At 52.2% G+C, this 56543-nt stretch carries 62 protein-coding genes, 1 tRNA gene and 1 pseudogene (1 of these 64 running past the window's edge); 23 read left to right on the forward strand and 41 right to left on the reverse strand.

All coding sequences use genetic code 11. The annotated features are described in order from the left end of the window. Positions 1 to 118 (forward strand): ATP-binding protein (locus EVJ26_RS11575; RefSeq protein WP_236635569.1); only part of this gene is annotated, 118 nt, incomplete at its 5' end. Positions 119 to 125: 7 nt separating this feature from the next. Here the strand turns inward: EVJ26_RS11575 and EVJ26_RS11580 are convergent. From EVJ26_RS11580 to EVJ26_RS11630, 10 genes and pseudogenes are all read right to left on the reverse strand, one after another. Then, positions 126 to 611: a hypothetical protein gene (locus tag EVJ26_RS11580; RefSeq protein WP_131470518.1), complete on the reverse strand. Its 486-nt coding sequence runs from the start codon at positions 609 to 611 to the stop codon at positions 126 to 128. A 380-nt stretch (positions 612 to 991) separates the two neighbouring features. After that, positions 992 to 2324: pseudogene (locus EVJ26_RS11585) on the reverse strand (family 1 glycosylhydrolase). Positions 2325 to 2336: 12 nt separating this feature from the next. Continuing rightward, entirely contained in the window at positions 2337 to 2750 is a 414-nt protein-coding gene (locus EVJ26_RS11590) for a PTS sugar transporter subunit IIA (protein ID WP_236635563.1), read from the reverse strand. Further along, positions 2747 to 3121: a DUF3916 domain-containing protein gene (locus EVJ26_RS11595; RefSeq protein WP_131470520.1), complete on the reverse strand. Its 375-nt coding sequence runs from the start codon at positions 3119 to 3121 to the stop codon at positions 2747 to 2749. The genes EVJ26_RS11590 and EVJ26_RS11595 overlap by 4 nt, the downstream gene beginning before the upstream one ends. 188 nt (positions 3122 to 3309) lie before the next feature. Further along, complete coding sequence (locus tag EVJ26_RS11605) at positions 3310 to 3582, reverse strand: hypothetical protein (protein ID WP_131457684.1); 273 nt, start codon at positions 3580 to 3582, stop codon at positions 3310 to 3312. A gap of 65 nt (positions 3583 to 3647) precedes the next feature. Beyond that, on the reverse strand, positions 3648 to 4910 hold the full coding sequence (locus EVJ26_RS11610; protein ID WP_131457683.1) for an NCS2 family permease: 1263 nt from the start codon (positions 4908 to 4910) through the stop codon (positions 3648 to 3650). A gap of 610 nt (positions 4911 to 5520) precedes the next feature. Then, positions 5521 to 7023, reverse strand: coding sequence for a PH domain-containing protein (locus EVJ26_RS11615; RefSeq protein WP_131470522.1), 1503 nt, complete (start codon positions 7021 to 7023; stop codon positions 5521 to 5523). Further along, positions 7020 to 7529 carry a PH domain-containing protein gene (locus EVJ26_RS11620; RefSeq protein WP_070327268.1) on the reverse strand — a complete coding sequence of 170 codons (510 nt, stop codon included), beginning with the start codon at positions 7527 to 7529 and terminating at the stop codon, positions 7020 to 7022. The genes EVJ26_RS11615 and EVJ26_RS11620 overlap by 4 nt, the downstream gene beginning before the upstream one ends. A 721-nt stretch (positions 7530 to 8250) precedes the next feature. Further along, entirely contained in the window at positions 8251 to 8676 is a 426-nt protein-coding gene (locus EVJ26_RS11625) for a hypothetical protein (RefSeq protein WP_070327269.1), read from the reverse strand. Positions 8677 to 8793: 117 nt separating this feature from the next. Continuing rightward, a complete protein-coding gene (locus tag EVJ26_RS11630) occupies positions 8794 to 9837 on the reverse strand; it encodes an FUSC family protein (RefSeq protein WP_236635564.1) in 1044 nt (347 codons plus the stop codon). Positions 9838 to 10072: 235 nt separating this feature from the next. Here EVJ26_RS11630 and EVJ26_RS11635 point away from each other — a divergent pair, with 235 nt between their 5' ends. Beyond that, on the forward strand, positions 10073 to 10693 hold the full coding sequence (locus EVJ26_RS11635) for an NAD(P)-dependent oxidoreductase (protein WP_131470525.1): 621 nt from the start codon (positions 10073 to 10075) through the stop codon (positions 10691 to 10693). A gap of 16 nt (positions 10694 to 10709) precedes the next feature. After that, entirely contained in the window at positions 10710 to 14087 is a 3378-nt protein-coding gene (locus EVJ26_RS11640; protein WP_236635565.1) for a dynamin family protein, read from the forward strand. Between the two features lie 136 nt (positions 14088 to 14223). Here EVJ26_RS11640 and EVJ26_RS11645 read toward each other — a convergent pair whose 3' ends face one another. The 4 genes from EVJ26_RS11645 to EVJ26_RS11660 are packed head-to-tail and all read right to left on the reverse strand — an operon-like array spanning position 14224 to position 16578. Further along, complete coding sequence (locus EVJ26_RS11645) at positions 14224 to 15204, reverse strand: Gfo/Idh/MocA family protein (RefSeq protein ID WP_131470529.1); 981 nt, start codon at positions 15202 to 15204, stop codon at positions 14224 to 14226. Between the two features lie 19 nt (positions 15205 to 15223). Continuing rightward, positions 15224 to 15700 carry a GNAT family N-acetyltransferase gene (locus tag EVJ26_RS11650; protein ID WP_131470531.1) on the reverse strand — a complete coding sequence of 159 codons (477 nt, stop codon included), beginning with the start codon at positions 15698 to 15700 and terminating at the stop codon, positions 15224 to 15226. Between the two features lie 2 nt (positions 15701 to 15702). Next, positions 15703 to 16188, reverse strand: a complete 486-nt coding sequence (locus EVJ26_RS11655) for an SRPBCC family protein (RefSeq protein ID WP_131470533.1) — start codon at positions 16186 to 16188, stop codon at positions 15703 to 15705. A 21-nt stretch (positions 16189 to 16209) separates the two neighbouring features. Further along, on the reverse strand, positions 16210 to 16578 hold the full coding sequence (locus EVJ26_RS11660) for a hypothetical protein (protein WP_131457676.1): 369 nt from the start codon (positions 16576 to 16578) through the stop codon (positions 16210 to 16212). 334 nt (positions 16579 to 16912) lie between these two features. On the opposite strand from EVJ26_RS11660, the gene EVJ26_RS11665 reads away from it, so the two are divergent. After that, complete coding sequence (locus EVJ26_RS11665) at positions 16913 to 17629, forward strand: DUF5694 domain-containing protein (RefSeq protein WP_131457675.1); 717 nt, start codon at positions 16913 to 16915, stop codon at positions 17627 to 17629. A gap of 5 nt (positions 17630 to 17634) precedes the next feature. Here EVJ26_RS11665 and EVJ26_RS11670 read toward each other — a convergent pair whose 3' ends face one another. From EVJ26_RS11670 to EVJ26_RS11685, 4 genes are all read right to left on the reverse strand, one after another. Continuing rightward, positions 17635 to 18171 carry a DUF2199 domain-containing protein gene (locus tag EVJ26_RS11670; RefSeq protein WP_131470535.1) on the reverse strand — a complete coding sequence of 179 codons (537 nt, stop codon included), beginning with the start codon at positions 18169 to 18171 and terminating at the stop codon, positions 17635 to 17637. Positions 18172 to 18224: 53 nt separating this feature from the next. Next, on the reverse strand, positions 18225 to 18941 hold the full coding sequence (locus EVJ26_RS11675; RefSeq protein WP_131470537.1) for a DUF2750 domain-containing protein: 717 nt from the start codon (positions 18939 to 18941) through the stop codon (positions 18225 to 18227). Positions 18942 to 19038: 97 nt separating this feature from the next. Further along, a complete protein-coding gene (locus tag EVJ26_RS11680) occupies positions 19039 to 19779 on the reverse strand; it encodes a hypothetical protein (RefSeq protein WP_131468102.1) in 741 nt (246 codons plus the stop codon). Then, positions 19757 to 20044 carry a hypothetical protein gene (locus EVJ26_RS11685; RefSeq protein ID WP_131470539.1) on the reverse strand — a complete coding sequence of 96 codons (288 nt, stop codon included), beginning with the start codon at positions 20042 to 20044 and terminating at the stop codon, positions 19757 to 19759. Before EVJ26_RS11685 ends, EVJ26_RS11680 begins: the two co-directional genes overlap by 23 nt. A gap of 271 nt (positions 20045 to 20315) precedes the next feature. Here EVJ26_RS11685 and EVJ26_RS11690 point away from each other — a divergent pair, with 271 nt between their 5' ends. The 5 genes from EVJ26_RS11690 to EVJ26_RS11710 all read left to right on the forward strand — a co-directional run bounded on the left by EVJ26_RS11690 (position 20316) and on the right by EVJ26_RS11710 (position 23067). Then, positions 20316 to 20771, forward strand: coding sequence for a helix-turn-helix transcriptional regulator (locus EVJ26_RS11690; protein WP_131457670.1), 456 nt, complete (start codon positions 20316 to 20318; stop codon positions 20769 to 20771). A 13-nt stretch (positions 20772 to 20784) separates the two neighbouring features. Then, positions 20785 to 21231 (forward strand): hypothetical protein, encoded by a 447-nt coding sequence (locus tag EVJ26_RS11695; protein ID WP_131457669.1) that lies wholly within the window; start codon positions 20785 to 20787, stop codon positions 21229 to 21231. Beyond that, complete coding sequence (locus EVJ26_RS11700; protein ID WP_131470541.1) at positions 21228 to 21521, forward strand: hypothetical protein; 294 nt, start codon at positions 21228 to 21230, stop codon at positions 21519 to 21521. Before EVJ26_RS11695 ends, EVJ26_RS11700 begins: the two co-directional genes overlap by 4 nt. 285 nt (positions 21522 to 21806) lie before the next feature. Beyond that, positions 21807 to 22643, forward strand: coding sequence for a GGDEF domain-containing protein (locus EVJ26_RS11705; protein WP_161566965.1), 837 nt, complete (start codon positions 21807 to 21809; stop codon positions 22641 to 22643). 148 nt (positions 22644 to 22791) lie between these two features. After that, positions 22792 to 23067 carry a GNAT family N-acetyltransferase gene (locus EVJ26_RS11710; RefSeq protein WP_236635566.1) on the forward strand — a complete coding sequence of 92 codons (276 nt, stop codon included), beginning with the start codon at positions 22792 to 22794 and terminating at the stop codon, positions 23065 to 23067. Here the strand turns inward: EVJ26_RS11710 and EVJ26_RS11715 are convergent. Then, positions 23052 to 23468: a hypothetical protein gene (locus EVJ26_RS11715; protein ID WP_131470544.1), complete on the reverse strand. Its 417-nt coding sequence runs from the start codon at positions 23466 to 23468 to the stop codon at positions 23052 to 23054. The two genes, EVJ26_RS11710 and EVJ26_RS11715, sit on opposite strands and share 16 nt — an antisense overlap. A 75-nt stretch (positions 23469 to 23543) precedes the next feature. Between EVJ26_RS11715 and EVJ26_RS11720 the strand changes: the two genes are divergently transcribed. Then, positions 23544 to 23951, forward strand: coding sequence for a hypothetical protein (locus tag EVJ26_RS11720; RefSeq protein WP_131470546.1), 408 nt, complete (start codon positions 23544 to 23546; stop codon positions 23949 to 23951). Between the two features lie 36 nt (positions 23952 to 23987). Here the strand turns inward: EVJ26_RS11720 and EVJ26_RS11725 are convergent, their stop codons facing one another. The 3 genes from EVJ26_RS11725 to EVJ26_RS11735 form a co-directional block, all read right to left on the reverse strand. Then, a complete protein-coding gene (locus EVJ26_RS11725) occupies positions 23988 to 24746 on the reverse strand; it encodes a DUF817 domain-containing protein (protein WP_131470548.1) in 759 nt (252 codons plus the stop codon). A gap of 8 nt (positions 24747 to 24754) precedes the next feature. Beyond that, the gene (locus EVJ26_RS11730; protein ID WP_131470551.1) at positions 24755 to 25615 is read right to left on the reverse strand and encodes a metal-dependent hydrolase; all 861 of its coding nucleotides are present in this window, start codon (positions 25613 to 25615) and stop codon (positions 24755 to 24757) included. A gap of 221 nt (positions 25616 to 25836) precedes the next feature. Continuing rightward, complete coding sequence (locus tag EVJ26_RS11735) at positions 25837 to 26832, reverse strand: helix-turn-helix transcriptional regulator (RefSeq protein ID WP_131457660.1); 996 nt, start codon at positions 26830 to 26832, stop codon at positions 25837 to 25839. Positions 26833 to 26948: 116 nt separating this feature from the next. Here EVJ26_RS11735 and EVJ26_RS11740 point away from each other — a divergent pair, with 116 nt between their 5' ends. Then, positions 26949 to 27794, forward strand: coding sequence for an alpha/beta fold hydrolase (locus EVJ26_RS11740; RefSeq protein WP_131457659.1), 846 nt, complete (start codon positions 26949 to 26951; stop codon positions 27792 to 27794). 25 nt (positions 27795 to 27819) lie between these two features. Here the strand turns inward: EVJ26_RS11740 and EVJ26_RS11745 are convergent, their stop codons facing one another. The 9 genes from EVJ26_RS11745 to EVJ26_RS11785 all read right to left on the reverse strand — a co-directional run bounded on the left by EVJ26_RS11745 (position 27820) and on the right by EVJ26_RS11785 (position 35626). Further along, positions 27820 to 28236, reverse strand: coding sequence for a YhfM domain-containing protein (locus EVJ26_RS11745; RefSeq protein ID WP_236635567.1), 417 nt, complete (start codon positions 28234 to 28236; stop codon positions 27820 to 27822). 91 nt (positions 28237 to 28327) lie between these two features. Further along, positions 28328 to 28750 carry a YhfM domain-containing protein gene (locus EVJ26_RS11750; RefSeq protein ID WP_131457658.1) on the reverse strand — a complete coding sequence of 141 codons (423 nt, stop codon included), beginning with the start codon at positions 28748 to 28750 and terminating at the stop codon, positions 28328 to 28330. A 77-nt stretch (positions 28751 to 28827) separates the two neighbouring features. Further along, positions 28828 to 29121, reverse strand: a complete 294-nt coding sequence (locus EVJ26_RS11755; RefSeq protein WP_131457657.1) for a hypothetical protein — start codon at positions 29119 to 29121, stop codon at positions 28828 to 28830. Between the two features lie 124 nt (positions 29122 to 29245). After that, complete coding sequence (locus tag EVJ26_RS11760; protein ID WP_131470553.1) at positions 29246 to 30664, reverse strand: glycoside hydrolase family 32 protein; 1419 nt, start codon at positions 30662 to 30664, stop codon at positions 29246 to 29248. Positions 30665 to 30682: 18 nt separating this feature from the next. Beyond that, on the reverse strand, positions 30683 to 32113 hold the full coding sequence (locus EVJ26_RS11765) for a sucrose-specific PTS transporter subunit IIBC (protein ID WP_070327302.1): 1431 nt from the start codon (positions 32111 to 32113) through the stop codon (positions 30683 to 30685). Further along, a complete protein-coding gene (locus EVJ26_RS11770) occupies positions 32110 to 33054 on the reverse strand; it encodes a carbohydrate kinase family protein (RefSeq protein WP_131470555.1) in 945 nt (314 codons plus the stop codon). The genes EVJ26_RS11765 and EVJ26_RS11770 overlap by 4 nt, the downstream gene beginning before the upstream one ends. 109 nt (positions 33055 to 33163) lie before the next feature. Continuing rightward, positions 33164 to 34153, reverse strand: a complete 990-nt coding sequence (locus tag EVJ26_RS11775) for a LacI family DNA-binding transcriptional regulator (protein ID WP_131470557.1) — start codon at positions 34151 to 34153, stop codon at positions 33164 to 33166. A 46-nt stretch (positions 34154 to 34199) separates the two neighbouring features. Beyond that, entirely contained in the window at positions 34200 to 34676 is a 477-nt protein-coding gene (locus EVJ26_RS11780) for a GNAT family N-acetyltransferase (protein ID WP_070327305.1), read from the reverse strand. 86 nt (positions 34677 to 34762) lie between these two features. After that, the gene (locus tag EVJ26_RS11785; protein ID WP_131470559.1) at positions 34763 to 35626 is read right to left on the reverse strand and encodes a cation diffusion facilitator family transporter; all 864 of its coding nucleotides are present in this window, start codon (positions 35624 to 35626) and stop codon (positions 34763 to 34765) included. Between the two features lie 181 nt (positions 35627 to 35807). Between EVJ26_RS11785 and EVJ26_RS11790 the strand changes: the two genes are divergently transcribed. The 6 genes from EVJ26_RS11790 (at position 35808) to EVJ26_RS11815 (ending at position 41201) form a co-directional block, all read left to right on the forward strand. Beyond that, positions 35808 to 36119, forward strand: a complete 312-nt coding sequence (locus EVJ26_RS11790) for a hypothetical protein (protein ID WP_070327307.1) — start codon at positions 35808 to 35810, stop codon at positions 36117 to 36119. Positions 36120 to 36160: 41 nt separating this feature from the next. Further along, complete coding sequence (locus tag EVJ26_RS11795) at positions 36161 to 36952, forward strand: class I SAM-dependent methyltransferase (RefSeq protein ID WP_236635568.1); 792 nt, start codon at positions 36161 to 36163, stop codon at positions 36950 to 36952. Between the two features lie 147 nt (positions 36953 to 37099). Then, the gene (locus tag EVJ26_RS11800) at positions 37100 to 39481 is read left to right on the forward strand and encodes an immune inhibitor A domain-containing protein (protein WP_131470563.1); all 2382 of its coding nucleotides are present in this window, start codon (positions 37100 to 37102) and stop codon (positions 39479 to 39481) included. A gap of 109 nt (positions 39482 to 39590) precedes the next feature. Continuing rightward, positions 39591 to 39661: transfer RNA gene (locus tag EVJ26_RS11805), tRNA-Thr, on the forward strand. A 136-nt stretch (positions 39662 to 39797) separates the two neighbouring features. After that, on the forward strand, positions 39798 to 40358 hold the full coding sequence (locus EVJ26_RS11810) for a hypothetical protein (protein WP_131457651.1): 561 nt from the start codon (positions 39798 to 39800) through the stop codon (positions 40356 to 40358). Between the two features lie 147 nt (positions 40359 to 40505). Beyond that, positions 40506 to 41201, forward strand: a complete 696-nt coding sequence (locus tag EVJ26_RS11815; RefSeq protein ID WP_201738373.1) for a queuosine precursor transporter — start codon at positions 40506 to 40508, stop codon at positions 41199 to 41201. 15 nt (positions 41202 to 41216) lie between these two features. Here EVJ26_RS11815 and EVJ26_RS11820 read toward each other — a convergent pair whose 3' ends face one another. Next, positions 41217 to 41477, reverse strand: coding sequence for a hypothetical protein (locus tag EVJ26_RS11820; protein ID WP_233589672.1), 261 nt, complete (start codon positions 41475 to 41477; stop codon positions 41217 to 41219). Between the two features lie 147 nt (positions 41478 to 41624). Here EVJ26_RS11820 and EVJ26_RS11825 point away from each other — a divergent pair, with 147 nt between their 5' ends. From EVJ26_RS11825 to EVJ26_RS11835, 3 genes are all read left to right on the forward strand, one after another. Continuing rightward, positions 41625 to 41981 (forward strand): PilZ domain-containing protein, encoded by a 357-nt coding sequence (locus EVJ26_RS11825; protein ID WP_070327312.1) that lies wholly within the window; start codon positions 41625 to 41627, stop codon positions 41979 to 41981. A gap of 86 nt (positions 41982 to 42067) precedes the next feature. After that, complete coding sequence (locus tag EVJ26_RS11830; RefSeq protein ID WP_131457650.1) at positions 42068 to 42700, forward strand: hypothetical protein; 633 nt, start codon at positions 42068 to 42070, stop codon at positions 42698 to 42700. Between the two features lie 88 nt (positions 42701 to 42788). Further along, a complete protein-coding gene (locus tag EVJ26_RS11835; RefSeq protein ID WP_236633769.1) occupies positions 42789 to 43061 on the forward strand; it encodes a hypothetical protein in 273 nt (90 codons plus the stop codon). Positions 43062 to 43132: 71 nt separating this feature from the next. Here the strand turns inward: EVJ26_RS11835 and EVJ26_RS14575 are convergent, their stop codons facing one another. Together EVJ26_RS14575 and EVJ26_RS11840 are read right to left on the reverse strand one after the other, a co-directional pair. Further along, a complete protein-coding gene (locus tag EVJ26_RS14575) occupies positions 43133 to 43264 on the reverse strand; it encodes a hypothetical protein (protein WP_016509559.1) in 132 nt (43 codons plus the stop codon). A gap of 57 nt (positions 43265 to 43321) precedes the next feature. Further along, a complete protein-coding gene (locus EVJ26_RS11840) occupies positions 43322 to 45985 on the reverse strand; it encodes a cation-transporting P-type ATPase (protein WP_131470565.1) in 2664 nt (887 codons plus the stop codon). Positions 45986 to 46231: 246 nt separating this feature from the next. Between EVJ26_RS11840 and EVJ26_RS11845 the strand changes: the two genes are divergently transcribed. After that, complete coding sequence (locus tag EVJ26_RS11845) at positions 46232 to 47266, forward strand: PTS sugar transporter subunit IIC (protein WP_131470567.1); 1035 nt, start codon at positions 46232 to 46234, stop codon at positions 47264 to 47266. A gap of 40 nt (positions 47267 to 47306) precedes the next feature. Here the strand turns inward: EVJ26_RS11845 and EVJ26_RS11850 are convergent, their stop codons facing one another. From EVJ26_RS11850 to EVJ26_RS11860, 3 genes are all read right to left on the reverse strand, one after another. Beyond that, on the reverse strand, positions 47307 to 48302 hold the full coding sequence (locus tag EVJ26_RS11850) for a Gfo/Idh/MocA family oxidoreductase (RefSeq protein WP_131470569.1): 996 nt from the start codon (positions 48300 to 48302) through the stop codon (positions 47307 to 47309). Between the two features lie 61 nt (positions 48303 to 48363). Next, complete coding sequence (locus EVJ26_RS11855; RefSeq protein WP_131457646.1) at positions 48364 to 48852, reverse strand: GNAT family N-acetyltransferase; 489 nt, start codon at positions 48850 to 48852, stop codon at positions 48364 to 48366. A gap of 85 nt (positions 48853 to 48937) precedes the next feature. After that, a complete protein-coding gene (locus EVJ26_RS11860; protein ID WP_370250776.1) occupies positions 48938 to 49333 on the reverse strand; it encodes an OsmC family protein in 396 nt (131 codons plus the stop codon). A gap of 125 nt (positions 49334 to 49458) precedes the next feature. On the opposite strand from EVJ26_RS11860, the gene cls reads away from it, so the two are divergent. Then, positions 49459 to 50916 (forward strand): cardiolipin synthase, encoded by a 1458-nt coding sequence (gene cls / locus EVJ26_RS11865; protein ID WP_131457644.1) that lies wholly within the window; start codon positions 49459 to 49461, stop codon positions 50914 to 50916. Positions 50917 to 51144: 228 nt separating this feature from the next. Then, positions 51145 to 51987, forward strand: a complete 843-nt coding sequence (locus EVJ26_RS11870; protein WP_161567620.1) for a sensor domain-containing diguanylate cyclase — start codon at positions 51145 to 51147, stop codon at positions 51985 to 51987. Between the two features lie 63 nt (positions 51988 to 52050). Here EVJ26_RS11870 and EVJ26_RS11875 read toward each other — a convergent pair whose 3' ends face one another. The 4 genes from EVJ26_RS11875 to EVJ26_RS11890 all read right to left on the reverse strand — a co-directional run. Further along, positions 52051 to 54030 carry a methyl-accepting chemotaxis protein gene (locus EVJ26_RS11875; protein ID WP_131470571.1) on the reverse strand — a complete coding sequence of 660 codons (1980 nt, stop codon included), beginning with the start codon at positions 54028 to 54030 and terminating at the stop codon, positions 52051 to 52053. Between the two features lie 198 nt (positions 54031 to 54228). After that, the gene (locus tag EVJ26_RS11880; RefSeq protein WP_131470573.1) at positions 54229 to 54894 is read right to left on the reverse strand and encodes an alpha/beta family hydrolase; all 666 of its coding nucleotides are present in this window, start codon (positions 54892 to 54894) and stop codon (positions 54229 to 54231) included. A gap of 48 nt (positions 54895 to 54942) precedes the next feature. Continuing rightward, positions 54943 to 55464, reverse strand: a complete 522-nt coding sequence (locus EVJ26_RS11885; protein ID WP_131468077.1) for a GNAT family N-acetyltransferase — start codon at positions 55462 to 55464, stop codon at positions 54943 to 54945. 132 nt (positions 55465 to 55596) lie between these two features. Beyond that, positions 55597 to 56543, reverse strand: the 3' portion of a protein-coding gene (locus tag EVJ26_RS11890; protein WP_131457639.1) for a PTS fructose transporter subunit IIABC. 961 nt of this gene lie beyond the right edge of the window; only the last 947 of its 1908 coding nucleotides appear in the window; its start codon lies beyond the right edge, outside the window — the gene reads right to left on this strand; the stop codon is at positions 55597 to 55599.

The raw sequence follows: 56543 nt of genomic DNA on the forward strand, positions 1-56543 counted from the left end.
CATCTTTGGCGACGCGCGCCTAACAGCGGCACTCGTCGATCGCGTCATCCATCACGCTCACATACTAAACTTCACAGGTGACAGTTATCGTGTCACGCATGCGTTGTCGAAACACTAAGACCCAGCTAGCAAAGTTCTGTACTTTTCGTTGCATTATTGTGCACATTTGTATTGCAAAATACACCATTCAGGACATCAACTCGCGCATTCCAATTCCGAACTTTGGAATGGATAGTGAACACGTCATCGGACTCCCAACGACTCGTTCCGAAATATAATGAGAACGCATGGGGGTTCGCGATTTCTTCAATTACTTTCGCTTGAAATAACTTCATGCCCTTTTCATAAACTTCTATCCAAAACGTGGCACCTGTCACAGAAACAATCAATTTGAAAACCGCTATCCGATTACGTTTTTTATTTGATTTTGGCGTTTTATTCAATAAGACGACCAACTTGTAGTCGTTCATTTCGATTTGCTTCAAACCTTGTTCGATGATCTCAGAAATCGCTTCTTTTTCACTGAACGTATGTACTTTTAATAGTGGTACGAGCACGTCGCGAACGAGCTCAGCAAAATGACGAAACTTCTCTTTCTCGTCAAGAATCATCAAGTAGTCCTCATAGTCGAACGTCTTACTCATGAACTCATGAATCAACACTTGATGACTAGTGTCGTCAAACGTGTGTTGCGTGTATGACTTCGTCTCACTTCCCTCTAAAAGTTCGATTCCAACAAGGGCATGGGAAGTAAATTGGAGTGCTCCACGTTCGATATGTCTCGATAAATGACTCGAGAGCAATTCTTCAAAAACGTATGACGAGTGAATCTCGGTGATGTGTCTCTTCCTCCAGTTCCGGTCACGCTGTTGATTAAGAGTTGTGCCTAAACGGATTGAAAAACTGCTCATCTACATACCTCCATGTTCTCTAATACTATCATACAAAAACTCCCTTTAATAATCACTCGGATCATTAAAGGGAGTCATTTTTATTTGATTACTTTGTATTCCAGCGCTTCCCCGTTCGTTTCAATCACATGCTTGTACCAATCGAACGAGTCTTTCTTCATCCGCTCCATCGAGCCGTTGCCTTCATTGTCACGGTCGACGTAGATCATGCCGTAGCGTTTTTTCATCTCGCCCGTCGTGAATCTTCCCGTCAACAATCTCATCGACGGCGCCGAAACCGTTCTCGACGATGAAGAGCGGAATCTGATAGCGGTCATACAACCGGTTAAGCACGTAGCGGAGACCGACCGGGTCAATCGCCCAACCCCAGTCGCTCGACTTGATATATGGGTTCTCGACACCGTTCGGCAGACCGCCGTTGACGATGTCGCCGCTGTTGTCGGCGACGACGTCACTCTTCACGGTCGTCGACATGTAGTAGCTGAAACCGAGGTAGTCGACAGTCCCGTTCTTCAAGATGTCGTCGTCCCCGTCTAGAATCGGGATATTGTAGCCCTCTCGCTCGAACTCGTTCAAAGCGTAGCTCGGATAGAACCCACGTACTTGCACGTCCGGGAAGAAGTAGCGCTGGCGCATCATCTCCTCGGCGAGCATGACGTCGTCCGGGTTCGACGAATACGGATAGATCGGCACGTGCGATACCATCGCCCCGATCTCGAAGTCCGGGTTGATCGCTTTCCCTTTGGCGACAGCGAGCGCGCTCGCGATCAACTCATGGTGCCCCGTCTGATACATGACTTCACGGGCGTTCTCGCCGTCCTCGACGATGACGCCTGAGTTCGTCCAGAGGAAGAGCGGGTTGTTGACGTCCATCTTGTTGTTGATCTCGTTGAACGTCATCCAATATTTGACCTTGTCTTTGTAACGGTCGAAACACACTTCGGCGAAGCGGACGAAATGGTCGACGACGGCCCGGTTGCGGAACCCGCCGTACTCACGGGCGAGGTGGAGCGGCATCTCGAAGTGGGACAACGTGATGATCGGCTCGATGCCGTGCTTCAACAGCTCATCGAACAAGTCATCGTAAAACTTGAGCCCGGCCTCGTTCGGTTCGGCGTCGTCACCGTTCGGGAAGATGCGGCTCCAGCCGATCGACGTCCGGAGACACTTCAAACCCATCTCGGCGAACAAGGCGACGTCTTCTTTATAGCGGTGGTAGAAGTCGATTGCCTCATGGTTCGGATAAAACTCGTCCGGCTCGACCTTGTCCGTGATCCGGCGTGCGACGCCATGGGCGCCTGCTGTCAAGACGTCGACGACGCTCGGGCCTTTGCCGTCGGCGTCCCAGCCGCCTTCAAATTGATGGGCGGCGAGGGCGCCACCCCATAGAAAATCTTTCGGTAATGTCTTCATGTTTATTCCTCCTTATTGATGAACAATCGTGAGCATCGGCTTCGTTGTGTCTGTCTCATCGCTTGGTTGAACGAGTACATCGGCGTAAGTCGAGCTGTTCGTCACGATGACTGGTGTGATACTTGATAAGTTATGGGCGGCAATCATGTCGCGATCGAACGTCATCAATACATCGCCCGCTTTGAAGCTGTCCCCATCTTTGACGTGGACAGTGAACGGTTTCCCGTCAAGTGTCACGGTGTCGAGCCCGACGTGAATCAAGAGCTCGATCCCTGAGTTCGAACGCAGTCCAATCGCATGTTTCGTCGGTGCGACCATGACGACCGTCCCATCTAATGGCGCCACAATGTTATTCCCGTTTGGTTCGACGGCGTAACCTTTCCCCATTGCCCCAGAGCCGAACACGTCGTCCGGGACATCACTCAAGGCGATGACTCGGCCTGAGAGCGGTGACGTAATCGTTTCTTCTTGGACGACCGTCGCAAAAAGTTGCCCGCTGATTGAACGAGCAACCAGACTTCTCCTGTATAAATATCATTCTCATCTTGAATCCGATCGTGGAAACGATGCGCCTCGACGTCCGCTGAGATGACGAGCTTTTGTTGAAACACATCATCTATAGGCAATGGCGTCCATGTCTGATCCGGCGAGGCCCGTTCCATAAACGCCTTCAGTCGTGCGTTACTTTCAAACACGAGGAGTTCGGACTGCCAAAGCGTCGGAAGGTCTAACAAGACGACGATCCGATATCGCTCATCTCCTCGGAGACGTACGAGACGGGAGGCACCCTCCCTCATCGCCTCGATGATCGCATGTTAAATCCGGCTATTCTCCTGTACGGACAATAAAAACGATTGATCAATCGGGATTTTGTTGTGCCAATACCCGTCGTGAAACGTTGACGGTAACGAATTGGTTTGTTCTTGGATATACATGCGCAACCGTTCCAGCCTTCGTCTGACACCGCGCACTTTCGCTCGTCTCCTCAAGACATTGTCCTCACTAGGTCAACTCCTCCAAAATACCCGCTTCGTAAATGAACAGATCCGTAATATCCGATGTGAGAATAGTTGATATCTGTCTCGGTCGGAATGATTGTCGTCCAGTCGTTCCCCGCTTTATCCTGACTGTATGTCACTTTTATGATTTCCCCACCGCCACGTAACAGTTCCTCATACACGTTTCGAGCGAGTTTATGTAATGCATAGTACTTCGGATAATCCATCCCGATGGAAAGGAACCCGCCTGCTTGCTCCATTCGAACACCTCTTTTCTCTCATCATACAAAAAAACGGCACCGAATGAACGGTACCGCGCGTGACTTCAAAGCCAGATTGGTAAAGAGAAGAAAACCAAGAACAATACGGTCAAGACACCGACGACCGGACTGAGCGAGCGATAGCCCTTCTTGAACAAGACAATCATCGTATAGGCGATGAAGCCGAGCCCGATGCCATCGACGATGGAGTACGTGAACGGGATCATGATAATGACGAGGATCGCCGGGAAGGCCTGCTCCCAATTGTCGAGCGGCAGATGCTTCACGTTCTGGAACATCATCATGCCGATGATGATCAAGACCGGCGCGATCGCCGTCACCGGAATGATCGCGAACAGCGGCAAGAGCAAGAGCGAGACGACGTAAAGACCTGACGTCACGAACGACGAGATGCCGCCGCGTGCGCCGACCGAGATGCCGGCCGCGACCTCGACCGTCGAGACGGTCGGGCTCGAGCCGAACATGGCACCGGCCATCGTCGACAACCCTTGGGCGATCAAGCCTTTCGGGGCTTGATCGTCCTTGCCGATCGCTCGCGTCTGATTCTGGATCAGGCTGATGTTCTCGATCAACAAGACGAGCGTCAACACGCCGACCGCGATCAGGAAGATCGGTGATGTCGACTGCGCGAACGATACGTTGCCGAACACGGTCCCGAACGACTCGAAGAACGGTGTGAGCGCGAACTCACCTGTCCAGTCGAGCGTGCCCGTGACAGCGCTCAAACCGACACCGAACGCGATCGTCCAGAGGAAGCTGCTCGGTCCCATCTTCAAGAACAAAAGAATCGCGACGAATAGCGTCAGGAACGCGACCTGGACCGGTCGCTCCCCAAGGTCTCCGATGTGCAAGAGCGCCCCACCACCGCCCGAGACGATCCCTGCCGCTTCGAGTCCGATCAAGATGAGGAACAGGCCGAGCCCGACCGTCAGTCCGTCATGAATGATCGGCGGGAACGCGTTCGCGAGTTTCCTCGCCACTTTCGTCACCGTCATGAGGACGACAAGCGCCCCCGAGACGAGCGAGACGGCGAGCGCACTCTGCCAGCTCAGTCCCATCTGCAAGACGAGCGTGTACGTGAACAACGCATTGATGCCCATACCAGGTAGGAGCAACAACGGTAAGTTGAACAGTCCCGCGATGAACGTCCCGATGATGCTTGTCAAAATCGCTCCGACGAGCGCTCCCTCGAACGGGAGTCCGGCTTGTGTCAAGATTGCCGCATGTACGGCCGGGATGTATGCTGTCGCCAGAAAGTTCAGCACGCCCCCGTATGTTTCTGTTTTCCATTCTGTTTGTTTTGCCATAGGAATCAATCCTTTGTTGGCACCCTCACCCACCCATGTGGTTACACACGAGACTCATTATATCCTGTCTGACTTCAGACATGCAACACTATCGTAGTTCAATTCCACCTTTGGACCCAGTGTTGAGACGACTCCATCTAAAGGTTCATTTTATAAAATAAGAACAAACGTTCTTATTTTCAACATCTATTTTAGTCGGAATCTGCTATAATGAAGAGGCAGGTTAACACAGCAATAGTGGGGTCAGCCGCCAATTCCGCAATGGAGGAAGGCGGTGGTGCGGATGGAACAACTATGGACCTGGGTCGGCGATTACGTAATCGTCCCGATCCTCGCTCCGATCATTGTTCACTTGGTAATCCACCAAACATCCGATCGTGCAAAGTCTGAACGCACAAAAAAATGACCCCCTCGGCGCAATGAGATGGGTCACTTTCTGATTCACTAACCATTGTGGCGGCTGGGCCACTCTTAAAGTGGTAGCCTGTAAGCCAGAGGCCGGTGTATCGAGCACCGGTCTCTTTCTACTTGCATCATACCATATCTGTTCCCGGTTTTCAGTATTAGAAACACGAAAACGATGAATTTGACGTGACGAACACCGGGTGATTTAACCCGGTGTTTTCATATCTTCTTCTACCGTGTAGCGGGAGAACCATTTCAACATGGCATCCGCCTCTTGTTTCGGGATATCCTCGATCATTTCATTCGATAAGACACCACGAGTCGAGAACAGGACGTTGCATACATCGAAACGGCGCTGAAGCGGCGTTTGTGTCACTTGGACCTGTTCGATCCGCGGCTTGTCCGTCAAAAATGAGTGGACGTTGAACGCACCGGTCCGGAGCTCGACGAAGCGACCGTTCCGAGCGTAGCGCGTCGTCATATAGCTCAACAGGCGGCCGCCGATGATGATGGCCCACAACAGGACGAGCCACCAGGCGTAATCGCGGAAGAAATAGAGGACGACACCACTTATGATGAGACCGAACCAACTGATCCGCATCAGCTTGATCCAAAGCGACCGTGTCGGTAAACGATGGAGCGTGTCGGCCCATATGAACTGGTTGAAGTGCTCGTTCAGCACGGCCATCGCCTTGTCCCGTTTGACGAACGGGAGGATGGTCGATGACTCGTCTTTCAACTCGTCCATCGTGCCCGCAGCGACGAGCTCGACGCCGACGATGTTGAACCAGCGCCGGATGAACGTCTCTTTGATGCGGATCGCTTGAATCTTCTCGTACGGGATCTCTTTCGCCGAGCGGTTCAAGAGCCCTTTCTCGACACGGATCCGGTCGCCTCTTCGTTCGAGTTGGAAGTTCCCATATTTCAAGAAGTTGATGACCATGCCGATGATGACAGACAGGAACAAGACAGTAAGGACAAGCACGCCGATGGCGATGATCGAGGCGCTGATGACCCACTCCCCGACTTGGTCGAACGTCCCATCAAGGTTGATGAAGTCATCGATCGAGGACACGACCGTCGAGGCGACCGGGAAGATGGCGAATACCGACAGCGACGTCAGCGAGGCGATGATGATCTCGCGGGTCGAGATGGCATACAACAAACGGCTCGCCGGTTTTTCAATCGCCACCGGTGCAGATGTCGTGTCTGTCTTCTCTTCCACGGGTAAGTCCGTTTCAGTCTTCCGATGACGGACCTGGTCGAGGATGTCCTCGAGCCGCTTCGCCTCGTTCGGGAAGACGCCGGCCAGTTTGAACGAGGCGTCGTCGCTGTTCGCGTTCGTGTCGAACGTCAACTCGACGACACTGAGCAGACGGTAAAGGAACGGACTGTTCGAATGGACGCTTTGGATCTTATAGAGCGGGAGCGACTTCTCTTTTTTGATCCAGTTCCCGTCGATGATATACATCGTCTTGTCGTCCAAGGCGTAACGGAAATTGCGCCAGCCGAAGAACTTTTGGATCACGTCGAGCAAGAGGAAGAGCAAGATCCCGACGCGCAAGATGATGCCGAACGTCGAACTCCAATCGTTATTGATCACAAATAGCAGTACGAGCGGGATGATAAATGACTTGATGACCTCTAATACACGTAACAGTAAAACGCGAGTCGGTAGACGATGCCAGGTGAGCGTCGCTTCCGTCATACGACATCCTCCTCCTCGATGCGAGCATAGACCGCGATCTGTTCACGGAGCGTCTTCGCGAACGACTCCTCGATCGCATAGATCTCATGCGACCCGGCCGCAGTGCCGATCGTGATTGTCTGCAGGCCGTACTTCCGGAGCAACGGTCCTTGTTGGGCGTGGACGTACTGTACTTTCGTCATCGGGATCAACACGTCGTGTGTCGTGATGATGCCGTGGTGCAGACGAATCTCGAGCGGTCGCACGTCATACGTGAAGCGTTCTTGCTTCCACTTTTGGAAGACGACGATGTCGATCACGCTATAGATGAGATCGATGGCGAGCAAGCCATACATCGTATATTGAAGCCATGTCGGCCAGTCGAAATAGAGCGAGGCGACGACGAGACCGCCGGTGATGACGAGCCCGATCAAGTAAAAGATAGCACTAGACAACCGGAACACGGTCCGTGCCTCGATCGGTAGTTTACCGCTGAGTGATGCTGGTACTGTTTCTATGTCTGACATTGGTGTTTCCCCCTATCCGTTCGGACGCGTTGTCCGTCTCTCTTTTAGTATACGTCGTTTATTTGAAAAAAGTTTCATTCCGCTACAGGGAAGGTGTTCGAGTGCGCCCGAACGGTCCTTACTCATTCGTGCAGTCTAACTAAAAGTCTTCTTGGAAATGTTCGATGTATCTTGAGTGTCCCAAAATTTTGTGGGATGCATATAAGGCTCCTCAGCTTAATTTAATTGAGAACAAATAACATTCATCCGTTTATATGCTGATAAAGACTTTTGAGTTGTTCGCTTATATAGGTGCGCGCAGCGGTATCGTAATAGCGCCAGTGCATACGCATATATAATGAATTAAAAAAAGAAGCGTCCTAAATTTTTATTAGGAAGAATTATCGTCATTCTTATCTGCCAGGCGAAGCTCATCTAGGTCACTGAGCACTACATGTGTCCACTGCTAGAGATTTAATGAGTTGTCTTTCTCGTACATAGATTCAATAATAAAAATCAATCGCTCCTTGGCTAATTAATAAATCGATTTCATGTTCTTTGGAATATGAAAAATCTAGATGAAGTGCAGTATGTAACGAAATATAGGAATTTATCAACGTAGTCCTCTTAATCATGACGCGAGCTTCTCTTTATTCTAAATGAACCTTTAGATGAACGACACTCGATAAAAATATCCCCTCCAAGGTTTCATCATATCTATAAAACATCGCACAATGCGCCATCAATCAAGCGTTGGCAAAACGAAGAATCGCTTCTTTTCTTTAAATGTCAGAACCTCCTCATGACTCTCACCGCTTGCTTTCCACAAAATACGGAGCGTATAGTCACTATCTGAATTCGGTTCAGATCCTAAAAATACAAATTCGTAGTAACTATTTTGCCGCATGTCAATTGGCTCACTTAAAAAGTCTCCAGTCAGTTGAGTGTCATTTTCATAAAAAGACAAGTCGACAATCTCTCCGTCCAATTCGTCCCACGTCAATTCGCCCGCCCATGTCTCCTTTAAAGAATGTGACACGGTATAAATCGCGTTAAACTTTTCATCTTCAGAACTCGCAACGAGCTTTGGCGGGAGTGTCAGTGAAAAGCCCACCCATATCACTAAAAAGAGGCCAATCATTCCTAGTTCAACTTTCAGTTTCTTCACTCCGTCTCCTCCTTTTAACTGATTACCTTTATTCCGTTCGGTAGTCACTTTCCACATTCCTTTTTATCCGGCAAAAAAGCCAAGTCGCATGAGCGGCTTGGCATGTACGTGAAACGTTTAGTCTTCAAAGAACCACTTCTTGCGCGGTTCCACTTTCAAATTGTCGCTATGCTTCTTCATCTCGGTGATGAGGTAGCGTTCGAGTTCGTTCATCGCCTTGACCCAGTTCGTCATCGCCGCGACGAGCGGGACGACGGTCAAGATGAGTTCTTCCTCTTCGTCGCGCATCTTCTCGATCATCAGCTTGGCGAAGTCGAAGTTCTCATGGATCAAGTCTTCCTCGCGGTCAATGATGTGTTCGTTCTCGAGCTCATATGCCGAGAACAAACGCTCATGCCGACGCAGCAAGTGCCGCATATGGCGCAACAGTTCTTCCTCGAGTTGTGGCGGCAGATGTTCGACCGTCAAATAATCGTCGTACAACTTGTCGAGCACGTGGATGGCGGCACTGTTCGTGTCGATCATCTTCGACTTGAGGACGGCCCGACGGTAGATCGGCGTCTTCTTCTCGAGCCAGCGGTTGGCTTTGATCTCTTCTTCGAAGTAATCATACGTCGTCTTCGAACCGCGATGTTTCTTTTTCGTCTCGTCGAGCGATTCGAACGACGAGCGGCCGCCTTCCGTCTCGGAGAACAAGCGGGCAATCCGGACCGCCATTTGAAAGACGGTCGTGATCTCGTCTTCGAGCTTCCGTTCATAGCGCGGTGGGAACAACAACGCGTTGACGAGCAGCGCGACGGTGATCCCCATCATGATGAGCAAGTAACGTTCGCCGGCGAACATAAAGATCGACAGGTCGGACTGGCTCGCCCCTTCCATGATCAAGATCGTCGTCAAGATGACGGTCCGCGTCGTCGACTCGAGGTTCAAGAAGAGCAGGATCGAGATGGCGATGATGATGACGACGCCGATCGCGATCGGTGTCGGGTTCGGTGTCAGCATCAACGAGAACACGGCCAGTAAGGCGCCGATCAAGTTCCCTTTCATCTCCTCTAAAAGCCGGACACCCGTCTGATACACCGACGGCAGCAAGGCGAGCGAGGCCGCGAGTGCAGGGACGACGATTTGTTCAAATTGAAACGCTTCGGCAATAAGTAACACCAGGGCGACAGAAATCCCAGTTTTGATCGTTCTAGCTCCAAATCTCATGCGTTCTCGACACCGGAGTGTCTTCCCCCTTTGTACACGTCATGCAATTTTTTTAGCCGACTTCGGCGTGCGTGAAACATTTGCCCTTCGAACCGGTCGAAGTCAGGTCATTTTGCCCGATTCGAGAGCGCTTCCGTGGTATGATGGCGTTGGATATTTTCTTTAATCTTGATGGGGAGGGGTTTACTTGTCAACCATTGCTTTATTTGGAGGAAGCGGCCGCACGGGGATGCGGATGCTTGAACGATTACTGGAGGACGGACATCACGTCCGCCTATTAACGAGACGACCGCTTCAACCGAGGGACGGTCTTGACGTCATCATCGGCGACGCCACCGACCAGGAAGCCGTCATTGAAACGATACAACGTGCTGACGTCGTCATGTCAGCGCTCGGCACCGACAAACAAAACGTCTTGTCGCGCTTCACCCCGCTCGTCATCGCGGCGATGCAACAGGCAGGACTCAAACGCATCTTGATCGTCGGAACAGCCGGCATTTTACGGGCACACGACTCGGACAACTATCGCTTCGAGACGCGTGAGTCGAAACGGTCGATGACGACCGCAGCCGAAGACCACGCCCGAGCCTATGAGCTGTTCGAAGCCTCCGACCTCGACTACACGATCGTCTGTCCGACGCAATTGATCGAAGGCGAATCTGTCGGTGAGATCGTCATCACGGCCGACGTGTTGGGCACGTTGAACTCAGGCCCGATCGCACGGGATGACGTCGCCGAGCTCATGCTTCGCGCCTGGAAAGACAGAACATACATCAGACACCGCGTCGGGATCACGACGGAATCATGATTAGGGGATGGGGATTATGAGCGAACAACGCATGCGCCTGGCGCAATTGACCGACGTATTTGAAACAGAAGACGAGACCGAGTCGGCCCGGCTCGCCCGGACCGCACTCCGGAAAGTGACGCGTGACGAGATTTGGATTGCCGTCTGCGGTCACTTCTCGGCCGGTAAATCGACGCTGCTCAACAACTGGCTCGGCGACGGGGTATTGCCGACGAGCCCGATTCCGACGAGCGCGAACATCGTCACGCTCCGTAATGGTGACGCAAGTGCCTCGGTCGCCGTCAATGACACGGACTGGATCCGACTCGGGACCGACGAGCTCGAACATTTGGGCGACTACTGCAAAATCGAAGAGATCAAAGAAGTCGAATACGCGCTACCGCGCTTCCCGTTCGGAAGTGATGTCGTCTTGATGGACACACCAGGTATCGACTCGACCGATGAGCGTCACCGCCAAGCGACGGAACGGTCGCTCTTCCTCGCCGACCATTTGTTCTTCATGATGGACTACAATCACGTCCAATCAGAACAGAACATCCAGTTGATGAAACAGTTCAGCGCCGAAGCCCGCCCCTACTCGATCATCATCAATCAGATCGACAAGCACGATGAGACGGAACTTCCGTTTGATGCGTTCAAACGCTCGCTCGAGACGGCGTTTATGCGTCATACCATCAATCCGGACGATATGTTCTACATCTCGCTCCGCGAGCTCGACCACCCGGAGAACGAGGTCGTCCGGCTCCGGACCCACGTCCAAGCCGTCATCGAGACGGCCCGAGAGCAGAGTGAGGCGCGAGCAAATCTCCTCGTCGACACGTTGCTCGACCGGTCTGTACGGTCAATCGAGACAGCGCTCGAACAGCTTCCAGTCGTCGAGAAGCAGACGGCGGAGATCCAATCCCGGCTCCAGCGACTCGAGAAGAAATCGACGTGGCTGCAGTCGTTCCGTCGTGAGTTCTTTAAACACCAGTCCCCGATTGTCGCCAGTGCGCCGATCATGAACTATGAGTTCCGTGAACTGTTGCGGGATTATCTGGAGAGTTGTGCACCTGAGTTCAAAGTCGGCCTGTTCTTCTCAAAAGAAAAGACGCGCCAGGAACGTGTGCGGCGTGAAGACGTCGCCGCCAAAGAGTTTAACCGATTGATTGATACGAACTTGCGGCCCCACTTGATCAAATACGCCGAGGACATCGTCCGTGACTTGAAGCTGCCAGAAGCGATCTTGTCTCGTCCCGACACATTGCCGTCCGCACCGAAGACGCTCATCAGCGAGCAAGTGAAGGCCGGGGCGTCACTCAGTGGCGACACGGTCCTCCAGTTCAGCCGTGACATCGAGTCGGCCCTCGCCGCTTGGGTGACGAAAGTGTCCGACCCGTGGGTCACCTCGGTCGAGGCGTATCTCGAGGCTGAAGGAAAAAACCGGATTGACCAAATCAAGGCCGAGCAAGACGACTTATATGACATGCTCGATACGCTGGCGCTTCAACGCCGGCTTACTGAAAAGCAAGCGCTGCTCTCTACTTACGCCACACGTGATATCTCGGAAGAACGGTTGGGCGACCTCGAGACCCGCCTTTACGTAGAGGCCGGCCAGTTACCGAAAAAACAAGTCGAACACCAGCAACAAGAAGTTGCGTCGACCTCGCTTTTGGGCGATGTTGCTGCTGTTTCATTTGACTTTTCTTATGAATATACGGTATGTGAAATATTAGAACGTCATCCGCTATTTAAGTCACGCGTGAAGTCGTTGCGTCATAAGTTGACCCGGGCCGAGTCCGAGCGTTACACACTCGCCATCTTTGGTGCGTTCTCGTCCGGAAAGTCGTCGACGCTGAACGCGTTGCTCGGCGAAACGGTGCTCCCGACGTCGCCGAACCCGTTGACGGCCTCGATCACAAAGATCGTGCCCCCGAACGGTCAAGCCCATAAGAGCGCCTCGATCACGTTCAAGACACGGGACGAGCTCGAGGCGGAACTGAACGGCTACGGCGCTTCACTTGAAGCGCTCAGCATCGACCACCCGTTCGTCAACGCCGTCAAAAACGCTCCCCTGTCCTATCTCGGCAGTGAGCAGTCGGTCGACTACGACACGTTCTGCTCGTTCGTCACCGAGGAAGAGAAGAGTTGCATCGTCAAGGAGATCGAGCTATATGTCGACTCCCCTTGGGCCGAGCGCGGCATCATCTTCGTCGACACGCCGGGCGCCGACTCCCAGTTCAACCGCCACAGCGAGGTACAGTTCGGCTATATGCGCGACGCCGATGCCGTCCTGTTCGTGACGTACTACAACCACGCCTTCACCGAGACCGACCGCGAGCTCGTCATCCAGCTCGGGCGGGTCCAAGGGACGGGCGGCCATGACATGTTCTTCCTCGTCAACGCGTCCGATTTGGCGACCGATGACGCGGAACGCGATGCCGTGACCGATTACGTGTCGAACCAGTTGACGAAGCTCGGCGTCCGCAATCCGACCGTCCTGCCGATCTCAAGCCGGAACGCCATCCAAGGCAGAAACAATGGTTTCGACCGCTTCTCGGCCAAACTCGAACAGTTCGTCGACCGTGACCTGCGCCAAGCGAACGCCGTCCGCATCAAAGACGAGACGAGCGCTCTCGTCACCGCGTTCGAAGACGTCTTACGCGAAGCCGAAGCCGATGCGACTGTCAAAGAAACACATCGCACACAACTCGAACAGTTGCGTGAGTCCGACAACCGATTGAGCGTCACGACGCTCGTCGACCCGTTCACGCGCGAAGTGAACGAACTGCTCGCCCACCTCGAGACGCGCTCCCTCTTCCGGCTCTCGGACTTCGTCAAGGAGACGTTCCATCCGGTCGAAGTCGACGGCTCGAAGGCGAGTCTCGAGCGCGCCCTGACACGCACGCTCGACAAGTACGCCTACGACATCCACCAAGAGCTGCAAGTGTTCCAATATCGGCTCGAGCGCTTCTTGAAGCAAGAGACAGAACGGTTGATCGAGCGTGAGACGCTCAAACTGCGCCCCGTCTTGCCGACGTTATCATACGAAGAAGACATCGACATCGACTGGCTCCGCGACGCCGTCGATCCGGTCACGTTCGAGGCGGACCCGTTCCGTCCCGTGTTGAAGCACTATAAGAACGCGAATCAATTCTTCGAAGCCGACGGTCGGACGAAGCTGCGCGACGACTTGAGCGCGCGCTTAAAAGCCGCCGTCCGGGAACAGCTCGAAGCAGTCGGGACACGTCAAGCCGAACGGACCGCTTCGCACTTACAATTGCTCGAGACGACGCTCAGCACTGCTTGGAACCGTGAAGTGAACGACCTCGTCGCCGGTGAGCTGAGCGTACTGACGGACGGGCAGTCGTTCGATGACATGAAACAGCGCCTCGATGCGCTCAGAAAGGATTGAACGCATGGGTTCATTATTGCTCGTCGGCCTGATCCCGGCCGTCATCATGACGGTCGCACTCGGGTTGTTTATCCGCCATTTGTATCTCAATAAAGAATCATAAAATAAGCCTCGAGCGCGCGCTCGAGGCTTGTTTTTATACATCTGCCGGATAACGGACGTCGATGCGCCGCCGGATATCGGTCATGACGTCAGCAAGCAACTGCATGTCGTCAAATGAATGGATCTCGGTCTCGCGCTCGCCTGCTAGAATCATAAGCACGAACGCTTCAATCTCGTACTTCATGTGTGTCGTCTGTTCCGTGGCGAGTTCCTCGGTCGTCCCGTCGCGGCCTTCGAACGTCAAGCGGTCGAGCGAGGCGATATCGTCGATGACGATGCGGCCCGCTTCCCCGATGATCTCAGACGGTGCGTCCGTGCCGTGAATCTTCGAATGAAGCACGATGATGTCCATGCCGTCATACGACAAGATGGCCGAACCACTCCCGTCGACCCCAGAGTCGAGTTTGACGGCGTTCGCCTGCACGGCGTCCGGTCGACCGAACAGTTTCAAGGCGGGACCGAGGCAATAGACGCCGAGGTCCATCAGCGAACCATTAGAGAAAGCGGGATTGAACGTGTTTGGGTTATCGCCGCGTTTATACAAGTCGTAGCGTGACGAGTATTGCGATTTGTTCAAGATGACACGCCGGACGGGACCGATGCGATGCAGCGCTTGACGCAATATTTGGAAGTTCGGCATGAACATGTTGCGGAGTGCCTCAAGGAGGACGATGTCGTGCTCGCGCGCCGTCTCGAGCATCAGTTTGACCTCGTCGACGTTCGAGGCGAACGGTTTCTCACAGAGGACGTGCTTGCCGTGCCGCATGAACAGGATACTCTGCTCGGCATGGAGCGAGTTCGGACTTGCGATATAGACCGCGTCGATGACGTCGCTCATCGCCATATCGTCAAGCGATGTGAACGTATGGACGATCCCATACTCGTTTGCGAACTCGGTCGCCCGCTCCGCTGTCCGTGAATAGACGGCCGCAACGGTCGCACCTTCGACTTCGTGGACGGCTTCTAAAAATGAATGGGTGATAAAGTTCGTGCCGATGATACCGAATCGAATCATAAGGATGTACCTCGTTTCTTTAGTGGGTGATAATTTTATGTAGGATGATTTCATCATGGAGCGGGATGCCGTGCTCGCCGATCATTGGAATCGACGATTTTTGTAGGCGGGCCTCATCAACCGCACCAGGGATGATTCGTTCGAGGCGCCAACCCCGCTTTTGATAAAAAGCAAGCGCCTTCAGGTTGTCGTTCGTCGTGATGAGCGACATACGCTTGAGTCGATGAAGCCGGGCCAAGCGCTCCACTTCATCGAGTAGTGACGACCCGATGCCGCGGTTTTCTCGTAAACTATCGAGCGAGATGATTTCAAGTTCCTCTTCTCTAATGACATACGTGATCAGCCCGATGATTGTCGCTTCTTCCATCGCGACGAAACCGTCGAGCGTAGCGCAGTCATACGTCCCGGTCGAGATGACCATTTGAGGTGATCCCCACTCAGCGATAAAGACGTCACGCACCGGCTCACGCAGCGTCGGAATAATAGGTCGAATCATTGTCACTCCGCCCCCTGAACGGAAGGCTGCTTCGGTGCGCTCGCTTCCGTATAGATCCGAAACTGTTTAAACTGATCGTCGTAAATGAGCCGAATCGCCCAAGCAAAGCCTTTCACGTACAAGGAGTACAGCCATGACGATGGGATGAGCGTGAGGCGAATCGTCACGTCCGTCCCATTCGGTGTCTCGGTCAACACATAAGTCGATGTCGATATTCCCTGATTCGTCATCGCTAGCACTTCACACTCATAAGGGCGATTCACATACGTCAATTCGGATTCGACCCGAATCTCTTTCTTCTCGAACTGTTGGACCGAGATGAACAGTTTCCCCGTCACGAGCGATGCGTCCCCATCCTCATAAATGTTTTCAATCAAATGGTCGTTCCATTTGACGATATGTTCATCTTCTGCGAGGCAGGCGAAGACATGGTCGATCGGGGCTTGAATGGTCATCTGATAAGTCGCGATTTCAGTAGGTTGTTTCATTGTTCCTCCTCGTGGACTGGTCTATGTTCTCCTAAAGAAGATTAACCACTCAATCCCTTTAGCGTTCGTCTCGTCCAAATGTGTGGCCGGCACGACGAAGTCTTCGTAATGTTCAGACTCGACAGCCAGCCCCGTCAGCCAGTGATGAAGCGTCGCTTCAGACAATGTGATGGTGACGTCATGATGCTCCACTTGAAGCGAAGACACGTCTCCATACTGAAGCACAAGCCGTTTTTGGATTGAACCAAAACCGGACGTGATTGAGGTCGTCTCAAACGTTTCGATGGAACCATCTTTACATCGGCTCAATTGACGATGAATGTCCATCCGCTTAGAGGCAGGGAAAAATAAATAGGCGATGGATTGTGTATGGCGAACAAGTTCGAACATAATACCCCTTCCTAGCGTAACTGATACTTTCGCTTGTATGTTTCTAAAGTCTCTTTGCCGAGATTGAAACCGAGTAATGCGGCAGTTGTCTTTTGCTTCCATGTTGCCGGATTGAACCCTTCCGGCATCAGAATTCCCTGGAGACCATGATGTTGAACCTGATCCAAACCTTGACGAACGATTGACTTTCCTCGTACAGGGTCGCGCCTGTACATTGAAAAGAAATCGTCTCGTGTCACACTGCTTCACCCTCGATTGTCTGCTCTGAAACCTATTTTGTAGGAGTTCGTATACAAAACTTATAGATATCTTACCTTAGGAGCGTGAGCAAAACATGATTCAGTTGTTACTTATCGGAACGACACATTTGAATATGCCGGACAACGGGGATGTATTGATGCCGGAAGCGTCCGATATCCTCAGTCCGACCCGCCAACAGGAGCTAGACGATTTCGTAGCCCAATGTTCTTGCTTCAAACCGACTACCGTTTGTCTCGAAGTCGCAACCACTGATCAACACTCGTTGAGTCAACGCTATCAATCGTATGTGGCAGACCCTCGCACAGCGACCGAAGATGAGCGCGAGCAAATCGGGTTCCGGCTAGCCAAACTGTGCGACTTGTCATTCGTTCAAGCCGTTGATTGGAACGAGACGATTGACGGTGACAGCCTCGGCGACGTGATGGACACTCATCCGGTCGAGATGGAGGCAATCATCGCGACACAACGCGTACTCATGCATAGCGTGGAGACTGCTTTCCGTCTTCGCTCGATTACTGATTTTTATGCGTATATAAACCAGAGAGAAGTCACGGATGTCATGCATCAAGCCTATACAGACATTGCTGCTATCGGACCGACTGGCTCGCGTTGGGTCGAATCGTATTGGAACGAACGCAACCAGCGCATCTATGAAAACGTGAGGCGTGCCGCGAAGACGGGTGACCGCATCGTGCTATTGTATGGCCTAGCACACGTCCATTTGTTGAGAAAGTTTTTTGAGACGGACGACGACTTTCTCGTCCGTACACTCAATGCCATCCTTACTTAATACTTTTACTGTTCCCTTCGTTCGATACTACGGGCCAACGCCTCAATTCGTTCCCGTGAGATGCCTTCTCGCTGCTCTACGGCGAGTGGGTGGTCGGTCGGCTCTAATTCGATGAACGGCCGCATCCCGACCTCTCGGATATGGACATTCGTCTTCAAATTGATTGTATCCGGATAATCGGGCAAGTCTGTCGAGAACCAGCCGAACATCGGTTCAAGTCCGACACGAGCCGGGTCTTCCCACGCATCAAGCATCCGAAAGAAGTTATCAGCGCTGAGCGATACCCAGACGTTCCAAGTGAAGACGTCGTCCTCTCCGATAATCGGGAGTTCGAGGCAACCATTCACAAAGAAATGTTCCTCGTCTAGGACGCAGATGTCGTCGGTCAAAAAGACACGCCGCTTCATGTCTTTCTTTGAGAAATCCTCGATATAGGTCGGCATGAGTGAGCCATATCCGAGCGGTGTGTCAATCTGCGTCTGGCAGACCGAGCAGGCACACTGCGCGCTATGCTTGCGCTTCTGTTTGAAACGGTTCATCATTTTATGCGTTCTCCTTTAAAAAAACAAATACAATTGCGGTATGTGAAATAAAATCATTCTACTTCTTCGATGGCTTCTAGGACGGTCTCGGGATCATATTCCATCCCTTTCAAGTCACTAGGCCAGTCCAACCCGCGTAACAACCCGTCCTCTGACATATTCGGCAACCAGGCCGCAATAAATAAATCGAGCGGTAACTCAATCACATGATAGTTGTCCCATTCCTCTACTCTGCAAGAAAGTGCACGTTCACGAGTCGAAAAGAAAAGTAACACGTCTGTCTCCTCAATGACCGAGGGCGCATATGCCCAACCGTCATTCGCTTCTGCCGACAACCCGAACACCGTCTCGCTTTCATTGACACGTTCACAGAACGTCTCAATCACGTCCAACTCCAATCGCGTCACCTCGACGAACGCCTCGATTGAATCAGCCACTCGTTCGAGTTCATCCGTCTCGTGCCACCAGACATAAATCGTCTCGACGTCTGAAGTCAAAAAACCAAGTTCGTCCCCGCTCCCGTTCGCAGCGACCGTTATAAAGTGTTCAGGCAACCCGCGCTCGTCCCTGTTCGCACGGATGATATCGTCCCACGTTTTGTTGAAGAAGCGTTCGTCTTTAATCGGATAGAAGAACCGTTCCCCGACCTCGAATTTATTATCATGTCGCCACGCCTCCCGAAGTTCGTTCGGCAAACGACTCCCGAGCTCTTTTTCGACCGCTTCGATTGTCTCTAACGTAAATCCTGGAAGATTTGTTTCGATTCGCATTGCAATCCCTCATTTCGTCATTCAATAACATGAGTATACTTTTTTTGGCGAAAAGAGGGAATGCGTTTTTCGTGGTTTGCTTTGGTGTTTTAACGCTTCAAACACGAAGAAACGTTACATCCGTTCCGTTGATTTGAAGAAATCCGCCAGTACATCCGCGCAGGTCACCTGTCACCCGTCCGCATCGAATCGGCTTCTCCCGACGACCGAACGTCCAACGGTACAGTTCGCCGCCCGTCACGAAATAAGCTATCTCGTCGACAATCGTCATCGCCTCGCTATCACAGATTATCTTTGGTGTCCGATAGGCGACGATGCGTCCGTTACGGTCAATCTGTGTCAATTCGCGTTCGAGCGACGGGAAGAACCAGACACCTGATTCGGTCGTGACGAGGTGCTCACAGTCGACGATAATCGGGGCTTTACGCGTGTCGTGGTTATAGCGAAACAAGACGTACCCGCTTCTTGAGAAACAGACGAGCGCCTCGGTCGATATCCCCTCGCCAAAGATTCCCTCATCTCCATAGCCGACCCAAATACCCGACTCATCGACGACGATGGACGCGATAAACGTACCGGCGTGAAAACTTGTCTCGATGGAACCGTCCGCTCGAACGACCCAGGCGTTTGGTCGCAAGTTATCGCGTGTGAAGTCGACAAGCACAAATGTGGTTTCATCCATCACGCGAATGAACGGATCTGTCAATGCGAGTGCGAGTTTTATTTCTTCGCCTCGCCACGTCACGATGGCAGCGTCGTCTGCTTGATGCAGCGTGATGATTGTCCCGCCCCACAAGTCGGCATCAAGTAACCGGTTATGTGATCCGCTCATCGTCATCGCGTTTCACTCCTTTTTGTTTGGCTGACTTAAACCATTTTTTCAGCAACTGAATCCCAATCCATAAAATGACAATGATCCAGGCAGCCTCACAGGCACTCGTGAATAGGATGAAAACCAGTCGCCCGACGTCTTCAAGCTCACGAAAACCAAACTGTGGAATCTCCCAACTGATAAAAACTTGATAATAACCGACCAACCCAAAAACAAACGGAAACATCGACCAGAAAAACGGATTTATTCGCTTAGGCAAATGCAGCTCCACGTAATCCCCTCCAAATTAAAGTGATTCCCACTACATCCTCGAGCTGAACTTCCGTCTCTGAAACGGGTAACAACGTAATCAACTGTTCTTTCGTCATTTTTATTCCCCTTTCCAACTTCATCTATTTTATCGCAAGGATGATTCCGAATTATATACATAAAATGAGAGATCACATTGACACTGTTCATGCTTAGTGTAAAATTACACTTGTAACTAATTGTAAATAAAACACCTAGAAAAGGGTTAATGCTTTCAAGCAAAGAGGTGCTCGATGAACAAATCGGATTTCATCCAACTCGTATCAAAACAAGTAAAAACGGTTCGTCTGGAACGACAATATTCTCAAGAAGAGATGGCTGACATCTTAGGGTTATCCAAAAAGACGCTCATTCAAATTGAAAAAGAGCGGACCATCGCCAACTGGAGCACGATCGTCACATTGTGCTCCCTGTTTAATGATAGCGAGATTCTTTTGAGCGAAATCGGGGACGACCCAGTCGAGTTCGTCAGACTGATCGCCAAAGACGTCTCGTACGAACCGAAGTCAAAGACACTCGGTGGTCGTGTCTGGTGGAAGCAAACCGCAACAGAAGGAGATTATGTGTTGCAACAAAACCTGATCAGCGGCCATTACCGGATTTTAGATCGTCAAAACGTCCGCTGGCACAGCTCGTTCGACGTAGAAGAAGCCACACTCGTGTTGGCCAAACTAGCGCAAGACGTATGAAAGGAGTCAGATCGTGAAAACTAATAAAAGATGCATCGTGACGTTGTCAGTCGTTTATGTCATCGCGTTGATCGTGAATATTATCCCGTCGGCCACCTTCCCCGACGCAACAATTCGTCCCCTGCATGCCGCAGCCTCGGTCGCGCTCCTGTTCTGTCTACTAGGAACTTGTTTATTGCGAAATCAGGTTGCCAAGCTGTATATCACGGCACTCCTGTTCGCGAGTGTCACCGTTTTCACATTGAACAGCTTCGAGACGTATATGCGTGACATCCTTCTTTTGGACGCTTTATTTTCAATCCAATACCCGCTCTACATTCTATTCGTGTCCCCGTTGTTCGGCCTCAACTTCTTTTTGAACGTCGGAGCGGAATACGTCTCATTGATCACTTTCTTCATCGCGATTCTCTTACTCATCATCCACGAGGTCTCAATGACGGCTTCACGTGAACGGCTATGACAAGAGCGCAACTCATCGGATCTTCAAGCCTGCTGATTGCCATTCCCTACTTTCTACTCGCTCCGAACTGGACGCATGCTGGATTCGTCTGGATAGACGGTACAGTCATCTTGCTCGTCATTTCGACCATCGGCTTCAGTTTTCATATTCTAAGTATGGCTGAACCATACATTCGACTGAAGGCACTCAACCATCTACAGAAAGGGTATATCCTCATTTTTGCAAGGGGAAACGGTCAACCGCTCGTGTCGAGCGACTATCCGGTCGTGCAACTTGCAGATGCATTGTGATGCGCTCTTCGTCGTCCAAAACGGCATCTCCAGAGTCTACAATCAAGACCCGAGTCAAACGAGCGAGGCGAATCCACTTGGGTGAGAAGATTGGTACGCTAATCCACGACGGACTCACCGTCTCCTAGAAAAAATTATGTATAAAAACTGTCGGAGAACACACTCGCTTCATTCCGAAAAATCGTCTGTCCACTTCTGTTGTTCACTCTAAAACGAACTGTATAGTCTATACTTAATACTTCATGTAGAATTGGGGACAACACGAACTCAGAAAGAGGAATGATCATGAATCAATGGACTCAAGAATCAATTAAACTATTCGGGCTCATCTCTTGCCTCATCATCGGCACCATTCTATACGTGTCTCTACTCTTGATGAGTGACGTCGGAGTCATCGGATTAGTCATCTTACCAATCATCGTCATTGCCTCTCTCGCCTTTGGGATGCGGGCAGGATTGACGTTTTCTGTCGCCTTGCTGGCATTCTTGTTTGTCTACTTCTTGTGGTTCGCTCCTATCTATCAAGAAGGAGAAGTTCAGTTTTTCAACTGGAAAGGGCTTAGCTATACAGCTCTCCTCCTCACCATGTCTATCTTGTCCGGCCTCATTCATCAACTCGTGAAGAAGGTCCAGTTGTCACGACATGAGCTAGAAGAACGGGCCCGGCAACTGATCGCCGTCGATCCCGAGACGTGGCTCGACAACTCAGAACGGTTTCAGATGGACGTCAACTCAGAACGAGACCGTCTTATCCGCCATGGTGGTTCCTTCGCGGTCTCGTTTATCCAGCTGCACGAGTTCACGCATTTCGAGGAACGTTATGGACGGACCGAATATGAATGGTTTTTGAATTACTTCAGTGACGAACTCCACATGGCGACAAGACGTACCGATCAAAAATATCGGATCGCACACGATACGTTCGCTATCATTTTCCCGTATACATCACCTGAATCGGCACAAGTCGTCCATGATCGCATCCGTCCGCTGCTCGAACAATATGAACTGCAGAGCGGCGAACACGTTGGATTGACGTATGAGGACACGTTTTATGAAGTGAGTCGAGAAAATTGCAATGCGGTCGTCGAGCAAATCCTCTCTAAAGCATCAGCAACTAGCTAGATGGAGAAGACGTGATTGACGGACGTCGCCCATATAGTGTATCAAGCGTTCGTCATGGGTACATCGAGCAAAAAAACATACGAAGACGTCGTCCACGACTTATCCGCAAACGTTGATTGCGCTCAAAGAAGGGAGGTGCGTCGGGACCGTGTCGTTGTTTGAGCAAGATTGCGCGACTCGGCCCGCCTACACTCCTTGGCTCGCTTCGTTATACACTGATCCGACATACCGAGGACAAGGCATTGCTGAAAAGTTGATTGAGTCATTACTTGCCCTTGCAATCGAGTTCGGTCATTCAACCGTCTATTTACGTACAGACAATGCGACCGACTATTACTTGGCGCGTGGATGGCTGCATGTCGAAACAACCGAATCAGGACTCGACATCTGTAAAAGGGATATTTTGAATCAATCGCTCGAGTAAAGGACGTCTCCTTCTGCCGAACGCAACTCATAGTCAACTCCAGTCGACTGTACTTTCGTCAACGTGACCGTACAATCAAACAGCGTGCCCGGCCCGTACGCGACGTCCGGCGTTGCTCGAAAATCGTACGATGCTTCTTCAAACCAGAGCGTCACCCCGCCCTGTTTCGATTGATTGTCGACGACGTAGCAACTTCCGCTCTCCGTCTCATAGCGGCCGAGGGCGCGATCGTATGTATCTGGGACTACCAACAGCAAGATCAACCCCATCAATAGGAGCGACCCGACAGTCGCCAGTAACTTTACGAACCGTCGCCCGTTGCGCCATTGAACGAAATACGCACTCGCCGATAAAGCGAGTAATAGCGCCAAACACCAAAAAACAATCAACTCTAACAACATGATCACCTCTTCTTTTTGTACGTGTCAGAACAGACAAACGTTTCATGAATTCATTTCATTTCCAAGGAGACTTCGATGACCCACTTTCTCAAGTTACAAGTTATCTCGACGCTATCGGCACTCACCCTGCTGTTGAACATCCAACTCCTCGCCAACAGCGGACGGCTCTATTTGTTGATCGGTGACGCTTATGTACCCGTCGTCGCCGTGATCGGACTCGCCTTACTCGTCTCGTTCGCGCGCGTCCTTATCAGGCGCCTCCTGTTGCTTCCCATTTCACGTTGGAACCTCTTCTTCTACGTCCTATGGCTCCCTTATTTGGCGCTGTTCACATACGGCTGGACGCGTATCATCCCTCCGCCTAGCGAAGCAGCCTGGCCGACACCGGTCGTCGGTCTATTGATAATCGCCCTCACGCTCACGTTCCCACTCTATATATTCATCGTCCATATGTGGGCCCGCTCCAAACAACCAACGACCTAAAAAACGTGTGCGACCGATTCCGGTTGCACACGTTTTTTACGAGAGTTCCTGGCGTCGCTTCTGCCACGCCACGAGCAAGATACTGATGATGACGAGCAAGAACCACGACGACAACTTGCCGAGGTCGACGAGTGCCCAGCCGCTCAACTGATTCGGATACGCCCAACCGTTATAGAACGTGACGATATTCTCGGCGAACCAGACGAAGCAGGCGATCAAAAAGAAAGCGACGACGACCGGCATCGTGAAACGGCGGTCGTCAAGCCGATACGTGACGATGGCCCGACCGAACGTGAGAAAGACGAGTCCGATCAACACCCAACGTAGATCGAGCCAGATGTGGTGCCAAAAGAAGTTGAAGTAGATGGCAATGCCGAGCCCGAAAGCGATCAGCGGTGGGGGCATCTTCAAAAACTCGAGGTCGAGCCGGCGCCACGACTGGACGACGTAACTGCCGACGCTCGCATACATGAAGCCGGCGTAAAGTGGGACGCCAAAAAGTTTCGTCAGCGCCTCGTCGGGATAGCTCCACGACCCCATCTGTACTTTGAACAGTTCGAGGCCGAGACCGATGACGTGGAACCAACTGATGACTTTCAGTTCTTCCATCGTCTCGAGCCCTGTCTTGACGAGCACGACTTGGACGAGCAGGCACCAAATGAGCAGCACGTCATAACGTGGCAGCGGAAAGTCGAGCCATTTCGTCAGCGCGAGCGCGCCGAAGATCGCAACCGGGAAGATGCAACTGAGCGCCTGTTCGTAACCGAAGATGAACAAATAACGTAGCCGTCGCATGATGTCACCTACAATTCGATGTATTCATAGAGGAATGACGACTCGCCGTCAAAGAAACGCGGATCGTATAGACCGAGACGTTCATCCTCTTCGACGACGACAACGAACGGGGACCACTGTTTGAGCGTGATCGCTTCTTTATTCTCATCAAACAGCGGCGTCAAGTCGGCATCGTCCGCGCTCGTCAGCTCGTATTCGAGCTCAGGTGTCTGGTAGATCGAGTCACTGAAGATCGAGACGGTCTCGTCCGTTTTCGTGACGACTGTGAACTGGGTCGGGATGAACGAGGCCGATAGTGCCACTTCTTCATGCTCGGCGGCGTACGTCTGATACAAGTACGCACCCTGCGCACTTTGAATCAAGACGTGGACAAGGATGGCTGCCCAAGCGTAGCGGTACACCGTATGCCGGACGTCCGCCCGACGCGCGACGAGCCAAGCGACGAGGAAAATCCCCCAATAGACGAAGTCGACAATCGGGATGACGCCGAACGTGACCCGGACGTCGGACAACGGTTCGAAATAACCGGTCCCCCAGGCGTTGAACAAATCGGCCGTATTGTGGATGAACACAGATAAGAGTGCCCACCAGAAATAGCGGATATCAGTCACGTTGAACAGCACGCGGACGAGTATGTAAATCAGTAACGCGAACAGCGGCACGAGGAAAATCGAGTGGGTGATGCCGCGATGCCACATCTGATACATCCCTTCCGTATCCCACAGCCGCGATATGACGTCACTGTCCGGAATCTGACTCCCGACGAGTGTTGTCACGAACAGCGCCCGCTTTTCATTTTTTTGTAGTTCACGCTTGTCGGCCGCCCCGTAGAGCGTCAAACCGAACAACGTATGTGTGATCGTATCCATGCAACACCTTCTTTCTGTTTTGAAAAGACATCCCCCTCATCGCGAGGCGGATGTCTGTCCATACTTTATTTCTCTTGGTCCATTTTCATGGCGCGTCTTGCGACGACGGCGACAAAAATGACAGCGACAATCGGAATGATCAAAGGCATCCAATTCAACATCCGCCTGTCCCCCTTCTACAAGTGTCGCAAGCAGTATATCACAGTTTCAAATCAATCGTTTTAGTGGATGCTCGCCTTGGCGTAACGGCCTGCCATCGACTCAATCGTTTCACGCATATGGTCGCGCAGCGTGATCGGTTCGAGCACCTCGACTTGCGTGCCGAGCGACAGGAGCCAGAAGACGAAACCGTCTGATACGGCCGCGTCGAAGCGGATGAGGAAGCGTTCCTCTTCACGTGTGATCGATACGTCTTCCCCGAGCTTGTCGAAGATGACCGGGAGCACCCGCTCATCGACGGCAAGAATGATCTCCTCATCGAGCCCGTTATACATGTTAAACGATTTTTGGAAGTAATCGTCCGCCAGATGATGCTTCAGGCGCGGCGTGTCGTCCTCGACGATTTCCGAATTGACGATGCGATCGACACGATAGTTGCGAATCTCCCCGATCGATTCGTCGATGCCGATCAAATAGTACTGCTCATGGTTCCAGTGTAGGTCGATCGGATTGACGACGTAGCGCTCGCCGTCACGGCGGAGCGGGAACGTGCGTTTCGTGACGTCAAAGCCGACGACGTCCGTGTATTGGAACGAGATCGCCTTCTGTTCTTGGATCGCCCGTTGGATGCGGTCGATATGGTACGGAATCTGTCCATGCTTTTTCTTCGGTGTCTTGATGATCGACTGGAGCGTCTCCGCTTCCGGGATGCTCGTCAGCTTCTGGAGCTTCTCGACGATACTTTCCGTCACATCTTCCGAGATGAACTTGGCCGCGACGATCGCATCGACCATCATGCGAAGCTCGTGAATTTCAAACAGACGGGCCGAATGCCAGTATTTTTTGGCGAGACCGTTCTTTTCAAGCTCATCCTGCACCTCGAACCCCGAATCGGTCAATGCTTGAATGTCGTCTTTCACCGATTTTTTTGCTAACTTAGAAGTATCTCCAATTGTCGATAAATATTCGAGCAAGTCTTCTAACGTCTTTGGATGATTGTCATCTGTGTGGCGTTCGAAAAACCGTCTCACCTCGAGTAACCGTTCTCGGTTGTTCACGGTTTAATCCCCTTTCAGTTCTCTATATGTATGATGTATAAACAGACATTATCATGTAATTTCCATGAAATAAAGTTATTTTCCATTACAATTCATTTAAGGAGGCGCACGCCGCTGTGAAACACTATGCCCATGTCAACGGCACGAAAATCGAATATATGGACCGCGGTCATGGTCCGGTCGTCATCTTGATTCATGGGACCCAATCGTCGAGTCTAGAACCGTACCATGTGGACCGTCTCGTCTTGTCCGGCTTCCGGGTCATTGTCCCATCACGGCCTGGATACGGTGAGACTCCGTACTCATTTTCGGCCACGCCGCAACAGTTCGCAGGACACTTACGGCGCTTGATGGAAGTCATGGCCATCGACCGCTATCACATCTACGGCATCTCGGCAGGTGGGCCAACGGCGATTGAGCTCGCTTCTAACAATGAGCGGACGGCGAGTTTGACGCTCGCTGCCGCCGTGACGAGCGTAGTCGACTTCCCGTACCGTGATTACGTCAGCCGAAACGTCGCCCAGCCCGCGTTCATCATGGCGCAATATGCGATGAAGTACTTCGTCTTTAAAGCGCTTCAAAAGCAACCGTTCGAGGCGACGGCGCGGATGATCGAATCGACGAGTCTGCTCGCGCTTGACGTCATCCGGGACGAAGTGACGCCGTACGATATCTTCTTATTGAAGCGGGTCGCGAGCCAGATGGCGTTCGGGCTCGGTGCCCAGTTCGATCTTAGGCAACGTGTCCCCGCCGAGGCGTTACGCGGGGTGACGTGTCCGACGTACATCGTCCATTCGAAGAACGACAAGGCCGTCCCGGTCCGGCATGCGTTCTACGCGAAGCGGCTTATCCCGCACGCCCAAATTATCATTTTGAACAGCCCCGGCCACTTGATTTGGATCGGCCGCCACGCCCGGAAGAGCGAACAGCAGATCGAGCGCTTTATCCGCTTCAACTCGTGAGACACCTGAGGTCAGGTGTCTTTTTTCAATCCGTCTCAAGCAGTTCAATCAACTCGTCCGTCACGTCAGCCGGGACGAGGTAAACCGTGTTCGTATCGTTTACGTTCATCAGGCTAGTCGGTTTACCAGATTCCCCAATCCAGACGTAATAGCGGTCTGTCTTATCACTCGTATATCGAACTTCCACATCATATTCGGGTGTCGCCATATTCACGATTCCTGGTTGTTCGTCAGCGTTTCGAATCATGTCCGCAAACACTTTGACGTCTTCGAGTCTGTCGTACGTGACGACGGCCCGCTCCTGGAACCGACCAAAGTCGACCGATTCAGCGATACGGACTTGCGCGATGTCTTCCGCAACCAGTTCGCTCGTTTCGCACCCTCCCATCAAGCCGACGGTCAAGGCCGCCAAACCTGTCATCCATTTATCCCGACGTTTCATCTAGTCTCACCTCCGCATGTTGTCTTGTATCTATACGAGAGACGCGTGTGATTGGTTTCATGGGGCAAAAAAAACCTTCTTATATACCGCTTCAGTCGTCAATCCCGAGCGTACGAATCAGCCGGTCCGTGACGTCCGCCGGCACTTTGTATACGAGATGCGTTTGCGAGACGTTCATCAGTACACTCGGTGACCCGACTCGACCGAGCCAAAGATAATAGCGTTCCACGTCATCGCCCTTGTAACGGATTTCGAGATCAAAATCCGGTTCATTGTGAATCGTTTCGCCCGTAAACTCATCAGCATTTCGAAGCATGTCCGCGAACACTTTAATGTCACTTAATCGATTCAACTCGATTAAAAATTGTTCACTGAATCGCGTCCTCCCTGAGGACTCAGCGATTTTCACCTGATCCATCTCTTCAGCGTCAATCGCCTTGAGTCGTTCTCTGCCATATCCATATGGCAACGTGATCCGCCTTACTTCTTTCATAAAATCAAACAGTCGGTCCACAATTACATCACTCCCAAGTTTATGATTATCCTTTCATACGCAAAAAGTGAGCGCTTGGTTTCACTTGCATTTCGGAATTATAATCTTCGTTTCTTCATGCTTCGTTCTAAAAAGATTGGCAACATGTTCAATCCAATCGAGATGCTCGTCAGTACCCACCAAGCTCGCCCCATGCCAGGTACGACATCCGCCAACGCACTCCAATCCTCCGCTTCGACCCAGACAGATAAATAGCTATAATCCGCGCACACCGTCAACGCGGTCAGCGACAAGGCAATCGCCATCGGCAGCTTGTAGTCTCTCCCGACACTGAACGTATACAAGTTGAACAGCGTCGCCGCAATCGCAAGTAATCCAAATATGATCCACATTGTCCTATCGTCTCCTATTGTTTGATATGTAAGTTATTACCTATTCCCAGAATAACACACGCAAGGAATGAAACAGTCGGATTTATAGGACAACAAAAAAGCCGGGCCGAAGCCCAGCTCTTCCTTATTGATACGTCCAACCTGTCAGACTTGCGACCGCACCCACGTAGCGCAACTGCTTCTCGAGCTCGCTCGGGAACACGCGGAGCGTGGCGACGGCCTCGCCGTCATTGAGGAAGCATTCGACACTCGACGAGTCGACGAACACATGAAGTGATTCGACGGCGATCGTTTTCGTCCGTGTCGTTCCGAACTCGGTCGCGAACGGCTCACCGGCGTTCGTCCGGTCGATCGTCAATTCATGCGTCGCTGCATCATAACGGATGACGAGTGACTCATTCCCGACTTGAAGCAGGTCGAGCGTGAAGTCAGATCCGTCCGTTTTCAGCTCGAGCTCGTAACGGTCCGGTGTCGAAGTTTCAATCACCGTACCGGATGCGTTGACGAATTCGTCTTGGCGCAGCTTCGTCATCGCTTGCACCGGACGCTGTTTGAGCGCCCCGTCCTCGAGCGAGAGTTCACGCGGTAACGTCAAGGCGTGGGCCCAGCCGTAGCGGTCCGTCGGGTAGTCAATCTCCGGCAAACCCATCCAACCGACAAGTACACGGCGGCCTTCATGTTCGGTCGTCTGTGGTGCGTAGAAGTCGAACCCGAAATCGAGCTCTTCGAACGCGCCGTGTGTGAACGTCAACGTCTCGACGTCGAGTTTGCCGATCAAGAATCCAGACTGATAGATGTTGTGATAACGGTGGCCTTCCGGCTCGATGCCTTGTGGCGAGAAGACGAGGACGTGTTGACCGTTCAGTTCGAACACGTCGGGGCATTCCCACATGTAGCCGAACGGGTCGAGACCCGTTTTGACTTCGCCGAGGAACGTCCAGTCGTTCAAATCAGCTGAACGATACAAGACGACACATCCCGTCTCGTTATCACGCTGCGCTCCGACGATGGCGTAATAGACATCGTTCTCGAGCCACACTTTCGGGTCACGGAAATGTTCCGTGTACCCGGCCGGTACGTCCGGGATGGCGACGTTCCGGCGTTCGATCTTGCCGTCTCGTAGCACGCCGATGATTTGCGAGGCGTGACGCGTCCAGTCGTCCGTCCGGTGGTTGCCGGTGTACATGACGTGGAGTTCACCGTCCTTCACGAAGCCGCTGCCCGAATAGGCACCGTGTGAGTCTTCGGTCGTCTCCGGGACTAACGCCACCCCGCGGTCCGTCCACGTGACGAGATCGGGTGATGTGACATGATACCAATGCTTCAGACCGTGTACCGGTCCGAGCGGGAACCACTGATAAAACATGTGATACTCCCCGTTGTAATACGTGAATCCGTTCGGATCGTTCAGGAGTCCTGTCGGCGGTTGGATATGGTATCCGAACCGCCACGGGGAAGCGGCCGTCTTCGTGCGGAGCGTCTCCATCTCGAGGGCACTCACGTCACGTAACGAGCGGTAACGCTCTGCCTTCGTCCAACTCATACAATCACTTCCTTTTTCTTAAGCTGCTTGTTTGACTGCTTCTTTTTTCGCTTGGCGTTTCGCAAGGACGAACGTCAATCCGAATGCGACCGCGAACGAAATTGCCATGCCGATAATATACGACACGATCGATGCCGGTGCGATCGAGATGATCCCTGGAAGACCTGCCGCGCCGAGGGCGACGGCGAGGACTTCACGACCGACGATGAACGCCGAGGCGATCCCAGAACCGATGATGGCGGCGATGAACGGATAGCGCAGTTTCAAGTTGACCCCGAACATGGCCGGCTCGGTGATACCGAGTAGTGCCGAGATACCTGATGCCGAAGCGACACCTTTCATCTTCTTATCGCGTGTCAAGAAGAAGACGGCAAGCGTAGCCGCGCCTTGAGCGACGTTTGACATGGCCGCGATCGGGAAGATGAACGAACCACCTGTGCGCGCGATATCGGCGAGAAGTTGCGTCTCGATGGCGATGAAACTGTGGTGCATCCCTGTGATGACGATCGGGGCGTACAAGAGACCCATGACGAGACCACCGAAGAAGCCCAGCGAGTCATACGTCCAAACGAGCGAATCGATGATCAAGTTACCTGCTTCACGCGTGATCGGTCCGACGAATGCGAACGTGACGAACGCTGTGATGAGGAGTGTAAGCAGCGGTGTGAGCAAGATGTCGAGTGATACCGGCATAAATTTGCGGATGTTGATCTCAAGTTTCGATAAGATATAAGCCGAGACGAGGACTGGTAACACTTGTCCTTGGTAACCGAGCTTCTCGATCTCAAAGCCGAGAATGTTCCAAACCGGGATGTCACCGACCGTCGCTTGTGCGTAGGCGTTGACGAGATCCGGGTGGACCATGATCATCCCGAGCGCGGCGCCGAGATATGGGTTGCCCCCGAACCGCTTGGCGGCGGAGAACCCGATCAGGACGGGTAAGAAGACGAAGGCGGCGTTGGCGAACGTGTTGATCATCGCGGCGAGATCGGCGATACCAGGGTACTGGTCGATCAGCGAGCTGCCGTCGAAGAACAAATCAGGTGCCGTGAGCAAGTTGTTGATCCCCATCAAGAGACCGCCGGCGACGATGGCCGGGATGATCGGTACGAAAATATCAGATAGCATCTTGACGAACTGTTGGAGCGGGTTCATCTTCTTCGCCCCGGCCGACTTGACGTCGGTCGTCGACATGTCCCCGAGACCTGTCAATTCGGCGAATTCGGCGTACACTTTGTTGACCGTACCTTGGCCGATGATGACCTGATACTGGCCGCCTGTCGAGAACGTTCCTTTGACGACGTCAAGTGCGTCGAGTTTTTTCTCATCGACTTTCGACTCGTCGTTTAGGACGAGGCGGAGCCGGGTCGCACAGTGGGCCGCGGCGGCGACGTTATCTTTTCCGCCGACCGCCTCTAAAATCGCTTCTGCTTCTTGTCTGTAGTTCATTCTGATTTCCCTCCTAGCGCTTCAAGCACACGTTGTTGTGATGGTATGGCCGGAATCGCGCCGTAAGCGGTGCATGTAAGCGCGCCGGTCACGTTCGCATATTCGATATCCTTTAGTAAACGAGCGTCATCGACCCCGAGTGTCGCTAAGCGATACAAGTAGGCACCGACGAAGGCGTCACCCGCTCCCGTCGAATCGACGCTGTCAATCTTCACCGACGAAATCACGTTGTTGCCGTCTTTCGTGGCGATCAATGTCCCGCGCGAGCCGAGCGTGATGGCGATCCGTGTCGCACCTGTTTCGAGAAGTGACGCGACCGCTTGATTTAAATCGTCATGCCCGGTCAAAAGTTGCGCTTCCTCTTCGCTCAACTTCACAAAATCGGCTTCTGCGATAAAGTGGAGCGAGTCTTGTTTAAACGCGTCGATATCTGTGACGAGCGCGTCCCGGTAGTTCGGGTCGAACGAGACGAACAAGCCGTCACGCTTGGCGAACTGTAACAGTTTGAAGTAAGCATTCTTCAACTCACCGTCTAGCAGTGCCGTCGCTGAACCGAAATGGACGATGTCGCCTGGCTTGAAAGCGGTCAAGTCGATCGCTTCGAACGCATAGTCGCCGTCACTCCCACGACGGAACGTGAAGTCGCGCTCCCCGTCCGCTTGGATCGAGACGAAAGCGAACGTCGTGTCACCCTGTTCGACTAGATTCTCGACGCCGACGCCGTTGTCGACGAGCGTCTGTTTTAAAAATTGTCCGAACGGGTCGGCTCCGACCTGCCCGAGAAAACTTGAGCGTCCCCCATGTTTACTGACGACGGCGGCCACGTTCGCCGGTGCGCCGCCTGCTTTCTTCACAAACGTCGTCCCGTTGACGAGATCGCTCGACGCGTCTTCACAAACCCAATCAATCAATAGTTCACCAATGCAATGTACGGTGTTCATTCGTCCACCTCCATGTTTGAATGTATTGCTTCGTATCGTTTATCGAACCGGTTCCATAAACAAATAAAAAATGTTACGGAACCGGTTCCGCAACACAAATGTAAACGATTTAATTCAACATGTCAACGCTTTCTCGCAATTTTAATTCAAAAGTTGTGAACGTTTTCATCGGGGTGGCTTCACCTGTCAGCAATTGGATGATCATGTCAGCCGCACGAGACCCGGTCCGCCGATATGGAAGGTGGACCGTCGTCAGCGATGGATGCAATACTTCTGTGAAATCGTACCCACCGAAACCGCTGACCGAGATGTCGTCCGGCACTCGTTTGCCGCCGTTCGCTAACCCTTTCAAGACACCTAGCGCGATGTTGTCGGTCGCACAAACGACGAGCGTCGCGTCCGTCACGTCGGTCGCGAGCTGCTCACCGATCGGGATGGCGTCGTCGATTCTGAACGTCGTCGTCATCGAACGGACGATGGCGCCAGCTTCATTGAACGCTCTCAAAAATCCGTCACGACGGGCTTGTCCGACGGCGATGTCGTCCTCTGCTACCCCGACATAGATGATGTCCCGGTGCCCCCACTCCATGAACTGTCGTCCGAGCGCATACGCCGCCTCATAGTCCGGATAGACGAGGCTGTGCACGTCATCGTGCTGTTGACCGATCAACAGGACCGGGATTTGAATCGCTGCGATCGCCTGTAGATGCGCTGGTGTCACCGTCGTCCCGAGCCAAATGATGCCGGCCACTTTTTGTTTGGCCAAGTTATACAGTTGCTCGATCTCACGCTCGGTCTGTTGGGCAGTGTTGACGACGAGCATCTGATAGCCGTACTCGGTCAAGCGTTCGTCAATCCCCATCATCGTCCTTGAAGCCGCGTACGAATCGAGCCGTGGGACGATGACGCCGATCATTTTCGTCTGCTTCGACTTCAAACTTTGGGCGAACTGGTTCGGTTCATATTTCGTCTCACGGATGACCCGCTCGATTTTTTCGCGGGTAGCCTTCCCGACCGATCCACCGTTCAAATAGCGGGAAACGGTACTTTTGGCGACCCCGGCGAGTTTGGCAATATCGTTGATCGTCACTTGTTTCATCTCAAAACCTCCATACGAAAAAACTGACGCGCTAGACGCCGTCAGTTCAGTGGTTCATCACGTATCGTTTTTTAAAGTTTAAATAATAAAGTCCGTTGCGTTTCTCGAAGCCGTTCTTTTCAAGGACGCGACGCATCGCATCTTTATGTGGACTCGTCGGCGGAATGCCGGCGCGGACGGTATGCCCGTCTTTTAAATCGGATTGCTCAAGCGCGAGGCGCAATCCTTCTGTTGCATAGCCTTTATCTTTATACGGGTCAAACACCATCAAATCGAGTTGATAGACGCGAGCAAGCTTGAGAAGCAGTACTTTACCGACGATTTGTCCGTCTTGAACAAGGTCGAAGTAAAAGTCCTCCCCATAACTATGCTCATCGGCCGTGTATACATGCTCGGCCCCCATCTCGACGAAAATACCTTTTAATTCTTCGGCTGAGATGCCGTAAGAGCTTTGACCATATTTCTGAAAATGTTCATATTCGATCTCATCGATCTGGCGAATAGGTTGACGCACGATTTTCATCCCGTGCCCTCCTTAACAGTTATTCCAACGTCTTTCCAAACTCATTATATACGAAGCGCGTCACGAAGCGCAAAAGATAACCTAAATCAGACCGGTTCGATATGAATGTGGACCGAATCGACGGCGTGGTGTTTATCGAGTTCCCGTTCGATATCGTCACAAAGCGTGTGGGCCTCGTCGACGGTCAAGGCACCGTCAACGGCGATCGTCACGTCGAGCATGACGTGGTTACCGAGATGCCGGCCTTTGATCTCCCGTACCTCTTTGACCGTATCGAAATGTTGAATCGTCTCTTCATAAGACTCGACGAGATCGGGCGGGAACCCGTCAGACAGTTGATGCGTCGCATCGAGAAAGATTTGGATGGCGGTGCGGATGATGAGTCCGGCGATGACGACCGCGAGCATTGTATCCATCCACGGCAGCTTAAAGTAAGCGAACAAGACGCCGAGCGTCGCACCGATCGAGATCAAGGCGTCGGCCAAATTGTCTTTCGCGGCCGCTTTCAGCGCGAGTGATTTGGTCTGTTTCGCCAAGTTCAAATTGTAGCGATGGACACCGTACATGACGATCGCACTAAAGAACGCGACGACGGCGGCGAGCGGGTTCGGCTCGACGTAGACACCGGCGAGCAGATTGGCGATGCTGTTCAATAACACGAACACCCCGACCGCGACCATGATGAGCGAAGCGACGAGCGCGGCAATCGTCTCCATCTTCGCATGCCCATACTTATGTTCAGCATCCCGCGGCGTTGCCGCCACACGAATCCCGATATAGACGGCAATTGATGCGATGACGTCGGTCGTATTGTTGAAACCGTCGGCGAGCACGGCTTCCGAATTGTAAATATAGCCGAAGACGACTTTGAGGACAGATAAAATCAAATAAGTCGTGATTGATAAAATGGCTCCTTTGAGCGCTTTTGGTGGATGATTTGTCGAATGCATCCGCCCACCTCCTTTTTAGCTAAGTTAGTATACCAGTTGTTCTTCGTGTGGGCATAGAGAAACAGTGTTTCCCGAAGTCAAAATAAATGGAATATATTCCCGGTAGTTTCGTCTTCCGAAAATTATGGTAAAGTAAACAAGAAGAGACCCTTGTGGTTAAACCGTAAAAGAGGTGAAACATATGTTCACAGAACGTGATGGTATCAAACTTCGTTTGGAACAAATTGACAGATTGTTATCCGATTTGAATCGTGAAGCGAAACAATTGATGGTACGCTTACGCGAACTTGATGCGAGTGGCGAGAGCCCACAAGAAGCGTCACTTAAGCCGGAAGATCGTGATACGCTCAAAACGTCGATCGATGAGACGCTCGAAGCGCTCCAAACCCGCTCGAAACGCCCGATCAACCCGAACGATGAGAAAAAGAAAGAACTCGCCTCGAACAAGGCGCTCATCGATGAGTTGTCAGATCTACTCAGTAAGAAAAAATGAGACGCCACCGCGTCTCATTTTTTAAGTAAGGAGATTAAATGATGTATATCGTCACAACTTGTCTACGACCGACTGAAACAATCATTCACAAAGCAAACGAGCACTCATTGCTACACGATGTGCCGTTCGTCTCGCGGCGAAAGCATTCAATCGAGACGTTGATGAGCCGGCACGGTGCCGCCGTCCTCGTTTTCGATAAGCGCCGCGTTGAGTATACGCCGCTCGGCGCCAAAGAGCCGTTCTTCTTCCATCCATCAAGCTCGGTCTTCCGTGTCAAGCAACTGCTTCGTGACGGCAACGACCCACTGATCGATGCGGCCGACCTTCAACTCGGAGACCGCGTGCTCGATTGTACACTCGGACTCGGTTCCGACAGTATCGTCATGAGCCACGCCGTCGGCCCGAGCGGTCGCGCCGTCGGCCTCGAGAGCGAATTCATCACAGCGACACTCGTCAAAGAAGGCATGTCGGTCTGGGAAGAGAAAGAGAACGCTTTGAATGAAGCGATGCGACGCATCGAGGTCGTCTGGACCGACGCCCTCACTTATTTGAAAAATTGTGTGGATGACGAATTTGAAGTCGTCTATTTCGACCCGATGTTCGAAAAAACGATCTCAGAATCAGTTCATCTGAACCCGTTACGAGCGTTGGCAAACGAAGCGCAGTTGTCAGATGAACTGATTTCAGAAGCCAAACGCGTTGCGAAAAACAGAATTGTCCTAAAAGCACATTATGAGAGCCCGGCTTTCGAAAAGTATGGATTTAAGCGACTTTCACGCAAAACTTCGAAGTTCCATTATGGATATATCGAAAAAGAGACTCGTTCGGATTAGGTAATTTGACTTAATCGGGACGAAAGTCTCTTTTTTCTTATTTTTCATAATTATTATTTTCTGAATATTGACATTAATCAGACACAAGTTTAACGTTTACATCAAGCTCACACAATTTCCCATTATTTTTACAGGAGGTTAGTCCAAATGAAAAAACGTTCCATCCGTCGTACGACGCTCGCCGTCGCGCTGACATCGGTCATGAGCGTCAGTGCGATCCCGGCCGTCGGTGCCGCTCCACTTGCCGCTTCACCGCTACCAACCGCAACAAATACTGCCCCATTCGATCACAATATCATCGATGAGGATCGTCTCGCCAAAGCGCTCGAAAAGCGTGGCGTCATCAAAAAAGGGCTTTCAACGAAAGAGCGACAGAAAGCCGTCGACGCGTATATTAAAAAGAAGCAAGGTACAGCGCAAGATGCCCACGATCACAAACATGATGACAAATTGAATGACAAAGCGGCGAAAGCGAAAGAGAAGATACATAACCAATTCGAAAAAGAATCGAAACGTCTCCTCGACAAAGCGAAAAAAGGTCAAGGCAATTATCGAAAAGGCAAACCGAATGGCCAAATCAAAGTCGATCCGGCCAAAGCAACGGGCTATAACGGTGCGGTTCGTGAAGACAAAGTGCTCGTCCTCCTCGTCGAGTACAGCGACTTCAAACATAACAACATTGTCCAAGATCCCGGTTATATGTATAGCGACAATTTCAGCAAAGAACACTACGAGCAGTATATGTTCGGTGATAAGTCGTTCGAACTGTTCAACGGTGAGAAAGTTCAGACGTTCAAACAGTATTATGAAGAACAGTCTGGCGGCAGCTACACAGTCGACGGTACTGTCTCTGAATGGTTGACCGTACCAGGTACGGCGAAAGACTACGGCGGTGACAATCCGGCCGGCGGGAATGACAACATTGGTCCAGGTCCCCGTCAACTCGTCAAAGACACATTGAACGCGGCGGTCGCTTCAGGAATGGACCTCGCCGAATACGATGAGTATGACTTGTATGACCTCGACGGCGACGGCGACTTCAACGAACCGGACGGCTTGGTCGACCACTTGATGATCATTCATGCTGGTACCGGCCAAGAAGCAGGCGGCGGAGTCCTCGGTGACGACGCGGTCTGGTCACACCGTTGGGTACTGGATGGCGTATATGGTGTTGAGAACACGACGGCTGACGTCCCATATTGGGGCGGTAAAATGGCCGCATACGATTACACGATCCAACCTGAAGACGGAGCGGTCGGCGTATTCGCCCACGAATTCGGTCATGACCTCGGTCTTCCTGACGAATATGACACGCAGTACACAGGCCAAGGCGAGCCGGTCCAATCATGGTCGATCATGAGCGGCGGCAGCTGGGCTGGTAAAGTGGCAGGAACGGAGCCGACGAGCTTCTCGCCACAAAACAAGGAATACTTCCAAAAATTGATGGGCGGCAACTGGGCCAACATCACGGAAGTCGATCTTGAAGACATCACTGAGCAAGGTTTCGTCTCGAAGCTCGATCAATCGGTGACGAAATCGAACAACCCAGGGTTGTTGAAAGTCAACCTTCCGGACAAGAAAGTGAAAGGTATTGAACCTGAGTTCGGACAGTACTACTACTACTCGACAAAAGGTGATAACTTGCACACTGAACTCGTGACACCAAGCGTCAAGCTCGGTGCTGACGGCACACTCGCCTTCGATACACGGTTCGATATCGAATATGATTACGATTACTTGTACGTCAAAGCACTGAGCGGCGGCAAAGAAGTCGTCCTTGACGTCTATGGTGACGACAACACCGGAAATGACGCCGAGTCGACGAACGGCGCATGGGTGAACAAATCGTACGACTTGTCACAGTTCGCCGGTCAAGACGTCCAGATCGTGTTCGAATACGTGACAGACGGCGGTCTCGCCCTTGAAGGATTCGCCCTCGACAACTTGGCGATCACGTCAGACGGACAGACGCTTCTCGCAGATGACGCGGAAGGTGCTGAGGCGGTCACGCTCGACGGCTTCGTCAAGTCGGACGGTTATGACACGAAACCGCACTACTACTACCTCGAATGGCGTAACCACGCAGGCGCTGACACGGGTCTCTTGAACGGCCGTGGCGTCAAGTACAACACCGGTCTCGTCGTCTGGTATGCCGACGACTCGTTCTCGGACAACTGGGTCGGTATCCACCCGGGTGAAGGTTTCCTCGGAGTCGTCGACTCACATCCAGAGGCGATTGTCGGTAACTTGAACGGCAAAGAAACGGTTTCAGGCAGCACGCGCTACCAAATCGCGGACGCCGCGTTCAGTTTAGACAAAACGCTCGCTTGGTACCTCGATTCTCCGAGCCGCGGAATTTACGACTACAAGGCGCAATCTGGCGTGAAACAGTTCAATGACGCCAATACGTACATCAACTCGCTCATCCCGGATGCGGGCCGTAAGCTTCCACAATACGGACTCGTCGTCGACGTCGTCGGCGAAGCGAAAGACAATTCGGCTGGAGCTGTTTGGGTCCGGACGAAGTAAGCATGATTTGTTTGACCCTCGCTCTTCTCATCAAGAGAAGAACGGGGGTCTTATTATTCTAAAAAAGCTTGAATTTTCAATCGAGACTGTGTAACATACTAGTTGTAACGCCTCTGTAGGTTAGTGGCAGACCTCAGCAATGGTAATGCTGCAGCACGAGTTCGATTCTCGTCGGAGGCATCAACTGAATCCGTTTTACGGAGCGATAAAAGCACTTTCTCGAAAAATAGAGAAAGTGCTTTTTATTGTATCTAATCCGATTTGATATTCCAATAAATGGTATAATGGGTAAATACATATATAAAGGAGACTAGATATGAAACATATCCCCATCTTACTTGCTGCCGTCACCTTATTGGCCGCCTGTTCTGAACAGACGACAGATCGTGCGTCTGACTCAGCCCAAAGGAATGAAAATGTCGTGATCGATGTATCTGAGACGCAACCCTTCTCCGAACCTGTCCCGACCGAAAAAGAAGTCTCGATATTTTTAGGCTATCTCCAGTCATTGAGCAGTGATACGCTCGGTGCGCTGCGTCAATCCGAGCAATCCATCTTCGCCTGTGGGACGTCTTGTGAAGACCGTCCGCTCGAAGAAATCTCTACTCAAATCGACAGTAACCGTGAAGAGCTTGAATCAATCCGTGCCGATATTGATGAAATTCTTCCGGCGCTTGACCACCTTGTGTCATCTGACGTATCAGGAATCGACCGTGAAGGACTGACCAACGTATTGAACGAATTCACATCCGTGAGTGAGGCGTTGACGCATTTTTTAGAAGCTGACGATTGGTCATTTTGGGAAGAAGCCCGGACCCAATTGAATAGCATGTCATCGACCATAAAAGGCATCGCTATTTATCTAAGTGGTGTGTGACATTATATCAACTACATAGGCTGCTCTCATCCAAACTCGGGTGAGGGCTTTTTTTCTTACAGTCATGGAAACTGTCTTGACACGTCTCCGGTTCCTCTATAAACTTGAAAAGTTGAATTGAATGATTTTTCGGAAGGAGCATGACAAATGCTGAATGAATGGTTATGGATCCCTTCTGCCCTGCTCACGCTCGGTCTCCTCGTCCTCAGCTACAAGCTGTTCGGACGGGTCGGACTGTACGCCTGGATCGCGATGGCCTCGGTCGTCGCCAACATCCAAGTGACGCAGCAGATTGTGATTGGTGGTTTCATCTTCACACTCGGGAACATCGTCTACGGTTCCCTTTATTTAGCGACAGACATCTTGAACGAGAAACATGGCCGTCACGCTGCCCGCAAAGGCGTCTGGCTCGGGTTCTTCATCTTGATCGTCTCGACGGTACTCATGCAGTTCGCCTTGCTTTACGAACCGTTTGAAGAAGCGCTCTATATGCATGAGAGCTTCGAGGCGTTGTTCTCGATGCTCCCGCTCATCACGCTCGGCAGTCTCGCGGCGTACCTCGTCTCACAACTGTTCGACGTCTTCATCTATTCGAAGATTCGGGCGAAGACGGGTGAGAAGAAACTGTGGCTCCGGACGACGGGCTCGACGGTCGTCTCACAGTTGATTGATACGCTCACGTTCTGTACGATCGCCTTTTGGGGAATGGAATGGGACATCTGGTGGAACATCTTCGTCACGACGTATGTCGCGAAGTTCATCATCGCCTGGATGGCCACGCCGTTCATGTATTATGCGAAGCGGACCGAACCACAAGACGACGAGACGGAAAAAGCAGCCTAATAAAAAACCGCAACCTCAACGGGTTGCGGTTTTTTCTCGGATTTGCAGACGCACCGCGTAAGGCCGTGCATCTTCGAGTGACGACGTCTCCCGACAAACAGTGAGTGCCATGTAAGCGTCGATAGCGAGCGCTTCGATGGTCTCGTCCGTCGTCTCGACCTCAAGTATGGTGTAGGGCGGCAGATGTTCGAGCTTGACCCACTGCCCGTGCAGGTTCTTCACATAGATGATTGGTTCGTCAATCGAGTAACGTCGGAGTAAATCAGACACGTTCACGCGATCCCCTCCTTAAACCAAACCTTTATCCTCATTATAGAAAGCGCTTACGATTCTGTAAACCGTGCTTCCCGAAAATTTGGCGGTCCAACGCTTCAAAAATCGTGAAATCGAACCGATAATCTAGTAGAGAAATGAGGTGAACCGATGCGTTATCGCCGACAAGAAACGTTCCGCTATATTTTACCGAACCCCCGTTTCATCCCCTACCGCCTCGTATGGGAAGACAAGGAGTTGCATGACGGTGAAGGCATGCTGCTCAACATTAGTGCCCACGGCTTGAAGTTGCGCTGCGACTACTTGTTCCCACTGTCGGAAGGGCTGAAAGTTCAGGTCGTGCTCGACCTCGTTCCTTTAATCCAATCAATCGAATTGACTGGTCACGTCCGTCACCGTAGTCAAATGGGAAGCATGTACGATTACGGGATCCGTCTTGAAGCGAATTCAGAAGAAGCCCAACAGCTCGTGACGATGATCAAAGCTTATGCAAGAGAGAACCAATGAGAACGTGTCGTCAGACACTTCTCATTTTTTGTTCGTCCGATAACAGGGTATACTAATGACAACAGAGACAGATTAGAGGTGTAGCCATGACTAGAAAATTTTTATTGATTCCTTGGGCCGCCGCGATCGCCATCGCGCTACTCGGTCCTAACACCCCGTTCTCGAGCCGGTTCTTGCTCGACTTCCTGACGTACAATACCGATGCCTATGAAGGATATTCTTTGTCCCTCTTTAGCGTGCTAGGCGTCTACCCGCTCGCGCTGTTCCCGCTGCTTTGGTCGGAAGTGAACCAACTGCGGCCGAATCCACTCCTACCGGCAGCAACCGGTTTTGTCGTCGGAGGATTCATCATCGCTCCGTATCTCGCGTTCGCACGGCAGTCGCCCTACCCGACGCCAATCAAGCCGTTGCCGACGAGACTGCTCGGGGTCGTGTTGCTCCTCGTCACGATCGGTTTATTCATCGCTGCCGTGATGACTGGGAACGTCGCACAGTATTGGTCATACGTCGAACAGAATCAATTCGTCCGCACGATGACGGTCGATTTCTTCTTGCTCGCCTTCGTCCAAATGACATTGATGACCCGGGATGCGAAGCGCTATAAGATGAGCTTGTGGCCGCTCCCGTACATCCCGCTATTCGGTCTATTGTTTTGGCTCATCATTCGTCATAAGCAACCGTTCAACGAGGCGCCGCCGCGACGGCCGAAAGTGGTTTGATGCTGTACTTGAGAGTGGGTTTCCCAAAACCCACTCTTTCCTTTATACTAGAGCGAGAGTTTATCTAGAGAAAGAAGGGTCAAATCCAATGAGATTTTTTAAAGTAATGACACACACGAACGACAAGGGAGAAGACGTCATCCTAAGCGAGTATTTCAAAATCGCCGACAAACAGGCTGAACAATTCCTCAAAGATACGTTAGAGCTCGACATGTTCGACGAGAAAGTGACGCTCAAAGAGTGCCAAGTCGCGAAAGACCGGTGGGAATGCCCGGTCGGTGACTTCGTCGTCGTCGAATACTTCAATGAAAAAGAGTTTGATAAAATGAACGAGTATCGTGTGGTCGCACCGAAAAAGTGATCCACAGCAAAGGCGACTTTCCCATTTAATCGGGAAAGTCGCCTTTTTATCGTTCGAGTCATCGACGTGCGTTATGACTCCTCGTTATCTTCTTCCGGATCCGGATCTGGATGTTGCGTCGGAGCCGGTTTTTTCGCCGGATCAGACTCATCGTCTGGCATCGGGTCCGGGTGAACCCCTGGTTGCGATTCGTCACGTTTCATTGAGCATCCCTCCTCTGTCATAGTGGACTAATTCCACATTGATCAAGAGTCGAAACATCAGTGTATGTCTTTATTGCCGATGACACGACGTGAGATCGCTTTTTCAATCTCGACGATGACGAAGACGATGGCACCGAAGACGACCGGATAGATCCAATCATTCAAATCAAGTGCCGCTGTCCCGAACAACGTGTGCATAAACGGCACGTACGTGATGAACAGTTGAAGTGCAATCAATAGTGCCGATACGATAAACGCAATCTTGTTATCGAAAAAGTGGCGGTTAAACGCCGGAGCGAGTTCGGTCCGACAGTTATACAAGTGGAACAACTGGGCCATGACGATCGTATTGAGTGTGATCGTCTGCAGCTTCGCGATTGAGAAATCAAAGTCGGCTAACATGTAGTTGATGATCAAGCTACCTCCCCCGATCAAGATCGAGACGAAGATGATCCGGAACACGTAATAGCGACTCAACAGCGGGACGTTCGCCGGACGCGGCGGACGTTTCATCGTGCTCTCTTCGAGCGGTTCGAAGGCGATCGCGAGCGACAGTGTGATGGCAACGACCATGTTGACCCAAAGGATTTGGACCGGGCTGAGCGGTGCCGCGGCACCGAGCAAGATGCTCATCGCGACGAGGAGCGCTTGTCCACCGTTCGTCGGGAGCAAGAACAAGATCGTCTTCTTCAAGTTGTCGTATACACGGCGGCCTTCACGCACCGCGTTGTAAATCGTTTTGAAGTTGTCGTCGACGAGGACCATCTGCGACGCCTCTTTTGCGACTTCGGTCCCTTTGATACCCATCGCGACACCGATATCGGCCCGTTTCAAGGCCGGGGCATCGTTGACACCGTCACCGGTCATCGATGTGATGAGCCCGTTTTGCTGCAATCCTTTGACGAGACGCAGCTTATCATTTGGGCTCGTCCGGGCGAACACATCGTTATGAACCGACGCTTCTTTGATCTCCTCGTCCGACATGTTCGTCAATTCTTTCCCTTCAAGTGCGCCTTCGACTTCCATGCCGAGTTCACGGGCGATGGCAACGGCTGTGTCTTTATGGTCACCCGTGATCATCTTGATGCGGATACCGGCGTCACGGCAAGCCGCGACGGCTTCAATCGCCTCTGGTCGTGGTGGGTCGACGATTCCGTACAAACCGAGGAACGTGATGCCGGATTGGACGTCCTCATGGTCGACCGTCTCTTTCGAGCGATCGACCCGTTTGAATCCGCCCCCGAGGACACGTTGTCCGCGGTCGGCGATCTCTTTACGTTTCTCATCCCAGTAGGTGCGGTCAAACTCAGTATCTTCCGCCATATCGAACAGGCGGTCTGGCGCCCCTTTGATGAAGATCATCCGCTCATCTTTATAGTCGACGAGCGTCGCCATGTACTTATACTCCGAATCGAACGGGATTTTCGAGATGACTTTCAGCCGTTCGATCGGTCGCTCCGCTTTTTCGGCGAGCGTGAGCAAGCAAGCTTCTGTCGGGTCGCCATTGATGACCCATTCACCGTTTTCTTCATACAATTGGGCATCGTTACACGTCTTCCCGACCGTGAGCAGGTCGATCATCGACTCGTCGTCATCGAGGTCGAACGGTTGACCGTTTTGTTCGAGGTCACCATCTGGAGCGTATCCGCCGCCTGACACTTCGATGTCGTGCTTCGCCGTGACGACTTGCTTGACGGTCATCTCGTTTTTCGTCAGCGTACCCGTCTTATCGGTACAGATGACAGAGACCGCCCCTAACGTCTCGACGGACGGTAGACTACGGACGATTGCTTTCTTCTCGGCCATGTTACGAACACCGAGTGCGAGAATGATCGAGATGACGGCAGGGAGACCTTCCGGGATTGCTGCGACCGCTAACCCGATCGTCGTCAGCATCAGTTCGATCGGATCGAAATCACGTACAAAGTAGCCGAACGCGTAAATGATGACCGAGATCACAAGGATCGCAATCGAGACCGTTTGACCGAATTTCGTCGTCTGACGGATGAGCGGTGTCTTCACCGTCTCGACTTCAGCGATCGATGCGTTGATTTGACCGAGCTCCGTCCCTTCACCGATCGACGTGACGATCGCTTTCGCGCTGCCCGTCGCTATACTCGTTCCTGAATAAATCATGTTTTTCCGGTCACCGAGGACAGCATCTTCCTCCACGACTTGAATTTTCTTCTCGACCGTCGTCGCTTCACCTGTCAGAGCCGATTCTTCGACTTTGAACTTCTCGGCTAGAATGACTCGCGCATCGGCCGGGACTTTGTCACCGGCGGCGAGCACCAAGACGTCTCCGACGACGAGTTCGCTCGATTCGATTTGGAACTGCTTGCCGTCTCGGATGACGCTTGCTTTCGTCTCGAGCAGTTTTTTAATCCCCTCAAGCGCCTGTTCAGCCTTGTTTTCTTGCAAATAACCGACGACGGCAATGATCGTGACGACGAGCGCGATGACGATCGTATCGATATACTCACCTAAAAAGCCGGTGACGACAGCCGCACCGATCAGGACGTACACAAGAATATCATTGAACTGTCTCAAAAATTTTATGATTTCAGGTGTCTTTTCCTTTTCCGGCAGAACGTTCTTCCCGAACTGTTCTTGCCGACTCGACACTTCTTGCTTCGACAGCCCGTTGTCTACGTCTGTCTCAAGACTACTCCTCACCTCTTCCGGTTCGAGTGCGTGCCAATTTTTGTTCTCCATCTGCATCTCTACTCCTCCTTGGTCGATCCTATATGAAAATCTATCTCTTTTATGTTCCCACTCCATGGCTTCCTGACACATCAGACGACACATTTTCACAACATTTTCAAAAAAACCGTTCACATTTGCCTCGTTTTTCATTTGGAAACGCTACCATCCAAAAAAGTCGTGTCAGATGGATGAAATGGCTTTACATAACGGTCTGAATGGTTAACTATAGAGAAAATAAAACAGAGAGAAAGAGGTACACGTATGGTCATTATTCAAGGGATCGCCCTGTTGCTGTTGATCCTCGCCTTGTTCACGTTATTCAGTTACAAAGCACCGTTCGGGATGAAAGCGATGGGAGCACTTGCCGGCGCCGCAATCGCGAGCTTCCTCGTCGAAGCGTTCAACGCCTACGCGATCGGTGGGTTACTGCCGCTCCCTTTATATGAAGAAGTCGGCCAAGCTGCCGGTGCGCTGTCGGGACCTGCGGCAGCGGCACTTGTCACGATTGCGCTCGGCATCAACCCGGTCTACGCGTTGATGCTCGGTTTGTCCGTGTCAGGCTTCGGGATCCTCCCCGGCTTTTTCGCAGGGTACGTCCTCGCCTTACTCGGCGGCAAGCTCGACCGGCACCTTCCGGCCGGTGTCGACATGATCTTTTACGTCATCGTCATGGCACCGCTCGCCCGTCTCGTCGCCATCGGTGTCGATCCGCTCGTCTCGAACACGCTCGCTCAAATCGGGGCGGTCATCGAGCTCGCAGCGACGCAAAATCCGATTGTGATGGGACTCGTCCTTGGCGGAATCGTCACGGTCGTCTCGACATCACCGCTCAGTTCGATGGCGCTCACGGCGATGCTCGGTCTGACCGGTGTCCCGATGGCAATCGCGGCCCTCGCCTTGACGGCGTCGATTTCGATGAACTATTTACTCTTTAAGCGATTGAACATCGGCTCGAAGAAAGACCAACTTTCGGTCGCGATCGAACCGCTCACACAAGCCGACCTCATCTCGGCGAATCCGATCCCAATCTATAGCGTCAACTTTGTCGGTGGTGCCATCGCCGGACTCATCGTCGCGATGACCGGAATGGTGAACAACGCACCTGGGTCTGCCGCCGGTATCCCGGGACTGCTCGTCATGTATGGCTTTAATGACTGGCAGACGGTGACGGTGACGGCAATCATCGTGTTCGCCGTCGGCATCATCGCCGGTCTCGTCGGCAGCAAACTGTTCAGCAATTTCCCGATCGTTCGGCATACGGAAAAGATGGCAAATCCTGAAGAGGAAGCCGCATGAAAAAGCAGGAAGTCCAATTCGCGGACTTCCTGCTTTTTCGTTATTCAAACGATAACGTTGTTTGCGTTCGAGACGATTGCCGTGCAAGTTCGATCACACGCGTCGTCAACAAAGCGTCCTCGAGGGAAACGACCGGCCGTCGCGTCGAATAACTGTCAGCGAGCTGGCGATAAAATGCCAAATAACGCCCCGGCTCGATTTCAATCGTTTGCGACTCATTTACAACGAGCGTCCCCGTCTCACGGACACCCGCTTCGATCGTGCCGTCTCGGAGCGCGGCCTCTTGCGGGTCGAGACCGTATTTCATAAAGCTGCCTGCCGTACCGTGGACTTCAAAGCGAGGCGCTTCAACGGCGACGAACGGGTTCGAACGTAAGTAGACGCGCTTTTCACCGTAGTGCAGCGTCACGTTGAAGCCGTCATCGGACTGTCCGCCGTCTCGTTGGACCATGACGTCTGCTGAGACGTGGTCCGGTTCGCCGAACAACACGAGCGCCTGATCGATCAAATGACTGCCGAGGTCGAACAAAATACCAGACCCAGGACCTGCGTTCTCACGCCATCTGTCCCGGACAAGCGGACGGAACCGGTCAAAGCGTGATTCATACACTTTCCAGTCTCCGATTCGGTTTGATTCGAGCAGTGACGCCACCGTCAAGAAATCTCCGTCCATGCGTCGGTTGTGGAACACGTTGACGATCCCGTCACGCGTCTTCTCGAGGGCGATGAGGGATTCCCCTTCCTCAGACGTTAGGAACGCTGGCTTCTCGACGAGGACGTCTTTGTTTGCGTCGAGACACGTCGTTACCATGTCTTTATGTAAGTTCGACGGTGTCGTGATCACGAACAGCGTCGCATCGGTCGCGATCGCTTCTTCGAGCGTCACGTATACGTCCACGTCAGGGAGCACGGCACGGACGTCATCCGGTCTAGAGGAGACGACCCCAGTAATGTTGAATTCCTCGAGCGTCGTCAAAAATGGTAGGTGGAACGTCGTCGCTGAAAAGCCGAAACCGACCACTACTGTGTTGATCATATGTATTCCTCCTTTGTTTCTTCACGATTGATTGTAACAAAAAAAGGGGTATATTGACCCCTCACGCACTGACACTTTCATCCAATCCATATTCAAACGTGTTGTATCCGTTACGTGAATCGACGTAAACGAAACCAAAACGTGGATAATACTCGTTCAAAAACTCGTTGTCGGCGACACAGTCGAGACGGATCGGCTCGTTACCATCGGCTTCGCGGAGTACATGTTGCATCAGCTGTTGACCGACGCCACGGCCTTTCAATTGTTCACTGACGACGATGCGATGTATGTATTGACCGCGCTCGCCATCTTCCCATAAATTGTGATCCCATTCATCCGGAGGAAGCAAGGCGATCGAGGCCAATACATAGCCATGTTGTTCATACACGTACACACTTCCCGTCGCAATGTCGGTTCGCACGCGTTCTAACAAATCTAGCTCCAAATATTCCGTCCACTGGTCACTTCCTGTTTCATTAAGCGCTACGGCTCGTTGTTCGATTAGGTGCGCGATGTGCTTAGCATCGCGTTTCGTCGCGAGTCGAATCATAACGTCCTCCTTTATTTATGCAGTATTTGAAATACCAATATAACGGAGACGTTTGACCGATTTCAACCATCTTGCCTGAGCGATGTCATGGGAACGGGATGACGTCGCCCCCGTTCAATTGATAACTATACGTCAAAGTCGCGTTCAAGCTATGCGATACCGAGCAATAGCGGTCGACGGACAGTTCGATGGCACGGCGGACCCGTTCCTCCGGCATCTCCCCTTCGAGCACATACAGGATGTGGATTGCTGTGAACCGCATCGGGTGCTCGGTCGCCCGCACTGCGTCGACTTCCATCCCGAACCGTTCGAGCGGCAGGCGCATCTTGTGCAAAATCGAAACGATATCGATGCCCGTACAGGCCGCCGTGGCGTGCAGCAACATCTCGGTCGGCCGTGGCCCCGTATCCAATCCCCCGACATCCGCCGCCGCATCGAGCGTCACGCTATGTCCGGAAGGTGTCGTCGTTTGAAACGCCATCCCTTGTTGCCAATCCACTTTCAAGTTCATCTCAGTCTCCCCCTTATTTTTTCACTAGCATACTATTCCCTCGATTGAGGTATTATAAAGCTAGTTGCACAATTTGTCGTTTAGGAGTGGGTCGCATGGAGTGGTCGGTCATGATCAGTTGGGGGCTGTATATCGTCCTCGGGTTAAATTTATTGTTCGCTTTAGCCGTTATCTTCGCGGAACGCCGCGATGTCGGTGCCACCTGGGCCTGGCTGCTCGTCTTGTTTTTCCTACCGATTTTCGGATTTATCATCTACTTGTTCCTCGGTAGACAGCTGAAAAAAGATAATTTCTTTAACTTGAGTGTTGAGGAGCGATCGTTTCATTCGTTGCAAGTCGAGAGTCAAATCGAGCAGATTCACCGTAAAGAGACCGCGCTCGCCCAACCGCTATTTGAGAAGTACGAGCAGTTGCTCGAGATGAACTTGCGCTCATCGAAGTCACTCATCAGCGTCCACAACAAGTCGACCATCATGCATGACGGGGAACAGAAGTTCAAGGCGCTGATGGACGATATCCGTAGCGCAGAGACCGAGATCAACATCCAGTATTACATCATCCAGCGTGATGCCCTCGGGAAGGCACTGATCCACGAACTGATCGAGCGCGCCAAAGCGGGCGTCAAAGTCCGGCTGTTGTATGACGCGGTCGGATCGCGCAGCCTCCGCGATTCAGACTTCAAGGAGTTGATCGCGCATAACGGTGAAGTCCGTGTCTTCTTCCCGCCGACGTTCGGCTTGATCAACTTCAAGTTGAACAACCGGAACCACCGAAAAGTCGTCATCATCGATGGGAAAATCGGCTACGTCGGCGGCTTCAACGTCGGTACCGAATACCTCGGCCTCGTCGAAAAATTCGGCTACTGGCGCGATACCCACCTCCGGGTCGAGGGGGACGTCGTCTATCACCTGCAGCACCGGTTCATCTTGGACTGGAACTTTTCGGGGAGCAAGCATCACGACCCTGAAAACTCGTTCTGCTTCGCGCGCCACGATATTAAAGAGCAGTCACCGATGCAAATCGTGACGAGCGGACCGAACTCGGACACCGAGCACTTGAAAAATATGATGATCAAAATGATCGCGTCGGCCAAGCAGCGGGTCATCATCCAAACGCCTTACTTCATCCCGGATACGAGCTTCATGGACGCCTGCAAGATGGCACTGTTGTCCGGTGTCGAGATGGACATCATGATTCCCGGAAAACCGGACCATCCGTTCGTCATGTGGGCGTCACTGTCGTTCCTCGGTGAGCTGCTCGATTACGGGGCGAACGTCTACATGTACGATGAAGGCTTCCTGCACGCGAAGACGCTCGTCGTCGATGACGAAATTTCGACCGTCGGCACGACGAATTTGGACGCCCGCAGCTTCCGCTTGAACTTCGAAGTGAACGCCATCATCTACGATGAGCGGGTCGCTCTTGAGCTCGCCTCGTTGTTCGAGTCGGACGTCGCCGTCAGTCGGCGCTATACGGTCGACGACTATGCGGTCCGGAAGTGGAGCGTCCGGATGCGCGAAGGTGTGTCACGGTTGCTCAGCCCAATCTTATGACCGTTGTGAGATCGCGCAAGCGGTCTCTTTTTTATGTCCATCAGCCGACAAATTCTAGATTTCAGCTTATTTTTATCATGTTTTAGCTAATATTCTTCCAAATAAGGGTATAAAGTATCAGTACGAACGTCCTAAACTCTCGTTTCGTTAAAGAAAGGAGGAAGTATGCGTTCGCGCATATGTCATTCTATGGCTGATCAAGAACGAATTCACCAAGACACCCACACCATGAAACCCGATCCTTCCTCGTGGGACCAGTTACCGATCGGTCTCTTTGCATTCGATACGTTCGGACGCATCATCAGTTACAACGATTCGTTCGTCGACTTACTCGGGGTCGTCCCGACGACAAGCTCGATGTTTGAACGGTGCACGACCTCAACGTTTGACTTATACGGTGCCGTCGCCCGTGTACTGGCAGGCGAGACCGTCCGTTTAGCCGGTTGGTATACCCCTCCGAATCGACAGCCCCGTTTCGTCCGGACGACGATGTCGCCAAGCTTTCAGGCTGACGGCCGAATCGACGGCGGGGTCGGCGTCATCGAAGACACGACCGAACAGCGACGTTATGAAGAACGGATGGAGCATCTGTCGTCACTCGACCCGTTGACCGAGTTATTCAACCGTAAAAAAGTCGGCGACGTCCTGACCTCGGCTGTCCAAGATACGGCCGACACGAAAGCACCTGCCGCCGTCATCATGCTCGATATCGACTACTTCAAGCTCGTCAACGACACGTTCGGTCACCCGACCGGCGATCTCGTGTTACGTTCGATCGCTCAATTGCTCCGCCGCAATATAAGGAAGACCGATTCGATCGGTCGCTGGGGCGGCGAAGAGTTTTTAATCGTCGCCCCGCAGTCGACACTTACTGATGGCATCCAGTTGGCCGACAAGTTACGTCAAAAGATCAACGACGAACCGTTCGGTCCGGTCCCGCACGTCACATGTTCGTTCGGCGTCAGTTCGCTTGATGGCGGAAAGACCGTCGAACAAGCACTTCAAGACGCGGACGAGGCGCTGTACGTGGCAAAAAACTCAGGCCGCAACCAAGTGTCGAGCAAACGATGATATGAACTCTAAGAAGAATCGAAGTGTACCAAAAAGGCAGAGCGGATCCGCTCTGCCTTTCGTTTATACATTGAATCGTGATACGAGTTCTTGCAACTCCTCCGCCATATCGGCGAGTGCTTTCGCGGATTGCGACACTTCCTCCATCGAACCGAGCTGGTCTTCTGTCGTCGCCGCGACTTGTTTCGAGGCGTTCGAGTTCTCCTCAGCGATGTGAGCGATTTGCGTCGCTGATGCTGAAACTTCTTCGACGTTCGCCGCGATTTCTTCGACAGTGGCCGTCACGTCCTCGATCCGTGGCGTCATCTCCTGCGTCCGTAACATGATCTTCTTGAAGCGCTCCGCCGTGTTCTCGGTCGTCTCAAGACCCGCTTTCGTATGGGCTGAAACTTCTTTCATCAACGTGACAGACCGCTCCGTCTCTTGCTTGATGTTCTCAATCAACTGCGAAATTTGCTTCGTCGAGTCCTGTGACTGTTCGGCTAGCTTCCGAACTTCACTCGCGACGACGGCAAACCCTTTCCCGTTCTCACCGGCGCGGGCAGCCTCGATCGCCGCGTTCAAGGCGAGCAAGTTCGTCTGCGTCGCGATCCCGTTGATCACATCGACAATGTTTCCGATCTCGTTCGAACGCTTGGCGAGCGACTCGATGACTGCACCGAACGTCTCGACCGATGTGTCGATTGCTTTCATTTGCGTCACGTTATGAGTGACGGCAGCAGTCCCGTCTTCCGCTTCGATCGCCGTCTCGCGAGACAGTTCCGATACGTCCGTCGAGCTTTCAGCGATGCGCATGATGCCTGCCGTGATTGCTTGGAGCGAGACGGCGTTGTCGTCGAGCTGACGTTTCGAATCGTCGGCCCCGGCCGCCATCTGCTGGACCGCGCCGGCAATCTGCTCAGAAGATGCCGCATTCTGCGCCGAGTTGGCCATGAGTTCTTGCGACGATGCGGCGACTTGCCCGATCGATTGATCGAGATTGATGATGATCGAGCGGAGTGACGCCGTCATGCCGTTGAAACTTTCAGCGACACGTCCGATCTCATCGTTCGAATCGACGACGATCTCTTCCGTCAAATCTCCTGCTTGAATCCGTTCCGCGCCCGTCGTCAACCGGTTCAACGGTCGAATGATCGAGCGTAAGATGAAGTATAAGATGACGGCAGCAAGCAAACTCATCCCGGCGATGACACTTAATGTCGTCCACAGGATACCGACCGTCTCATCTGTAATTTCTTTATCATACAACGTCCCGGCCACTTTCCAGCCCGTCAAGTCGTTCGTCATGAAGTCCATTTGTTTGTCTTCATTTTCGAACACATATGAAAAGCTGCCGTCTTTGCCGTCGTAAAGCGATTCGACCCAATCGCCTGATGCCTTCTCGCCTGCGGCTAACGTCGGATGGGTCACGAACTGCTGGTTCGCATCAAGGATTGTGACATAGCCTTCTTTCCCGATTTGAATGCCAGCCGCAACACTCGCGATGTCATCGACGTCAACGTCGACTGCGATGACGCCACGACCGTCATCCGTTGTCTGCGATAGCGTGACCATCATTTTACCTGATGACGCATCGACGTAAGGGTCGGTGATGACGACGTTCCCTCCGGCACCATCTGCCGCTTCGTACCACGGACGTGTCCGGGGATCATAGCCGTCAGGCAACGACTGGACAGGGTAAATCGTCATCACGCCTTCCGTCGACGCGTAATAGATGTTCGTCACTTTCGGATGGGTCGCCAAATATTCGACGAACTTCTCCTCTAACCCAAGGTTGTCTTCTCCTTCTTCGTAGAGCGACTCGTCAATCCGCCCCGCAAAAAAGGCGACGTCGCGCTCAATCGGTTCAATCAGATTCGTGATCTCGTCATTCATCCGCTCCACACCCGCGTGCGCCGACTGCATGATTTGATCCGTAATTTTTTGTTTCGCCTGATAGTAAGCGACAAAGCCGATCAATAACGATGGAATCAATAATAAGAGCAATGACATCGTGATCAACTTTTGTTTAATGCTGATGGTTCGTTGTTTCGTCCGTTTCATAAATAACCCCTATTCCCGAGAATAACTCTCGCTACGTTAACCTATGTATCGGCTAGAATTCGGGGCTTTTTGATGACCTTAGCAAAAAATCGTCACCGTTTTTCTATTCTTGTCAATTGAAAACCTTTTCATTATATACAGAAAACCGTCTGCTCGCATCAAACGAACAGACGGTCCTATCAATGGGTTAACCGCGGCTTAATCGCCATCCGTTACATTGTCTGGTAGGAACTGATTGATTGCATCGATCACTTGTGTGAGGACGGCAAGCGAGCCCAACGTATCGTGCTCACGTTCTAGGCTGTGGTTCACATCAGGAAGCAGAACCGACGTCAGCAAAGGAACGTCTGAAATTTCTTTGTAACGGCTCTCCGTATAACAGTGGTCACGGTCCCCGATGACGACGAGGCGAGGTGTCTCAGACGAAACGATAGTCTCCCTGACATCATCTCGTTGAATGAGTGGCGTTAGCCAGATAGCAAACGCATCCTGGAAAATCGATCTTTTCAATTCCGTGACCATTGCGATCGTTCCGAGCGACTTGCCGATTAAATAAAATTGCTCATATGTATGCTGCGACAACACGTGGTCGACAATTGTGGCCACATCCTGTCTAACAATCTCGCCGATGTCTTCGATTTCATCGTATTGCTCGCGATAATATTCATAGTTGATCTCCAACACATCAACGTGGCGTTCAAGTAAAAGGCTCGTCGAAAAATGAAACACCGGGGCATCGGTCGAATAGCGAAAACCGGGCAATAAAATGGCCAGCTGAGAAGAAGTCGTCTCATGTTGCATCAGCGAATACGAGATTTCGATTCTGCCAATTCCTGTCACTGTACTCGTTACTACTTGAATCATAATCTGCCCCCTTATTAATGAAATAGACGCGGCCAGATAGGCCGCGTCTCAAGCTCCGACAATCGCATCATGGGTCGCTTCCGTCCAGCCATAGGCGACTTCGCGCAACGCGAGTTCGCCGAACAAGCGCTCTTTCGCATCGACGACTCGTCCTTGGCGCTGTTCATAAAACGCCCGGTGCGGGTTCAGCTCGAGCGCCCAGATGATAACGCCACGGCTAGACATCGTTTGGACCGCTTGCTCGAGTAAGAGCGAGCCGATCCCGTTTCGTTGATGGTTTTCTAAAATGTAAATCGCGTAAATCTCGTTCGGATGGTCCGGATAGTCCCCCGTCCGCTCGTCCCCATACAATACGAAACCAACGATCTCCTCATCGACTATGGCGACGAATCCGCTGATTTCGCGGTTGGAAAGGGCACTCCGGACTTTTTCCGACCACTCGATCGACCCAGAAGAAAGCTTTAATAAAAACTCGGTCGGAACGATTCCCCGATAAGTCGTTCGCCAACCGTTGACCCTGACGCGCGCGATCCCGTAAGCGTCTTTCGGCTCAGCTTTCCGTATTTGCATCCGTACCCCCTCCTACCCTAAGTTTTACAAGTAGTTTACCACAAATCACCGAATCGAAATCACACTTCTTCCAGAAACGACTGACAATCATTTGACAAAAAACGACCGTAGGAATCCCTACGGTCGAGTTTGTTAAGCGACGTCACGCGTTGGCTCTGCAGTCGCTGTCGTAAGCGGTTTTTTCAAGAACGAGAGAAGGAGTGCCCCGACGAGTGCCCCTGCGAGAATCGCAAGTGCGTAGAGACCCATGCTCATCGCGACGTTTCCAGCTCCTTCAAGTAACGGGAAGACGAAGATCCCACCGTGTGGCGCCGGCAATTGAATCGCGAAGAAGGCAGATAATCCACCGGCGAGTGCTGACCCGAGAATCGCTGACGGCAATACCCGGATCGGGTCGGCCGCAGCGAACGGGATGGCCGCTTCTGTGATGAACGAGGCGCCCATGATGTACGCCGTCTTACCAGCTTCACGTTCTTGTTTCGAGAACTTCTGACGAGCGAACACGGTTGACGCGAGCGCGACGAGAAGCGGTGGCACCATCCCACCTGCCATGACGGCCGCCATGACTTCTTGGTTACCGGCTGTGAGTGCCGCCGTACCGAACACGTATGCTGTCTTGTTGATCGGGCCACCCATATCGACGGCCATCATCCCACCGACGATGACACCGAGCAAGATGGCGTTAGCACCACTCATGCTGTTGAGCGTATCCATCAACCATGTCATGAACGCTGCAATCGGTTCGTTGACGACAAGTAGCATGATCATCCCTGAGATGAACGAGCCGAGCAACGGATACAGGAGGACTGGTTTAATTCCTTCAAGCGTCGCTGGCAATTTCGCGAGTGCTTTTTTCAAGAACAGGACGACGTAACCAGCTAAGAAACCGGCGATGAGTCCACCGAGGAATCCGGCATTCCCTTCGCTCGCGAGCACACCGGCGACGAGACCAGGTGCGAGACCCGGACGATCGGCGATCGACATCGCGATGAAACCGGCAAGGATTGGGACGAGGAATCCGAACGCCGCGCCACCGATTGTCATGAGCTGAGCCGCAAATTCATTGTACGACGGATCAT

The sequence above is a fragment of the Exiguobacterium sp. SH3S1 genome, assembly GCF_004337105.1.
Classification (GTDB): Bacteria; Bacillota; Bacilli; order Exiguobacteriales; family Exiguobacteriaceae; genus Exiguobacterium; species Exiguobacterium aurantiacum_A.

Excerpts from the sequence above, each read along its gene's own strand:
- EVJ26_RS11580 (WP_131470518.1), bottom strand. The coding sequence starts at position 611 with ATGATTCTTGACGAGAAAGAGAAGTTTCGTCATTTTGCTGAGCTCGTT.
- EVJ26_RS11595 (WP_131470520.1), bottom strand. The coding sequence starts at position 3,121 with ATGAGGGAGGGTGCCTCCCGTCTCGTACGTCTCCGAGGAGATGAGCGA.
- EVJ26_RS11605 (WP_131457684.1), bottom strand. The coding sequence starts at position 3,582 with ATGGAGCAAGCAGGCGGGTTCCTTTCCATCGGGATGGATTATCCGAAG.
- EVJ26_RS11610 (WP_131457683.1), bottom strand. The coding sequence starts at position 4,910 with ATGGCAAAACAAACAGAATGGAAAACAGAAACATACGGGGGCGTGCTG.
- EVJ26_RS11615 (WP_131470522.1), bottom strand. The coding sequence starts at position 7,023 with ATGACGGAAGCGACGCTCACCTGGCATCGTCTACCGACTCGCGTTTTA.
- EVJ26_RS11620 (WP_070327268.1), bottom strand. The coding sequence starts at position 7,529 with ATGTCAGACATAGAAACAGTACCAGCATCACTCAGCGGTAAACTACCG.
- EVJ26_RS11640 (WP_236635565.1), top strand. The coding sequence starts at position 10,710 with ATGAGCGAACAACGCATGCGCCTGGCGCAATTGACCGACGTATTTGAA.
- EVJ26_RS11645 (WP_131470529.1), bottom strand. The coding sequence starts at position 15,204 with ATGATTCGATTCGGTATCATCGGCACGAACTTTATCACCCATTCATTT.
- EVJ26_RS11650 (WP_131470531.1), bottom strand. The coding sequence starts at position 15,700 with ATGATTCGACCTATTATTCCGACGCTGCGTGAGCCGGTGCGTGACGTC.
- EVJ26_RS11655 (WP_131470533.1), bottom strand. The coding sequence starts at position 16,188 with ATGAAACAACCTACTGAAATCGCGACTTATCAGATGACCATTCAAGCC.
- EVJ26_RS11660 (WP_131457676.1), bottom strand. The coding sequence starts at position 16,578 with ATGTTCGAACTTGTTCGCCATACACAATCCATCGCCTATTTATTTTTC.
- EVJ26_RS11665 (WP_131457675.1), top strand. The coding sequence starts at position 16,913 with ATGATTCAGTTGTTACTTATCGGAACGACACATTTGAATATGCCGGAC.
- EVJ26_RS11670 (WP_131470535.1), bottom strand. The coding sequence starts at position 18,171 with ATGATGAACCGTTTCAAACAGAAGCGCAAGCATAGCGCGCAGTGTGCC.
- EVJ26_RS11675 (WP_131470537.1), bottom strand. The coding sequence starts at position 18,941 with ATGCGAATCGAAACAAATCTTCCAGGATTTACGTTAGAGACAATCGAA.
- EVJ26_RS11680 (WP_131468102.1), bottom strand. The coding sequence starts at position 19,779 with ATGACGATGAGCGGATCACATAACCGGTTACTTGATGCCGACTTGTGG.
- EVJ26_RS11690 (WP_131457670.1), top strand. The coding sequence starts at position 20,316 with ATGAACAAATCGGATTTCATCCAACTCGTATCAAAACAAGTAAAAACG.
- EVJ26_RS11700 (WP_131470541.1), top strand. The coding sequence starts at position 21,228 with ATGACAAGAGCGCAACTCATCGGATCTTCAAGCCTGCTGATTGCCATT.
- EVJ26_RS11705 (WP_161566965.1), top strand. The coding sequence starts at position 21,807 with ATGAATCAATGGACTCAAGAATCAATTAAACTATTCGGGCTCATCTCT.
- EVJ26_RS11715 (WP_131470544.1), bottom strand. The coding sequence starts at position 23,468 with ATGTTGTTAGAGTTGATTGTTTTTTGGTGTTTGGCGCTATTACTCGCT.
- EVJ26_RS11720 (WP_131470546.1), top strand. The coding sequence starts at position 23,544 with ATGACCCACTTTCTCAAGTTACAAGTTATCTCGACGCTATCGGCACTC.
- EVJ26_RS11725 (WP_131470548.1), bottom strand. The coding sequence starts at position 24,746 with ATGCGACGGCTACGTTATTTGTTCATCTTCGGTTACGAACAGGCGCTC.
- EVJ26_RS11730 (WP_131470551.1), bottom strand. The coding sequence starts at position 25,615 with ATGGATACGATCACACATACGTTGTTCGGTTTGACGCTCTACGGGGCG.
- EVJ26_RS11745 (WP_236635567.1), bottom strand. The coding sequence starts at position 28,236 with ATGAAACGTCGGGATAAATGGATGACAGGTTTGGCGGCCTTGACCGTC.
- EVJ26_RS11755 (WP_131457657.1), bottom strand. The coding sequence starts at position 29,121 with ATGTGGATCATATTTGGATTACTTGCGATTGCGGCGACGCTGTTCAAC.
- EVJ26_RS11760 (WP_131470553.1), bottom strand. The coding sequence starts at position 30,664 with ATGAGTTGGACGAAGGCAGAGCGTTACCGCTCGTTACGTGACGTGAGT.
- EVJ26_RS11765 (WP_070327302.1), bottom strand. The coding sequence starts at position 32,113 with ATGAACTACAGACAAGAAGCAGAAGCGATTTTAGAGGCGGTCGGCGGA.
- EVJ26_RS11770 (WP_131470555.1), bottom strand. The coding sequence starts at position 33,054 with ATGAACACCGTACATTGCATTGGTGAACTATTGATTGATTGGGTTTGT.
- EVJ26_RS11775 (WP_131470557.1), bottom strand. The coding sequence starts at position 34,153 with ATGAAACAAGTGACGATCAACGATATTGCCAAACTCGCCGGGGTCGCC.
- EVJ26_RS11780 (WP_070327305.1), bottom strand. The coding sequence starts at position 34,676 with ATGAAAATCGTGCGTCAACCTATTCGCCAGATCGATGAGATCGAATAT.
- EVJ26_RS11785 (WP_131470559.1), bottom strand. The coding sequence starts at position 35,626 with ATGCATTCGACAAATCATCCACCAAAAGCGCTCAAAGGAGCCATTTTA.
- EVJ26_RS11790 (WP_070327307.1), top strand. The coding sequence starts at position 35,808 with ATGTTCACAGAACGTGATGGTATCAAACTTCGTTTGGAACAAATTGAC.
- EVJ26_RS11795 (WP_236635568.1), top strand. The coding sequence starts at position 36,161 with ATGTATATCGTCACAACTTGTCTACGACCGACTGAAACAATCATTCAC.
- EVJ26_RS11800 (WP_131470563.1), top strand. The coding sequence starts at position 37,100 with ATGAAAAAACGTTCCATCCGTCGTACGACGCTCGCCGTCGCGCTGACA.
- EVJ26_RS11810 (WP_131457651.1), top strand. The coding sequence starts at position 39,798 with ATGAAACATATCCCCATCTTACTTGCTGCCGTCACCTTATTGGCCGCC.
- EVJ26_RS11815 (WP_201738373.1), top strand. The coding sequence starts at position 40,506 with ATGCTGAATGAATGGTTATGGATCCCTTCTGCCCTGCTCACGCTCGGT.
- EVJ26_RS11825 (WP_070327312.1), top strand. The coding sequence starts at position 41,625 with ATGCGTTATCGCCGACAAGAAACGTTCCGCTATATTTTACCGAACCCC.
- EVJ26_RS11830 (WP_131457650.1), top strand. The coding sequence starts at position 42,068 with ATGACTAGAAAATTTTTATTGATTCCTTGGGCCGCCGCGATCGCCATC.
- EVJ26_RS11835 (WP_236633769.1), top strand. The coding sequence starts at position 42,789 with ATGAGATTTTTTAAAGTAATGACACACACGAACGACAAGGGAGAAGAC.
- EVJ26_RS14575 (WP_016509559.1), bottom strand. The coding sequence starts at position 43,264 with ATGAAACGTGACGAATCGCAACCAGGGGTTCACCCGGACCCGATGCCA.
- EVJ26_RS11840 (WP_131470565.1), bottom strand. The coding sequence starts at position 45,985 with ATGCAGATGGAGAACAAAAATTGGCACGCACTCGAACCGGAAGAGGTG.
- EVJ26_RS11845 (WP_131470567.1), top strand. The coding sequence starts at position 46,232 with ATGGTCATTATTCAAGGGATCGCCCTGTTGCTGTTGATCCTCGCCTTG.
- EVJ26_RS11850 (WP_131470569.1), bottom strand. The coding sequence starts at position 48,302 with ATGATCAACACAGTAGTGGTCGGTTTCGGCTTTTCAGCGACGACGTTC.
- EVJ26_RS11855 (WP_131457646.1), bottom strand. The coding sequence starts at position 48,852 with ATGATTCGACTCGCGACGAAACGCGATGCTAAGCACATCGCGCACCTA.
- EVJ26_RS11860 (WP_370250776.1), bottom strand. The coding sequence starts at position 49,333 with ATGGCGTTTCAAACGACGACACCTTCCGGACATAGCGTGACGCTCGAT.
- cls (WP_131457644.1), top strand. The coding sequence starts at position 49,459 with ATGGAGTGGTCGGTCATGATCAGTTGGGGGCTGTATATCGTCCTCGGG.
- EVJ26_RS11870 (WP_161567620.1), top strand. The coding sequence starts at position 51,145 with ATGAAACCCGATCCTTCCTCGTGGGACCAGTTACCGATCGGTCTCTTT.
- EVJ26_RS11875 (WP_131470571.1), bottom strand. The coding sequence starts at position 54,030 with ATGAAACGGACGAAACAACGAACCATCAGCATTAAACAAAAGTTGATC.
- EVJ26_RS11880 (WP_131470573.1), bottom strand. The coding sequence starts at position 54,894 with ATGATTCAAGTAGTAACGAGTACAGTGACAGGAATTGGCAGAATCGAA.
- EVJ26_RS11885 (WP_131468077.1), bottom strand. The coding sequence starts at position 55,464 with ATGCAAATACGGAAAGCTGAGCCGAAAGACGCTTACGGGATCGCGCGC.